Below are 55,968 nucleotides of genomic sequence, written 5' to 3'. Positions count from 1 at the left end.
ACCCTGACCTACATGGCCACGCGCAACATCGGCATCGAACTGCTGGGCGCCTATCCCTTCAAGCACACCATCAACGCCGACGGCATGGGCAAGATCGGCTCGACCCAGCACCTGCCGCCGACCCTCAGCCTGCAATGGCACTTCCTGCCGGACGCCACCTTCCAGCCCTACGTGGGCGTGGGGCTGAACTACACGACCTTCTTCGACACCAAGACCCGGGGCGCGCTGTCGGGCAGCGATCTCAGCCTGGACGATTCCTGGGGCGTCGCCGCCCAGGTCGGCGTGGACTACAAGCTCAACGACCGCTGGTTCCTGAACGCCGACCTGCGCTACATCGACATCCGCTCCACCGTCCACCTGAACGGCGTGGACATCGGCAAGACCAAGATCAACCCCTGGGTCGCCACCGTCGGGGTCGGCTACCGCTTCTGAGTGGATTTCGGAGCCCCCACCAGGGCCGGGCACCGCCCGGCCCGCCTCCAGGAAAGGGAAAACGAAAACAGCCGCTCGGGCGGCTGGTCTTATGTCTTATATAAGACTATTGCCTGATCCCCGGGCTTGCCGGTAAAATGGGCCGTTCTCCAACCCTCTCTCCTGGGGCATCACTCCATGCTGGAATCCTACCGCACCGAAGCCGCCGCCCGCGAGGCGATCGGCATCCCGCCGCTTCCCCTGACGGCCAAGCAGACGGCCGACCTGATCGAACTGCTGAAAAACCCGCCCGCCGGCGAAGCCGAATTCCTGCTGGATCTGTTCACGCACCGCGTTCCCGCCGGCGTGGACGACGCCGCTCAGGTCAAGGCCTCCTACCTGGCCGCCGTCGCGCTGGGCAAGGAATCCTGCCCCCTGATCGACGCCCGCCGCGCCACCGAGCTGCTGGGCACCATGCTGGGCGGCTTCAACATCAGCGCCCTGATCGAGTTGCTGGACCACGCCGACCTGGCGCCGGTCGCCGCCGAGGGCCTGAAAAAGACCCTGCTGGTCTTCGACGCCTTCCACGACATCGAGGAAAAGGCCAAGGCCGGCAACGCCCAAGCTCAGGCCGTGCTGCAAAGCTGGGCCGACGCCGAATGGTTCACCAGCCGCCCCGAAGTCCCGCAGAGCATGACCCTGACCGTGTTCAAGGTCACCGGCGAGACCAACACCGACGACCTGTCGCCCGCCCCCGACGCCTGGAGCCGCCCGGACATCCCGCTGCACGCGCTGGCGATGCTGAAGAACCCGCGCGACGGCATCACGCCCGACGCCCCCGGCCAGGTCGGTCCGATCAAGCTGCTGAACGAACTCAAGGCCAAGGGCCATCTGGTCGCCTACGTCGGCGACGTGGTCGGCACCGGTTCCTCGCGCAAGTCGGCCACCAATTCCGTCATCTGGCACACCGGCGAGGACATCCCCTTCGTGCCCAACAAGCGCTTCGGCGGCGTCTGTCTGGGGGGCAAGATCGCCCCGATCTTCTACAACACCATGGAAGACTCCGGCGCCCTGCCGATCGAACTGGACGTGTCCGCCATGAACATGGGCGACGTCATCGAACTGCGCCCCTACGAAGGCAAGGCGCTGAAGAACGGCCAGGTGATCTCCGAATTCCAGCTCAAGTCCGACGTGCTGCTGGACGAAGTCCGCGCCGGCGGCCGCATCCCGCTGATCATCGGCCGCGGCCTGACGGCCAAGGCCCGCGCCGCGCTGGGCCTGCCGCCCACGACCCTGTTCCGCCTGCCCGAGGCCCCCGCCGACAGCGGCAAGGGCTATTCCCTGGCGCAGAAGCTGGTCGGCCGCGCCTGCGGCCTGCCGGAAGGCCAAGGCGTGCGTCCCGGCACCTACTGCGAGCCGCGCATGACCTCGGTCGGCAGCCAGGACACCACCGGCCCCATGACCCGCGACGAACTGAAGGACCTGGCCTGCGTGGGCTTCTCGGCCGACCTGGTGATGCAGTCCTTCTGCCACACCGCCGCCTACCCCAAGCCCGTGGACGTCAAGACCCACCATGAACTGCCCGCCTTCATCAGCACGCGCGGCGGCGTGGCGCTGCGCCCGGGCGACGGCATCATCCACTCGTGGCTGAACCGCATGCTACTGCCCGACACGGTCGGTACCGGCGGCGACTCGCACACCCGCTTCCCGATCGGCATCAGCTTCCCGGCCGGCTCCGGCCTGGTCGCCTTCGCGGCGGCCACCGGCGTGATGCCGCTGGACATGCCCGAATCCGTGCTGGTGCGCTTCAAGGGCGAAATGCAGCCCGGCGTCACGCTGCGCGACCTGGTCAACGCGATCCCGCTGTACGCGATCAAGCAGGGCCTGCTGACCGTCGAAAAGAAGGGCAAGAAGAACATCTTCTCCGGCCGCATCCTCGAAATCGAAGGGCTGCCGGACCTGAAGATCGAACAGGCCTTCGAGCTGTCCGACGCCTCGGCCGAGCGCTCCGCCGCCGCCTGCACCGTGCGCCTGAACAAGGAACCGATCATCGAATACCTGAACAGCAACATCACGCTGCTCAAGTGGATGATCGCCAACGGCTACCAGGACGCCCGCACGCTGGCGCGCCGCATCAAGAACATGGAAGCCTGGCTGGCGAACCCGCAGCTGGTCGAGCCCGACGCCGACGCCGAATACGCGGCGGTGATCGACATCGACCTGGCCGACATCAAGGAACCCATCGTGGCCTGCCCGAACGACCCGGACGACGTCAAGACGCTGTCCGACGTGGCCGGCACCGCCATCGACGAGGTCTTCATCGGCAGCTGCATGACCAACATCGGCCACTTCCGCGCCGCCGCCACGCTGCTCAAGGGCAAGCGCGACCTGCCCTCCAAGCTCTGGGTCGCCCCGCCCACCAAGATGGACGCCGGCGAACTGACCAAGGAAGGCCACTACGGCACCTTCGGCACGGCCGGCGCGCGCATGGAAATGCCGGGCTGCTCGCTGTGCATGGGCAACCAGGCCCAGGTGCGCGAGGGCGCCACGGTGTTCTCGACCAGCACGCGCAACTTCCCCAACCGCCTGGGCAAGAACTCCAACGTGTTCCTGGGCTCGGCCGAAATGGCGGCGATCTGCTCCGGCCTGGGCCGCATCCCCACGCGCGAGGAATACCTCGAGGCCATGGGCCTGCTGGCCAAGGACAGCGAAAACATCTACCGCTACATGAACTTCGACCAGATCGAGGACTTCACGGCGGTGGCCAGCACGGTCGACGCCTGATCGGCGCATTCCAGGCATTGCACGCACGAACCCGGGGCCTCGGTCCCGGGTTTTTTTCATTTCAGTGCAGGTACACTAGGGTCTGCTCTGTTTACCGATCCACCATGCCCCCTCGTTCCCGTTCCTCATCCCTGTCGCGCACGTCGCAGACCCTGATTTCCCTGGCCGAGGCCCTGTCGCGCTCCGGCAGCCACCTGGAAGACGTCTACTGGGAAGGCCGCCTCGGCGAAGCCCTGGACAAGGCCCTGGGCGCCCGCCATGGGCGCGCCGTGGAATCCGCCCTGGACGTCCTGCTGGAGCAGCGCTCGGCCGCCTACGAGATCCTGGTCGAGCTGGCCGAGGCCCGTTCCGAATCGCTGATGCCGGGGCCCGACGACCAGGACTGCGACACGCTGCTGATCTCGGCGCCGGTCCTGGCCTGGACCCGCTATCGGCTGCCGGCCGGCCAGCTCGGCGCGGCCCAGTTGCGGGCGCTCGAGACCCTGCTGGCCGAAACCGTGCTGGGCACCCGGGCCCGGGTCGCCCTGCTGCCGTCGCTGGTCCGCTTCGACCGCCTGCCGCAATCGTTCCAGGAAACCCGCGCCTGGACCCAGACGCTGGCGCAGCGCGCCCTGGGGCAGCGCCGCGACGGCCCCGCGCTGCGCGACGCCGAAGCCCCGGAAGACCTCCTGGCCGACGTGTTCTTCCTGGTCGGCGCGGTGGTGGTCCCGCGCGGCGAGGCCGTGTTTCAGTGGCAATCCGCCCAGCCCGCCGAAGCGCCCACCCAGGAAGCCGTCACCCAGCGGTGGGCCGAGGGCTGCGCGCGCATCCTGGAGCCCGCCTTCACCGGCTGCCAGCTGGAATACCTGCGCCCGGAGGCCTATTACACCAGCACCCGCCAGGCGGACCAGGGCATCCGCCCCCTGACCCTGAAGGCGGCCGCCACCTGGCTGCAGACCGCCGCCCGGATCCCGGGCACGGACCTGCGGGCCGCGCTGGTGGCCTGCGGCGAACAGGCCATCGAGGAATACCGCATCGGCTTCTGCACCCGCCAGAGCAACGACGTGATCTACGGCTGCGTCTGGCCGGCACTCAGCCGCGAGGAATCGCAGCCCGATCCCGACGCCGAGGGCCAGGTCGACACCTGGGACGCGATCGCCGCCCTGCTGCGCGAATGCGGCATCCAGGACATCCGCCGCCTGCCCGGCCTGCAGCCCATGGAATTCTGCGAAGACTGCGGCACGCCGTATTTCCCCAACATGCTGGGCGACATGCAGCACCCCGAGCTGCCGGAAGAAATCGATCCGGAGCCCGTCCAGTTCCACTAGGGCATCTCCGAACCCGGCCCGCCTTCGGCGCCACGAATCCGCGTGACGGTCGCCGCCGTCACCGCGGCGCGCCCCGCCTGACGCCATGAGCCTCCTGTCTTTCGATCTGTTCTGCCGCGTCGTCGACAACTTCGGCGACGCGGGCGTGTGCTGGCGGCTCGCGCGGCGGCTGGCGGCGCTGGGCCAGTCCGTGCGCCTGTGGATCGACCGGCCCGAAATCCTGGCGCGGCTGCTGCCGGCGCTGGACGCCCGGGCGGACGGGCAAGTCCTGGACGGCGTGCGGATCGGCGCCTGGAGCGCGGCGGAACATGCCGAGCCGCCCCGGGACGGCGTGGTGATCGAGGCCTTCGCCTGCGCCCTGCCCCCCGCCTACGAGGCCGCCATGGCCGGGCGGGGCTGCCTGTGGATCAACCTGGAATACCTCAGTGCCGAATCCTGGGTGGAAGGCTGCCACGGCCTGCCCTCGCCGCAGGCCAACGGCGTGCCGAAATTCTTCTTCTTTCCCGGCTTCACGCGGGCCACCGGCGGGCTGCTGCGCGAACCGGGCCTGCTGGCGCGGCGCGACGCCGAGCAGGCGCGGGATCGCGGCCAGCGCCTGCTGACCCTGGCCGGACTGCCGTCCGCGCCGCCCGCCGACGCCCTGTGCGCGCTGCTGTTCTGCTATCCCGGCGCGCCGCTGGAAGGCCTGCGGACGGCGCTGGCCGGCCTGGACCGGCCCGTCTGGCTGCTCGTGCCCGGCGGCCCGCCCCCGGCCGCGCTGCGCGACCTGGGCGGCCTGCGCGTCATGCCCGTCCCCTTCGTGCCCCAGGCCCGCTTCGACGAGCTGCTGTGGTGCTGCGACCTGAACTTCGTGCGCGGCGAGGACTCCCTGGTCCGGGCGCTCTGGGCCGGCGCCCCCCTGGTCTGGCAGATCTACCGTCAGGAACGGGACGCCCATCTCGACAAGTTGGAGGCCTGGCTAGAGCGGGCCCGCTGGCCGGCCCCCGCCGCCGAACTGATCCGCGCCTGGAACCGGCCGGACGACGAGGCCATGGCCCGGACGCTGCCGGCCGCGCTGCGGGAACCGGCCTGGTCCGCCTGGCGGGCGCGCAGCCGCGCATGGTGCGCCGAACTGGCCGGACAGCCCGATCTGGGTCAAGATTTGCTGGATTTTTGCCTGCGACGGCACCAAACGCGCTAGAATGCACAGTTAATTTTTTTCAGCATTGCCTCGGAATGCGTTTTGGCACGGGGCACACATCCCCGGAGTTTTTCCCATGAAAATCGCACAGGAACTGCGCGTTGGCAACGTCGTCATGGTCGGCAGCGATCCCCTCGTCGTCCAGAAGGCCGAATACAACAAGTCGGGCCGCAACGCCGCCGTCGTCAAGCTCAAGTTCAAGAACCTGCTGACCGGCAGCGCCAGCGAATCCGTCTACAAGGCCGACGAAAAATTCGAGCAGGTCGTGCTCGAAAACAAGGAATGCACCTATTCCTACTTCGCCGATCCGATGTACGTCTTCATGGACGAGGAATACAACCAGCACGAAGTCGAAGCCGACAGCATGGGCGACGCGCTGAACTACCTGGAAGAAGGCATGAAGGTCGAAGTCGTCTTCTACGACGGCCGCGCGATCTCGGTGGAACTGCCCACCATCATCGTGCGCGAGATCACCTACACCGAACCCGCCGTCAAGGGCGACACGTCCGGCAAGGTCCTGAAGCCCGCCAAGATCAACACCGGCTACGAACTGTCCGTGCCGCTGTTCTGCAACATCGGCGACAAGATCGAAATCGACACCCGCACCAACGAATACCGCAGCCGGGTGATGTGATCCTCCGCGACGCGCGCATGAAAAAACCGGGCCCAGGCCCGGTTTTTTCATTTCACCATGACTCCAGCACCGCGTTTCGCCGGACTACGTCGAAACCCGATACAGCAGGTTCATCAGTATGCCGGAGTTCCATCATCTGGCCTCATGGCCGATGACGAACCGCACCGGGCTGGCTGCGCTCGCAACGAGCACACAACATCCACCAAACAGCCTCGCCCTGTTGGCAAGGCTCGACGCATGGCCTATCGCGCCTTCGTGCCTTGTGCTGTCAGCAGCTTCTCGCCGCCATGCGCCTTGAGCGCCGCCTCCAGCGCCTTTTCGTAATCGGGCTGCGCACTTTCGAGATGCGCGCGCCCGTCTCCGGTCAGCACCGTGTAAACCCCCCGCTTGTCGTCCGGGCACAGGTCGCGGACGGTGAAGCCCGAACGCTCCAGACGCTCGACCACCCGCGATACCGAGCTTTGGTTCAGGCCAAGGTGTGCAGCCAGTTCCTGCATGCGCAATTCGGAGTTCTGCGACCGGGCCAGTATTTCCAGTGCGCGGTATTCCGACAGCCCAAGCCCATGCCGGGCTTGCAGCACTTTGACCAGCTCGGCCTCGACGTTGGCGACTGTCTGGATCAGACTGCGCCAGGCATCGCTTTTCTTGGACGTCACCGGCACACACTCCTATTGAACGAGGGACGATCCATTTTCTCATATGTATGCCCATGCAAGAATGTCAAAAGGCCCGTTCTACGGCGTTCACGTCTGCGGGCGGAACGCCAGGAAAGGCTGCATCCCATCCGGCACCGGCAGCTTGCGCACGGCGGGAGCCAGCCAGGCCAGCGTACCGCGGGAGAACGGCGCGCAGGTGCCGCGATAGTCGAACCCGTGTGCCGCCGCCTCGTTCGGTGAAGGGGATGCCGCCACCGCGGACATGCTCCGTTGACCAGGCAACAGCCTCCCTCATGCACTGCGCGAGGCGTTCAGCGAGGTGCCCGCCTTCATGCTGGAACCCTGCGTTTGCGGGCCTGGAGTTTGGCGCTGTCAGCAAGCTTCAGCCAGACCACGCCGCCGATGATGACTGCCAGCCAGAAAGCCTGGATCAGCGTGATCGGCTGGTTCAGAAGCACGCTGCCCAAGGCCGCCGCACCTACCGAGCCGATGCCTGCCCATACGGCATAGCCAATACCCACGTCGATGGTCTTCAATGCAACGCTGAGCGCATACAGCGTCAGCAGGAAAAACACCGCGGCGGCAATCGACCAACTCGGTACCGTGAATGCCTTGCTGCCCCCTACGCTGAGGGCATAGCCAATCTCGAATGCGCCGGCCAGCAGCAGCATGATCCACGCACGTCCGCTGCCGTTCTTGGTTTCATTGATAGTCGTCATGTCGGGTTCCTTCGTGATTTCAGATGAAAGTGAATAAAGCCATGACCTGCCGTCTTCATGCCGCGCCGCTGAGCCGCAGGCCCACGACGCCGCCGATGACGAGCGCGATCCCGATAAGCTTGCTCAGGCTCAACCGCTGCCCGAAGAACAGCGCACCCAAAATCACGACGCCGACGCCTGCCACGGAAGTCCAGATGGCATAGCCCACGCCAACATCGAAAGCCAGCAAGGCAAGGCTGAGGAAGTAGGTGCCGATCGCCCCACTGACCAGCGTGGCGGCTGTCCAGCCGAAGTGGGTGAAACCCTTGGCGTTGCCTGCGGAAATGGCCACCGCGATTTCAAAGATCACGGCGATGCTCAGATATAGCCAACTCATGATGAAGGTTCCTTTTATTGATATGCCTCGAAGGGCGATTGGGTGATGTGTTGAGAAATGAGCGATCAGCCCTGCAGTGATGCTGGCGGCGGATCGCTGTTCTGCCCGTTTCCGAGCTGATCGATGGCTCGCCAGAGTTCATCCAGGGGCGGCGTGTCACGGAACACTTGCTTCCCGACGACGATGGTGGGAACGGACGTGATCCGCATGTCCTCGCGGGCATGGCGCTGCGCCTTACTGTGGCGCTGGACGCAGGCGCCATTTTCAAGCGCGCGCCTGGCCGCGTCGGCGTTAAGCCCGATCTCGGCGGCAAGTTCGGTTTGGCTCTATATGTTTGCATGTGCATGCATATTAATGGAGACAGACAAGGCTGTCAAACTATTTGCATGTGCATGTATCTTATGACCGCGACGGCCTATCCGGATGCGCGGCCTGCGCCAGCCCGCGCTGCCCTGAGCCAGGGCCTGCTACGACAGCTCGAGCAGCAGGACGCCCGATACGATGGCGGAGACTCCCAGCCAGCCGACACGGCCGAGCCGCTGCCGGAACAGCGCCCGGCCGGCGAGCGCGGTCAGCACGATGCCCATCCCGCCCCACAGCGCATAGGCGACGGACAGGTCGATGCCCTTGACCGCCTGCGACAGTGCGGTGAACGAGGCCAGGATGCAGAAGATTCCCAAGGCGCCGGTCATGCGCCGGCGAAAGCCGTCGGAATATTTGACGAAGACGTTGGCGGCGACCTCCAGGACGATGGCGGCGGCCATGAAGGCGTAATGCACGAGCTCGGCGTTCCGCATGGCGTCATTTCCCCTGCGCCTCGGGCGCGCCGATGCTGACCAGGACGACGCCGACGAGCAACGCCGCCAGGCCGAGCGCCTTGGCCGGGCTCAGGTCTTCGCCGAAATAGCGCAGGCCGATAAAGGTGACGCAGGCGAGGCCGAGCGTTTCCCAGGCGGCATAGGCCAGGGCGATGGGCAGGCGCCTGACGGCCAGCGCCAGGAAGTAGAACGACAGTCCGATCAGGGCATACATGAACAGGAACGGCGCAAGGGCGCCGGAATCGGCCACGCGCTTCATGAGCGTCACGCCGGATACTTCGACCGCGACGGCCGCCAGCAGGTACAGCCAAGGGCGCAATGTCATGGTGGCCTTCTTTCAAAAAAGGGTTTTCAGGATCGAGCCAAGTCGATTTCCTTATTTTCCACCTGTATTCTGGATTCAAAAAGTTTGAATCCATCTATTTATTTGATAATATCCTGGCATGCAATGGAATCTCGAGCAATTGCGCCAGTTCGTCGCCACCGTGGAACACGGCTCCATCAGCGCCGCGGCCCGCCGGCTGGGCAAGGCGCAATCGGCCGTGAGCACGGCCATCGGCCTGCTGGAAGCCGATCTGGGCGTGACGCTTTTCGATCGCACGAAGCATCGGGCCACCTTGTCCGACGCGGGCCGGGTACTGCTGCTGGAAGCCCGTGAATTGCTGCGGCAGGCGCAGGCGCTGGACCAGCGCGCCCGGTCGCTGGCCGCGGGCGACGAGCCCAAGCTGGCGCTGGCCCTGGACGAGGCCTTGCCCTATACGGCGATCCGCGCCCTGCTGCGCGAGCTTTCCGATCGCTTTCCCGACCTGGAACTGACGCTGCTCAACGGCACCGCCACCGAAGTCGCGGACTATGTCGGCCAGGCGCGCGCCGACGCCGCGTTCCAGTTCGACCGGGGACCGCTGCGGGACGGCTTCGATCAACGCCGCATCGGGACGCTCGCCCAGGGAATCTTCGTGGCCAGCGGCCATCCCCTGGCGGAAAAGCCGGCCGTCAAGCGCGAGGACCTGGCCCGCTACCGCCAGCTCGTGATGCGCGCCGAGGATGTCGAGGAAATCATCTACAGCCCGAAGGTCTGGCGTTCGGACAGCTTCTATACCATCGCGGAGATGGTCGCCGACGATCTCGGCTGGGCCACCCTGCCGATCAACGTCGCCGCGTACGACGGCTATCCCAAGCCTTTGCGCCAGGTTTCCTGCCCGTCGCTGGCCCTGCCCCTGTTCTCGATCCGCATGATCTGGCCGCAGGGGCGGGAACTGGGCGCGGCGGCGCGCTGGGCCGGGCAGCGTTTCGCGGAACTGATGCGCGCGTGGGCCTGACGGCCCCGCCATCGCCCGCGCCTACTGCAGGCGGTCGTCGTCCAGGATGTCGGGAATCGGCATGATGGAAATGCCTTCCTCGACCAGTTCGCGGCATTCCTCGGCCGAGGCCGTGCCGCGGATGGGGCGCTCCTCGATCTCGCCGCTGTGCATGCGGCGGGCCTCGTCGGCGAAGCGGGCGCCCACGTCGTCGGTCTGGCGCACGATGCGGCGGATCTGGCGCAGGACTTCGGCCTGCAGGCGGGCCATCTGGTCGCCGGAAGGCGCCGCGACCGCCGCCCGCGCCTGGGGCGCGGATTCGGCGCGCGGGGCTGGTTCGGCGCGCAGATGGCTGACGTTCAGATGGGGCGCCGAGACCCGGCGCGTGATCTGGCCGCTGTGACAGACGGGGCAGCGCACCAGCCCCCGGGACAATTGGTCCTGGTAGCTGTCCTGGGAAGAGAACCAGCCTTCGAAGACATGGTCGTGCTCGCACGAGAGGTCGAATACTTTGAGTGCCATGGTCAGCAGATGGAGGTCGATCGCCCGTTTTCAAGCGCATCCCAGCATTGCCAGCGCCAGTCCCAGGGCGCGACGGCGCCGGGCTGGCTCCACAGGCCTAGGCGCCGGTCGCGCGCCCGGCGCTCGAGGCCGGCGATGGCCTCGTCGCGCAGGTATTTGCCGCCGCCCTGCCGATTGGCCCAGGCCAGGCCGGTCTCGACCATGACGCGGTTGGCCGTCCGGCCGTCGGGCAGCGGCACGTCGCAGACGTCGCGCCCGTAGCGGTCCTGCTCGAAGCAATGCAGCGTCAGCGTCCGGCCGGCCACCAGGCCGGCCAGGGCCTTGCGGGCCGCCTGGGCGAAGGGCTGGCCGGGCCGCTGGCGGCCATGGCCGGTTTCGGGGGCGTCGATGCTCGCCAGCCGCACCCGATGGCGATCCCGCCCCGCCAGCAGCGTCAGGGTGTCGCCGTCGGACACGTCCACGATCCGGCCGGACAGGGCATAGGGTCCGGCCGCGCGCGCCGCCGGCGCGGGCAAGGCCAGGAACAGCGCGGCGGCCAGCAGCGCCGGCGCGGCGGCGGACCAGACGGACACGCCCTGCGGAACCGCGCGGCCGGGCCGGACGCGGCGCGGGAAGGAGAAGCAGAAGATCGGCATGGTGAAACCGGGACGGGCCGCGCCGGGATGCGCGGGCGATGCCGGCCATTGTAATGGGCGGCGCGAGGATCGCCGGCGGCGCACGCGCGGCCGGAACGTGCCGGCCGCCGGGCCGCCCCGCTCATCCCGGCCAGGCCCGCCGCAGCAGCGCGTCCGAAGCCAGCGCCGACGGCCGGACGCCGAACGCGTCCCCGCCCGCGGCGCCCAGGCGGCTGTCCAGGAAGGCCCGCGCCAGCCAGCCGGGCGCATGGCGCAGCAGCAGGTCCGCCTGGACCAGCAGCACCAGATCCCGGGCGACCATCCGGGCCATCGCCTGCTGCCCGCCGGCGTCGAGCGCCAGGGCCGCCAGCAGGCGGTCAGCCGCAGCCCGCAAGGCCGGCTCGCCCGGATGCGCCCGGGCCAGCCCGTCGGCCGTCTGGGCGACGGACTGAGGTTCCTGGCGGGCGGCCCGCAGCACGTCCAGGCACATGACGTTGCCCGAGCCTTCCCAGATGGAGTTGACGGGGGCTTCGCGATACAGGCGCGCCATGGGGCCGTCCTCCACATAGCCGTTGCCGCCCCAGACTTCCATGCATTCGGCCGTGACGTCGATGGCCCGCTTGCAGACCCAGAACTTCGCCGCCGGCGTGAGCAGGCGGCGCAGCGCCTGCTCGGCGGGCTGGTCGGGACGGTCGAAGGCGCCCGCCAGGCGCAGCGCCAGGGCGGTGGCGGCCTCGCTTTCCAGGGCCAGGTCCGCCAGCACCTGCCGCATCAGCGGCTGGTCGATCAGCAGGCGGCCGAAGGCGCGCCGATGGCGGGCATGGTGGATCCCCTGGACCAGCGCCTGGCGCATCAGGGCCGCGCTGCCCAGCACGCAGTCCAGGCGCGTGTAGGAGGCCATTTCCACCAGGGTGGCGATCCCCCGGCCCGGCTCGCCGATCCGGCGCGCCAGCGCGTCCTCGAATTCGACCTCGGCGCTGGCGTTGGAACGGTTGCCCAGCTTGTCCTTGAGGCGCAGGATGCGCACCGGATTGCGGCGGCCGTCGTCCAGCCAGCGGGGCATGTAGAAGCAGGAATGGCCGTCGCCGTCGCGCGCCAGCACCAGGTGGGCGTCCGACATGGGCGAGGAAAAAAACCATTTGTGGCCCGTCAGCCGGAACCAGCCCTCGCCCTGCGGCTCGGCGCGGCTCAGGTTGGCGCGCAGGTCCGAACCGCCCTGCCGCTCGGTCATGCCCATGCCGACCATCATGGCGCGCTTCCCGGCCAGGGGGGCGTCACGCCCGTCGTACTGGCGGCTGGCCAGCAGCGGCTGGAGCGCGGCGAACCAGGGTTCGCGCGCCAGCAGCGGAATGGCGGCGCTGGTCATGGTCACCGGGCACAGGGAGCCGGCCTCGACCTGGCCATGCATCAGGTAGTGCGCCGCGCGGGCGACCTGGGCGCCGGGTCCCGGCTCGGTCCAGGCGCCGCCGTGCATGCCCTGGGCGAAGGCCAGCGACAGGAATTCGGACCACCCCGGATGGAATTCGACCACGTCGATGCGCACGCCCCGGCGGTCGTAGGCCCGCAGAACCGGCCCCTGGCGGTTGACCTCGGCCGCCAATCGCGCCAGGTCGGCGCGGCCCAGCCGGGCGCCCCAGGTTTCCAGTCCGGCCTCGCGGTCGCCGGCGCCTTCGCGGCGCACGCCTTCGACCAGGGCATCGTCCGTCAGGTACAGATTGCAGTCGGGCAGGTCCGGCACCTGGTTATCGGCCCCGGGCGCCGATTGCGCCATGTCTTCGCGATCCATTTCCGATGTCCTCCGGACACGAGCACGATCCCAGTCTACCCGCGATTCCCGGCGGCGGACAGGCCGCGCGGATACAATCGATCCGTCATTCGTCCCGGAGACCCGATGTGACTCCCCGTTTCCTGATCCTGTGCGGCGCCCTGGTCCTGGCGCTGGGCGTGGCGGCCGGCGCCTTCGGGGCGCACGGGCTGAAACGCCTGGTCGCCCCCGAGCTGCTGGAAGTCTGGCGCACGGCCGCCCACTACCAGATGATCCATGGCGCCGGGCTGCTACTGGTGGCCGCCCTGGCGCCGCGCCTGGCGCCCGTCCCGGCCGCCTGGGCGGGCGGCCTGATGCTGGCCGGACTGATCGTCTTCAGCGGCAGCCTGTACGCGCTGGTGCTGACGGGCGCGCGCGCCCTGGGCGCCATCACGCCGGTCGGCGGGCTGCTGATGATCCTGTCCTGGCTAACGCTCGCCTGGGCGGCTTGGATGAGACAGGACATATGACAGTCCATTGAGGACTGTCATATGCCAGGCGAATCGGAGCGCCTTGCAAGGCGCGACGTGGAAGGCTGCCACAATTTGACAGAGCGCCTTGCAAGGCGCGAGGTGGACCCCCGCCTATAATGACGGCCTGTCTAGCACGACTGGAATCCCCATGGCCGCCTCCCCCGATCATGAATGGCGCGACTGGCTGCGCGCCCTGCCCAAGGCCGAACTGCACCTGCACATCGAAGGCACGCTCGAGCCGGAACTGATGTTCGAACTGGCCGGACGCAACGGCGTCGCCCTGCCCTACGCCGACGTCCAGGCCGTCCGCGACGCCTACCGGTTCACCGACCTGCAATCCTTCCTGGACCTGTACTACGCCGGGGCCGGCGTCCTGGTCACCGAGCGGGATTTCCACGACCTAGCCATGGCCTACCTGCGCCGCGCCCAGGCCGACGGCATCGTCCACGCGGAAATCATGTTCGATCCCCAGACGCACACGCAGCGCGGCATCGCGCTGGAGACCGTGTTCGCCGGCCTGGCGCGCGCCCTGCGCGAGGCCCGCGCCACCCTGGGCATCAGCGGCTACCTGCTGCTCAGTTTCCTGCGCCACCTGTCCGAGGAAGACGCCTTCGCCACGCTGGAAGCCGCCCTGCCGCTGCGCGAGGCCTATGGCGACCTGTGGATCGGCATCGGCCTGGACTCGTCCGAACGCGGCAACCCCCCGGAGAAATTCGCCCGGGTCTACGCCCGCTGCGCCGCGCTGGGCTTCCGCCTGGTGGCCCACGCGGGCGAGGAAGGCCCGCCCGAATACGTGCGCGGCGCCCTGGACACGCTGAAAGTCGCCCGCATCGACCACGGCGTGCGCAGCAGCGAGGATCCCGCGCTGCTGCAGGACCTGATCCGGCGCCGCGTGCCCCTGACGGTCTGCCCCCTGTCCAACCTGAAGCTGGGCGTGGTCCGCGACCTGCGCGACCACAACCTGGCCAAGCTGCTGCGGGCGGGCGCCGTCGTCACCCTCAATTCCGACGATCCGGCCTATTTCGGCGGCTACATGCTGGACAACTACATCGCCAGCGCCGAAGCCCTGGACCTGTCCCGCGACGAACTGGTCACGCTGGCCGCCAACAGCCTGAAGGCCTCGTTCCTGCCGCCGGCCGAGCAGGCCCCGCTGCTGGACCGGCTGTCGGCCGCGGCGGGCCGGAGCTGATCCCGCCATGTCCAGCCCCGTCCGGCTCGACCGGCTCGTCACGCCCGCCGACCCGATCCAGGGCGACTGCCGGCGGCTCGACCGCGCCTTCTACGACCGCCCCGCCGAAACCGTGGCCCGCGACCTGCTGGGCCGCCTGCTGGTGCACGAGACGCCGGACGGCCCGAGGATCGGCCGGATCGTCGAAGTCGAGGCCTACCTGGGGCCCGGCGACCTGGCGGCCCACACCTCGCGCGGACGCACGGCGCGCACCAAGGCCATGTTCGGGCCGCCGGGCCATGCCTACGTCTACCTGATCTACGGCATGCATCACTGCATGAACGTCGTCACCGGCCCCGAGGGCAGCGGCACGGCCGTGCTGCTGCGGGCCCTGGCGCCCGTGCGCGGCCTGGACGCCTCCACCAGCGGTCCCGGCCGGCTGTGCCGCGCCATGGGCGTGACCCGGGACCACTACGGCATCGACCTGTGCGGCGACACGCTGTGGCTCGCCCGGGACGACGCCCCCGGCCCCGCCGACATCGCCGCCAGCCCGCGCATCGGGGTGGACTACGCCGGCGAATGGGCCGCGAAACCGCTGCGCTTCTTCGTGCCGGGCCATCCGGCCGTCAGCCGGGCGCCGCGCGGCAAGCGCACCGCCTGAGCCGCGGTACAACCCGCTCCAACGGCGGTACAACCGCCTGGCGGCCCCAGGCCCTCCGGACCCGTCCGGCGCGGAACCGCCCGCCAGCGGCCGCTCCGCGCTCGGGCGCATCCCCGATCACCGCATATTCAGGCACTTTTAAGAGTTCCTTGATCCGGCGCAAGGTACAGGTTAACCCCTACAGCTAGGATGGTGACGTTTCCCAATCACCGGTCCCGCCCCCTTCATGCGCCGCTTCGCCACACCCCGACAGTCACGATCCAACTGTCTGTTCTGGATCGCCTCCCTGATCTTGCTGTGGTCCTGTCTGATCGCCCCGCCTGCCGGGGCGGCGCCCGCGCCCCAGGGGGGCGGCGCGCAGCAGGCGTTCAAGTTCGGCCAGGGCGGCACCCCCCTTGGCGCCGGCCCCCGGCTGGGCGCGTTCCTGAAGAACCTCAAGCCCGGCGACATCTTCCCCGGCGCCGACCGCATCGGCCCGCCGGAAGGCAAGCCCGCGGTCGCCCGCGCCTACGCGGGCGACAAGATGCTCGGCTACGTCTACCTGACGACCGACATCGTCAATACCCGGGGCTATTCCAGCAAGCCCATCGACGTCGTCGTGGGCCTGAACCTGGACGGCGAGATCGTCGGCGCCAAGCTGGTCGAACACCACGAGCCCATCGTGCTGATCGGCATCCCGGAAAGCAAGGTCCAGGCCTTCATCGACGGCTACGTCGGCAAGAACTACGTCAAGGAACCGCCGCGCCCGGGCGCGCCGCCGCCCGTGGACATCATCAGCGGCGCCACCGTCACCCTGATGGTCATCGGCGACAGCCTGACCCGCTCCGTGATGGCCGTGGCCCGCCACTACGGCATCGGCCAGGAAGGCCAGGTCCAGGCCGCCGCCGCCGAGCACCGCGTCGTCGACATGGCGCAGACCGGCACGGAATCCTGGGACGCGCTGCTGCAATCCGGCGCCGTCGGGCACCTGCGCCTGACCGTGGCCGACGTCAACAAGGCCTTCGAGGAAACCGGCCGCAAGGGCGCCATCGAGCACCCCGAGCCCGGCGATCCCCAGGACACCTTCATCGACCTGTACGCCGCCCTGGTGAGCGCGCCGACGATCGGCCGCAGCCTGCTGGGCGAGGCCGAATACAACTACCTGCGCGACCGCCTCGCGCCAGGCCAGCAGGCCATCCTGGTCGCCGGCAACGGCTATTCCTTCAAGGGCTCCGGCTACGTGCGCGGCGGGGTGTTCGACCGCATCGAGGTCATCCAGGACGAGAACAGCTTCCGCTTCACCGACCTGGACCACCAGCGGCTGGCCGACCTGATGGCCGCCGGCGCGCCCAGCTTCCGCGAAGTCGCGCTGTTCACCGTCCCGACGGACGCCACCTTCGACCCGGTCGAGCCGTGGCGCCTGCAGCTCACCGTGCAGCGCGTGGTCAGCGTGAAGGAAAAGGCCTTCACGGCCTTCGTGCTGAACTACGACCTGCCCAAGACCTTCACCAAGGTCGAGGCGCCGGCCGAGCAGGCCGCCCCGGCGGCCGGCGGCGAGGCCGGCGCGCCGGCCGCGGCCATGGACCAGGGCTCCGGCATGGCCGAGGAAGAAGCCTCCCCCGCCCTGTGGAAGCAGATCTGGCTCGCCAAGACCGTGCAGATCGCCATCATCTCGATCGCTCTGCTGACCCTGATCATGGTGTTCTTCTTCCAGAACCAGATCGTCAAGCACGAGGTCTTCTACCGGCGCTTCCGCACGGTGTTCCTGATCTTCACGCTGTTCTGGATCGGCTGGTACGCCCAGGCGCAGCTCTCGGTCGTGAACGTGCTCACGTTCACCACGTCCCTGCGCACGGACTTCAGCTGGGAATACTTCCTGATGGACCCGATCGTGTTCATCCTGTGGATCGCCACGGCGATGTCCCTGATCTTCTGGAACCGCGGCGCGTTCTGCGGCTGGCTGTGCCCCTTCGGCGCCCTGCAGGAACTGACCAACCAGGTCGCCAAGAAGCTGCACGTGCCCCAGATCAAGGTGCCGCACGGCCTGAACACCCGCCTGGCCGGCCTGAAGTACCTCATCTTCCTGATCCTGTTCGGCATCTCGCTGTACGAACTGGGCACGGCGGAAAAATTCGCCGAAGTCGAGCCCTTCAAGACCGCGATCATCCTGAAGTTCGTGCGCGACTGGCCGTTCGTGATCTTCGCCGCCGTGCTGCTGCTGGCGGGGCTGTTCATCGAGCGCTTCTACTGCCGCTACCTGTGCCCGCTGGGCGCCGCCCTGGCCATCCCCGCCCGGCTGCGGATCTTCGACTGGCTGCGCCGCTACAAGACCTGCGGCAACCCCTGCCAGCTGTGCGCCGTGGACTGTCCGGTGCAGGCCATCAATCCGGAAGGCGACATCAACCCGAACGAATGCATCCAGTGCCTGAACTGCCAGCAGCTCTACAACAACGAAAAACGTTGTCCGCACCTGATCCAGAAGAACGCCAAGCTCAAGCGCCACAAGGCGCCGCCGCCCGACGCCGGCATTCCCGGCGAGGTCGTCGCCAGCCGCAAGCCGACCGTGCGCCCGCGCGACCCGTCCGCCGAACCGCAAACCATTTCGTCGAACCCATAGCGCCACACCCCGGCGATCGAGCCGAGACGCTATGCCTACAACCCTAGGGAGAACCGTATGTCCGACCAAACCAGTGAAAAATCCGGCCTGAGCCGGCGGGGATTCCTCGGCACTGCCGCACTGACGGGGGCCGCCGCTGTCGGCGCGACCCACCTGACGGCCAATGCCAAGGATGACAAGAAGAAAGGCCATCAGAGCGTCGAAGTCGCCCCCGGCGAACTCGACGAATACTATGCCTTCAATTCCGGCGGCCAGTCGGGCGAAGTCCGCATCCTGGGCCTGCCGTCCATGCGCGAACTGATGCGCATCCCGGTCTTCAACATGTGCAGCGCCACGGGCTGGGGCCGCACCAACGAAAGCCGCAAGGTGCTCAACGAGCACCTGACGCCCGAGACGCGCAAGTTCCTCGAAGACAACCACATGCCGGTGCTGCCCAACGGCGACGCGCACCACCCGCACATGTCCTTCACGGACAACACCTACGACGGCCGCTACATCTACATCAACGACAAGGCCAACACCCGCGTGGCCCGCATCCGCTGCGACGTGATGAAGACCGACAAGATCGTCGAGATCCCGAACGCCGACGGCATTCACGGCCTGCGCCCGCAGCGCTATCCGAAGACCGGCTACGTCTTCTGCAACGGCGAGCACATCGTGCCGCTGCCCAACGACGGCTCCGTGATGGACGACCCGAAGAAGAACTTCTGGGCCATCTACACCGCCGTGGACGGCGAGACCATGAAGGTGGCCTGGCAGGTCATGGTGGACGGCAACCTGGACAACGGCGACGCCGACTACCAGGGCAAGTACTCCTTCGCCACGTGCTACAACTCGGAAAAGGGCCTGACCGTCACCGAAATGTCCGCCAACGAGCAGGACTGGGCGGTGGTGTTCAACATCAAGCGCATCGAGGAAGCCGTCAAGAACGGCGACTACAAGGAAATGAACGGCGTGCCCGTCATCGACGGCCGCAAGGGTTCCAAGTACACGCGCTACATCCCGGTGCCCAACTCGCCGCACGGCTGCAACGCCGCGCCCGACGGCATCCACGTGGTGTTCAACGGCAAGCTCTCGCCCACCGTCACCGTGATCGACGTGCGCAAGCTCGACGACCTGTTCGACGACAAGATCAAGGAGCGCGACGTGGTCGTGGCCGAGCCGCAACTCGGCCTGGGCCCCCTGCACACGGCCTTCGACGGCCGCGGCAACGCCTACACCACGCTGTTCATCGACAGCCAGATGTGCAAGTGGAACATCGAGAAGGCCAAGCGCGCCTACAAGGGCGAGAAGGTCGATCCGATCATCCAGAAGCTGGACGTGCACTACCAGCCGGGCCACAATCACACCACGATGGGCGAAACCAAGGAAGCCGACGGCAAGTGGCTGGTGTCGCTGAACAAGTTCTCCAAGGACCGCTTCCTGAACGTCGGCCCCCTGAAGCCGGAAAACGACCAGCTGATCGACATTTCCGGCGACGAGATGAAGCTGGTGCACGACGGCCCCAGCTTCGCCGAACCGCACGACATGCTGCTGGTGCACCGCTCGAAGGTCCGCCCCAAGCACATCTGGGACCGCAACGACCCGATGTGGGAAGACGTCCGCCAGATGGCCGCCAAGGACGGCGTCACCCTGGAATCCGCCGCGAACGTCATCCGCGACGGCAACAAGGTGCGCGTCTACATGGTCGCCGTGGCGCCGGTGTTCAGCCTGACGAACTTCGAAGTCAATGAAGGCGACGAAGTCACCGTCGTGGTCACCAACATGGAGCGCATCGAGGACCTGACCCACGGCTTCACGCTGGGCGGCTACGGCCTCGCCATGGAAATCGGCCCCCAGGCGACCGCCTCGGTCACCTTCACGGCCTCGCGTCCCGGCGTGCACTGGTACTATTGCCAGTGGTTCTGCCACGCGCTGCACATGGAAATGTCCGGCCAGATGTACGTGAAACCGAAGAAGGCCTGACCGACCATGCGTTTCCTCACCGTCCCCGGCCTGCGGGCGGCCCTGGCCGCCATGGTGATCCTGTGCGCCATGCCCGGGACGGTGGCGGCCGCCGAGATCGACGTCCCCGCGGGCTCCAGCCTGCAGGCCGCGATCGCGGCGGCCGCGCCGGGCGACACGCTGCGCCTGGCCGCCGGAGAATATTCCGGCAACGTGGTCATCGACAAGCCCCTGACGCTGATCGGTCCGCAGGACCGCGGCGCCAGCATCCTGGGCGAACGCAAGGGCCGCACGGTCTGGATACAGGCCGAGGACGTCACCCTCAGGCGCCTGACCATCCGCCATTCCGGGCTGAGCCTGGTGGACATGGACGCCGGCGTCTTCCTCGACAAGACGGCCACCCGCGCGCACATCGTCGAGAACGACATCATCGACAACTCCGTCGGCGTCTATCTGTGGGGCGTGAAGGATGCCCTGGTCGAACGCAACCGCATCGTCGGCAACACCGGCCTGCGCATCAACGAGCGCGGCAACGGCCTGACCGTCTGGAACGCGCCCGGCTCGAAGATCGTCGACAACGACATCTCCGAAGGCCGCGACGGCATCTATTCCAACAACAGCATGCGCAACGTCTTCGCCCGCAACGTATTCCGCGAAGTGCGCTATGCGGTGCATTACATGTATACCAACGACAGCGAAGTCAGCGACAACGTGTCGATCGGCAACGAGATCGGCTACGCCATCATGTTCTCGCGCCGCCTCAAGGTCCTGAACAACATCGCCGTGAACAGCAAGTTCCAGGGCCTGATGCTCAACGCCACCGATTATTCGACCATTTCCGGCAACGTCATCGTCAAGGCCGAGAAATGCGTCTTCGTCTACAACTCCAATTTCAACATCCTGTCCGACAACCACTTCCAGGATTGCGAGATCGGGGTCCACTACACCGGCTCCGAAGGCAACGAGATCTTCGGCAACGCCTTCATCGGCAACCAGAACCAGGTGAAATACGTCGGCACCCGCTACCTCGAATGGTCGCGGGACGGACGCGGCAACTACTGGTCCGACCTGTCCGCCTTCGACCTGGACGGCGACGGCATCGCCGACACCGCCTACCGCCCCAACGGCCTGATCGACCAGGTTGTCTGGCGCGCGCCCAACGCGCGGCTGCTGCTCAACAGCCCGGCCGTCTCCATCGTCCGCTGGGCCCAGTCCCAGTTTCCCGCGATCCTGCCCGGCGGCGTGATCGACAGCGCCCCCCTCATGGCGATCCCGGCCACGCCGACCCTGAAAAAATTCGAGTCCCTGCAATGACCGTCACAGCGCCCCCGATCGAACTGCGATCCGTCACCAAACGCTACGCCGCGATGCGGGCCGTGGACAACGTCAGCCTGTTCATCGAACCCGGCGAATGCGTGATCCTGGCCGGCCACAACGGCGCCGGCAAGAGCACCCTGATCAAGCTGATCCTGGGCCTGATCCGCCCGGAGACGGGTTCGGTGCGCGTGCTGGGCGAAACCGCCGGCACGCCGGCCGCCGCCCGCGCCCGCCGCCACATCGGCTACCTGCCGGAAACCGTGGCCCTGCACCCGTCGCTGACGGGCACCGAGACCCTGGCCTTCTACGCCCACCTGAAGGGCCTGTCCACCAGCGGCAACGCCGCCCTGCTCTCGCGCGTGGGCATCGCCGAGGCCGCGCGGCGCCGGGTGGGCGGCTACTCCAAGGGCATGCGCCAGCGCCTGGCCCTGGCCCAGGCGCTGCTCGGTTCGCCCCGGGTGCTGCTGCTGGACGAGCCCACCACCGGCCTGGACCCGGCCTCCCGGCTGCTGTTCTACGACATCGTCCGTGAACTGCGCGACGCCGGGGCCGCCATCCTGCTGTCCACCCACGCCCTGGCCGAACTCGAAGGCCTGGCCGACCGCGTCATCGTCATGTGCAAGGGCCAGAAGATCGCCGACGGCACCCTGGGCGACCTGCGCCGCGAGGCCGACCTGCCGGTCCGCATCCGCCTGACGCTGGACACGGACCCCATCCAGGTCCCCGAAGGCTGGCGGCGCCTCGGCGCCTGCCGCATCGAACTGACCTGCTCCGAGGCCGACAAGCTGCGCCGGCTGCGCGACGCCCAGGCCATCCCCGACATCCGCGACATCGAGCTGGAACACCCCGGGCTCGACGAAATGTACGCGCAGTTCCTGCGCCGGGAGGACGCATGAATCCGACCCTGATCCTGATCCGCAAGGAAATCCGCGACGGCCTGCGCAACCGCTGGGTGCTGGCCATCACCGCGCTGCTGGCCATGCTGGCCCTGTCGCTGGGCTTCCTGGGCAGCGCGCCGACCGGCACCGTCAAGGTCGATCCCCTGACCGTCACGGTCGTCAGCCTGTCCAGCCTGTCGATCTTCCTGATCCCGCTGATCGCCATGCTGCTGTCCTACGACGCCATCGTGGGCGAGATCGACCGCGGCACCATGGCCCTGCTGCTCAGCTACCCCATCGCGCGGCGCCAGGTCATGGCGGGCAAGTTCCTCGGCCACCTGTCCATCCTGGCGCTGGCCACGGTGGCGGGCTACGGCATCGCCGGGCTGGCGCTGCAACTGGTGCACGGCGGGCTCGACCTGGAGGCCTGGACGCCCTTCGCCCTGCTGATCGCCGCCAGCATCCTGCTGGGCGCCAGCTTCCTGTCGCTGGGCTACCTGATCAGCGCCCTGGTCCAGGAACGCGCCACGGCCGCCGGCGTCGCCATCGGCGTCTGGCTGTTCCTGGTGGTGATCTACGACATGGTGCTGCTGGGCGTGCTGGTGGCCGACCAGGGCCGGATCATCACGGCCCCGCTGCTCAACGGCATCCTGCTGTTCAATCCGACCGACGTCTACCGCCTGCTGAACCTGACCGGCCACGAGAACATCGCCATGTTCGCCGGCATGGCCGGCCTGAGCGACCAGACGTCGCTGTCCACCGGCGTCCTGCTGCTGGCCCAGATCCTGTGGATCGCCGTTCCCCTCGGCCTGGCGGCCCTGGTCTTCAACCGGAGGTCGCTATGAACGCGCCGGGCCGTCCCTGGCGCCAAGCGGGCGCCACGAGAACGCGCGCGGCGCGCCTGATCGGCGCGGCCCTGCTGGCCGCCGCCCTGGCCGGCTGCGGCAACGGCGGCGGCGCGTCCTCCCCTCCCCCCACTCCCATGGCCATGACCGACGACGCCGTCGGCCACTACTGCGGCATGAACCTCTACGAACACATCGGCCCGAAAGGCCAGATCCTCCTGCGCGACCGGGACGTCCCGGTCTGGTTCTCCACCATCCGCGAGCTCTTCGCCTACACCATCCTGCCCGAGGAGCCCAAGGCCATCCTCGCCCTCTACGTGCAGGACATGGGCCGCGCGGGCCCAGACGGCAATCCGCCGGCCGACGCCTGGATCGACGCCCGCACCGCCCACTACCTGATCGAAAGCACCGCGGTCGGCGGCATGGGCGCGCCCGACGCCCTGCCCTTCGCCCGGCTGGAGGACGCCCGCGCCTACGCCGAGCGCTACGGCGGGCGCATCGTCGGCTTCAAGGACATGCCGGAGGACTACGTCCTGCGCGCCCCAGAACTCACCCCCAGCGCGGGCCGAGAACCCGTCGGAGCCCCCTCATGACCACATCCCGTCTTCTTCCCCGCCGCCGGCGGTTCCTCGGCATCCTGGCCGCCAGCGCCGCCCTCGCGGGCCCCGGCACCCTGCGAGCCGCCCTGCGCAACCCTTCCGCCCTGCCCGAGCCGGTCGTCTGGAACGGCGTCGCCCTGGGCGCCGACGCACAGCTGCAACTGCTGCATCCCGACCGCGCCCACGCCGAACGGCTGGTGCGCATGGCCGTCGCCGAGGTCCACCGCCTGGAACAGGTCTTCAGCCTGTACCGCGAGGACAGCGCCCTGGCGCGCCTGAACCGCGAAGGCCGCCTGGACGCGCCTCCCCCCGACCTGAGCCGTCTGCTGTCGCAGGCCGTCGCCTTCGGCGAACGGACCGACGGCCTCTTCGACCCCAGCGTGCAGGTGCTGTGGGACCTGTACGCCGCCCGCGCGCTCGCCGGCCGGCCGCTGCCCCCGGACCCCGCCGAACTGCGGGCCGCGCTGGCCAAAGTGGACTACCGCGCCATCCGCCTCGAGGAAGACGCCATCGTGCTGGAACGCCCGGGCATGGCGCTGACCCTGAACGGCATCGCCCAGGGCTACATCACCGACCGGGTGACCGAACTGCTGCGGGCCAACGGCCTGGAACACGCCATGATCGACCTGGGCGAGGCCCGCGGCCTGGGCGCGCCCGCGCCGGACCGCCCCTGGCGCGCCGGGATCGCCGACCCCCGGGAACCCTCCCGCGTCCTGGAGACCATCGACCTGGGCGACCGGGCGCTGGCCACCTCGGGCGGCTACGGCACGCCGCTGGATCCCGCCGGGCACTTCACGCACCTGTTCGACCCGCATACGGGCCAGGCGACGCCGCGCTGGCGCAGCGTCACTGTGCGCGCCGCCGACGCGACGACCGCCGACGCGCTGTCCACGGCCTTCTCCCAGATGCCCGCCGACACGATCCGTGGTATGATTTCGCGCTTTCCAGTCCAGGCATGGCTGATGGCGCCGGATGACGGCAGGCTGATCCGCCTGGGATGACTGGAAAACGCGCTTGAAAAAGCGCTGCCGGAAGCGACATGACAAGCATTCAAAAGCACGTTATAATTTCGCTTCTTTAGCGGCTGTAGCTCAGTTGGATAGAGTACTTGGCTACGAACCAAGGGGTCGTGGGTTCGAATCCTGCCAGCCGCGCCAGAATTACCTAGCCTCACCGGCTAGTTGAAAACCGCCTAGGGGCCAACAACCTGGGCGGTTTTTCTTTGCCCGCCCGGTTCGCACGGATCCGCCCCATGAAGGCCGCGCGGGCGGACCGCGCCCGCGCTGCTATAGTGGATCCGACCGCATCAACGGAGACGCCCCGTGCCCGCACCATCCACCGGCCCCGCCGCCCGCCAGACCCTGGCGGGCGTCCTGCTTCTGGTCGTCTCCATGTGGGCGCTGTCGGGGCTGGACGCCAGCGGCAAGTACCTGATGGGCGCCGACATCGGCGTCACGCTGTGGGTGGTGTGCCTGGCGCGCTACGGCGTGCACATGGCGCTGACGCTGATCACGATCATCCCCGTCCGGGGCTGGAAGGCCCTGCGCTGCCGCCGGCCGCGCGCGCAGACGGCGCGCGGCCTGTCCATGCTGGCCGCCACCATGCTGTTCTTCACCACGGTGCACTACCTGCCGCTGGGCCAGGCCACCGCGATCAATTTCCTGGCGCCCCTGATCGTGCTGGCGATCGCGCCCTGGGCGCTCAAGGAGCCTCCCTTCCTGTCGCGCTGGATCGCGGCGGGGGTCGGGCTCCTGGGGGTGCTGGTGGTGGTGCGGCCGGGTTCGGGACTGGACCCCGTCGGCACGCTGTTCGGGCTGATGACGGCCTGCGCGCTGGCCTCGCAATACATCGCGTCGCGGCGGGTGGCGGTCGACGATCCCTACACGACGCTGATCTGGAGCGGAGCCGTGGGCAGCGTCGTGATGACGCTGGCCCTGCCCTTCTACTGGCAGGATCTCGCGGCGCTGGCCGGGCGGCTCTCCCCGTCGCACTGGCTGGTGCTCCTGGGCACGGGGTTCTGGGGCTGCCTGGGGCATTTCCTGCAGATCCAGGCCTACCGGCGGGCGCCCGCCTCGCTGCTGGCGCCCTTCGTCTATTTCCAGATCGTCAGCGCCGCCGCGCTGGGCTGGCTGATCTGGGGCCAGTTTCCCGATCCGGTGTCCTGGCTGGGCATCGCCGTCGTCTGCGCCAGCGGCATCACGATCGGCCTCGTCGAATGGCGCCGCAACGGCGCCGCGCGGGCCGAGGCCGGCAAGGCGGCCGCCTGACCGGACGCGGGGCGCCCGCATCTTGCGCCTTCAGGCGTCCGGCCGCGCATCCCGCGCCGGATCGCCCCGCATCAAGGCATCCAGCGCCGGAATGCCCGCGGCCACGGCGGCGACCGCGGCCGCGTCGACCCGGGCCAGCGGCGGAATCTCGGCGATGACGCGCGCCGGCCCGAAACGCTCCAGCGCCTCGCGGTTGCCGGGCGACGGCGGCCCGTTCATCACCACGCCCAGCACGGGCAGGCCCCGGGCGTGCAAGGCCCGCAGGCTGAGCAGCGTATGGTTGATCGTGCCCAGCGTGCTGCGCGCCACCAGCACCACGGGCAGGGCCAGGCGGGCGGCCAGGTCGATCATCATGCAATGTTCGTCGATCGGCACGTACAGCCCGCCCGCGCCTTCCACCACCAGCGGCGCGGCCGTCCGGGGAAGACGCAGCCCGGAGGCGTCGAGCGCCACGCCCTCGATCCTCGCCGCCGCCCACGGAGCCAGCGGCGCCCGCAGGACGCGGGCGGGCGGATGCAGCACATGGCCGCCGCCCGGGCCGAGCAGCGCCGCCACGGCCTCGGTATCGCCCGCGGCGGCGGCGATGCCGGTCTGGTACGGCTTCCAGTAGTCGCCGCCCCAGGCCTTGGCCAGGATCGCCGAAACCAGGGTCTTGCCCACGTCGGTGTCCGTGCCCGTCACGAACACGCCCCTGGGGGGCTTTCCATCGGACGCATGCGGATTCATGCTGCGGTCTCCTCATCCACGAGCGCCTCGCTCCTGCGCCACAGGCCGAACGCGACCCGATAGGAGCAGCGCGCGCCGGCGCGATCGAATTCTGCGCAGACCCGGCGCAGCAGCGGCACGGGCAGCGGCCGGGTCCCCGGCCGGGGCGCCGTCGCGCCGATCCCCTTGAGGCCGCGCAGGAAGGCCATGGCGTCGCCGCACTCATCGACGATGCGCTCGACGCCGATCCGCCCCGCCAGGCCGCTACGCCGCAGGCGCAGCGCGCCGGACCGGGGGAAGCGGATCATGCACGGCCGCAGCCCCAGGGCCTCGTGCGCCCGGCGCCATTCGGCGAACGTCCCGTGCACGGGCAGCGCGACGGCGAGGTGTCCTCCCGGCGCCAGCAGGGCCGCCAGCCGCGCCAGCCCCCGGGCGGGGTCGCCGAACCACTGCAGGGCCATGCTGGAGCAGATCAGGTCGAAGTGCCCGGGTCCGTCTTCCAGCGACGGGTATTCCCCGTCCATCGCCCGGTAGCGGACGGCGCCCCCCAGGCGCAGCCGGCCGCGCGCCTGTTCCACCATGGCGGGAGACAGGTCCGTGACCGTCCAGTCCGCCTCGGGGAAATGCGCGCCCAGCAGGCGGGTGAGGCCCCCCGTGCCGCAGCCGATCTCCAGGATGCGGGGCCGCGACGGCAGGCCGAGCCGGGCGATCCGCGCCGCGAGCCGGGCCGCCACCTCGCGCTGCACGCCGGCATGGCCATCGTAGCGGTCCGACGCCGCGCCGAAGCGCGCATCCACACCGCCGGGACGCGCGGCCGCGGGACCGTCGCCGGCTGCGAAGGCCGGGCGGGACGCGCAGGCCCCCGCCTGCGGCGCCGGCGCCAGTCCATGGCGCTCCAGGAACCCCGCAATGCGCTCGGCGCACCAGTCCGGAGCCTGCAGGGGCAGCAGATGCCCTCCGCCCGGCCGCCAGACGATGTCGTGTCCGGGCCAGGCATGCGCGGCCATCGGCGCCGGCATCACGGGATCTTCCGCGCCCGCCAGCGCCAGCAAGGGCGCCTCCAGGCCGCGCACGCGATCGCGCTGGTCGAGTTCCGCCAGGGCCCGCAGGTCGCGGGCCAGCGCCTGAGGGCAGAGAATGGCACCGGAGGGGTCCGCGCCGCAGCGCCGCCGGAACTCGTCGACCACGGCGGCCGGCGCCGCATCCAGCCGGGCCGCCATGCGCCGCAATACGCGCGGATCCACGCCATGCGGAAAATCGTCGCCGGCATGGAAGCGCGCGAAGCCGTTGATGCCGACCCAGGCGCACGGCCGGCGGCGCGACGGCGCCAGCCGCGCCAGCATGCGCAGGCAGCCGAACGAATGGCCGATCACCACCAGCGGGCCATCCGGCAGCGCATCGTCCCCGGCCGAGCCGGAAAAATAGCCGAACTCCAGTGCCCGCTGCGGCCAGGCTTGCAGCCGCGCCCGCAGCGCATCCCAGAAGCCGGCGTCGAACCCCCAGCCATGCGCGAACACGAGCGTGGGCGGCGCGGACCCGCGCCCCCCAGCGCTCATGCCACGGCCTCCAGCGCGTCCGACAGCGCATCGACCAGCCTTTCGATGTCCGCCCGCGTATGCGCCGCGCTGAGCGCGATGCGCAGGCGGCTGGTGCCGCGCGGCACGGTGGGCGGGCGGATGGCGGTCACCAGCACGCCCCGGGCCTCCAGGGCCTCGCTCAGGGCCAGCGCCCGGCGCTCGTCGCCGACCAGGACGGGCACGATCTGCGTGCTCGACGCGCCCGTGTCCAGCCCCAGGGACCGCAACGCGCCGCGCAGCGCGTCGGCCTTGTCCGCCAGCGCCTCGCGCTCGGCCCGCATCCCCGGCACGAGGTCCAGCGCGGCGTCGATGGCGCCCAGCACGGCCGGCGGCAGGGCGGTCGTATGGACGAAGCCGGAACAGGTGTTGGCCAGGTAGTCGCACAGCGCCCGGGACCCGGCGACGTAGGCGCCGAAGCCCCCCATCGCCTTGCTGAACGTCCCCATGGCGAGATCGACCCGCCCCCCGGCCAGGCCCGACAAGCCCATGCCGTCCGGCCCCAGCACGCCCGTGGCGTGGGCCTCGTCCAGGTAGAGGAACGCCCCGTGCCGCTCCGCCAGGGCGGCCAGCGCCGCCACGTCGCAGCGGTCGCCATCCATGCTGAACACGCTTTCGGTCACGATCATGCGCCGTCCCGGCTGCCCGGCCCGCGCGCGCAGCAGGGCCTCGAGATGATCCAGGTCGTTGTGGCGGAAGCGGATCTGCCGGATGCCCGCCGCCCGGCAGCCCTGGTGCAGGCTGGCATGGACCAGCCTGTCGACGTAGACCTGCGCGTCGGCGCCCAGCGCCCGCGACAGCGCCGGCAGGATCGCCGCATTCGCCTGCCATCCGGAGGAAAACAGCAGCGCGGCCTGCGTGCCCTTGGCGCGTGCGATCCTGGCCTCGGTCGCGGCGCAGGCCGGGCCGGTGCCGCAGACCAGCCGGGAGGCGGTCGCGCCCGCCCCGTGGCGCCGGACGTGGCCGCACGCCCGGGCGACGAGTTCCGGATGCAGGGACAGCCCGAGGTAATCGTTGCTGCAGAAGTCCAGGATCTCGCGCCCGCCGTGGTCGCGGCGCCCCGGCGCCGGATGGCCGAAGACGCGCACCGAGCGGCGCAGATGCCGCCGCTCCGCCACGCGCAGCGAGTCCTCGAAGAGAGGATCGAACAGGTCCCGCGCCATGCCGCCCAGCCTCCGGATTGAAAACACATCGAAGAGCAATCATAGCGAAATGAATGCAGTAAACTTATTTTTGACATACATAGAAAGAAGATGGCGACACAATGGATTTAGGCGAATTTCCCGGCAAATCGCGCCAAGCGGCCCGCATCCGCCCGCCATCCCTCCGGCGTCTCCCGCGCCCTTCCAATTGAAACAAATCATGAAAACCAACCCTCCCGACTGGCTGGCCGACGGCCATCGCCATGTCTGGCTGCCCTACACCCAGATGAAGACGGCCGCCCCGCCGGCGCCGGTGGTCCGCACGCAGGGCAGCCGCATCGAGCTGGCCGACGGCCGTACCCTGATCGACGGCATCGCCTCGTGGTGGACCGCCTGCCACGGCTACAACCATCCGCACATCGCCCGGGCCGTGCGCGAACAGCTCGACCGCATGCCCCACGTCATGTTCGGCGGGCTCGCGCACGAACCCGCGCTGACGCTGGCCAGGCGCCTGTGCGCCCTGCTCGGGCCGGGCCTGGACCGCGTCTTCTTCACGGAATCGGGCTCCGTCTCGGTCGAAGTGGCGCTGAAGATGGCCATGCAGTACTGGTTCAACCTGGGCGAACCGCGGCGGCGCCGCATTGTCGCGTTCCGCGGCGGCTACCACGGCGACACCTTCGGCACCATGGCGGTCTGCGATCCCGGCGTGGACATGCACGCCGCCTTCGACGGCGTCGTCCCGCGCCAGGACCTGCACGAGCTCCCCACCGACGACGCCTCCGCCGACGCCCTGGACACATGGCTGCGCGCACACGCCGGCCGCGTGGCGGCCATCCTGGTCGAACCGCTGGTGCAGGGCGCGGGCGGGATGCGCATGCACGAACCCGCCGTGCTCGCGCGGCTGCGCGAGATGGCCGACCGCCACGGCGTCCTGCTGATCTTCGACGAAATCTTCACCGGCTTCGGACGCACCGGGACGATGTTCGCCTTCGAGCAGGCGGGTGTCCGGCCGGACATCATCACGCTGTCCAAGGCCCTGACGGGCGGCACCCTGCCACTGGCCGCGACCGTCGCCAGCCGGCGCGTCTTCGAGGGTTTCTGGTCCGACGACCCCGCGCACGCGCTGATGCACGGACCGACCTATATGGGCAACGCGCTCGCCTGCGCCGCCGCGCTGGCCTCGCTGGACCTGTTCGAGAGCGAACCCCGGCTGGCCCAGGTGAGGGCCATCGAAGGCCTGCTGCGCGACGGCCTGGCGCCTTGCGGTGCCCTGCCCGGCGTGCGCGACGTCCGCGTCAAGGGCGCCATCGGCGCGGTCGAACTGGACCGCGCGCCCGACCGCGCCGCGCTGTGCGGGAAGTTCCTGGAGGCGGGCGCGTGGATACGGCCGCTCGGCAACGTCGTCTACCTGACGCCCGCCTTCACGATGCCGCCGGAGGAACTGCGGCGGCTGACGGACGCGATCTTCGCCGTGCTGGCCGCGCGGCCGGCCTGACGGCGGACGGACCGGGGGACGCGGGCCGGGCGCCGACGACCGCACCGCCCCTCAGCGCAGCGCCAACTGCGCGGCGGTCATCTGCTGCGACTTGTCCAGCTTCATCTCCCGCATCAGGCTGGACAATTTCTGGGTGGCCGCCACCAGTGCGCCATTCAGCGTCCCCATCTGGGCCCGGATCCGCAGCAGGCGCGCGCGCCTGAGCTCGGGATCCATGCCTTCGTCGGTCTGGACCGCCTGCAGCTCCCGCGCCAATTCGGCCAGCCGTTCCCGCAGATCGCGGATCATCCGCAGCAGATTCTTGACGGCATCGGGCAGGTCGCTGTCGTCGATATCCTGGTCGCGGTCCGAGGCGTTCGACGCGTTCCGGGAGGCAACCTGGGACAGCGCCCGGCCCAGGTCGGAAATCGACGACCGGACCGAGGCCGGCGGATCCAGGAAGACACTCCCGGCCGCGGCCTGGCCGTCGACGGCCGCGGCGCCGGCCATCGAGGGCGTTGCGGAGGAAAGCGGATCGAGAGGGTTCATGGCGTCGTCCCGGCCGCGGGTCCCGGCATGCGGGACGGAGCCGGCGAACCCGCATCGGAATCTACGGCCCGGCGGCCGGGGTCTTTACCCCGGTACCGGCCGACACCGGCCGCCGGCCCCTCCTCCGCCGGCTACGTCCCCTCGATCCGCCCCAGAAGGCTGCCGGCCTCGACGAACGCGCCCTCCGGGACGGCCCGGCGCAGCACGCCGGCCACGGGCGCCAGCACCTGGGTCTCCATCTTCATCGCCTCCATCACGGCCAGCACCTGGCCGGCCTGGACCGCCTCGCCGTCGGCGGCCTTCCAGGCCAGCAGCGCGCCGCTGATCGGCGCCGCCAGTCCGCCCGGTCCCGCGTCCGGCGAACCGGCTGGCGCCGGGCGGGCGGCATCCGCGCCCATGCCGGCGGCGCCCGGCGCGGCGCCCCAGGCCTGAACCGCCCCAACGCCCGGCATTCCCGCCGGCAGGCCCAGGGACACGCGCCGGCCGTCGATCTCGACGAAGGTGCGCAGCATCGGCGCCGCATCCGGCGCCACGGGCCGGGGCGCATCGGCCAGATCGACGGCGAATTCGGTCTCGATCCAGCGCGTGTGCACGCGGAAACCGTCCTTGCCGGTGAAATCGGCCTGATCCACCACGGCGCGATGGAAGGGCAGCACAGAGGCGACGCCCTCGATCTCGAATTCCCGCAAGGCGCGGCGCGCGCGGGCCAGGGCCTGCTCCCGCGTGGCGCCGCTGACGATCAGCTTGGCCAGCAGCGAATCGAACACGCCCGGCACCAGGGAGCCGGATTCCACGCCACTGTCGACCCGCACCCCCGGCCCGGAAGGCGGCGCGAAGCGCCCGACGCGGCCCGGCGCCGGCAGGTAGCCGCGCCCGGGGTCCTCGGCGTTGATGCGGAATTCCAGGCTGTGGCCGCACGGCGCGGGCGTGGACTCGACGGACAGGGGCAGGCCGTCGGCCACGCGCAACTGTTCGACCACCAGGTCCAGGCCGGAAGTTTCCTCGGTCACGGGATGCTCGACCTGCAGGCGGGTGTTGACCTCGAGGAAGGAAATGCGGCCGTCGCGCGCCAGTAGGAACTCCACCGTCCCGGCGCCGACGTAGCCGGCGCGGACGCAGATGGCGCGGGCGGCCTCGTGGATGCGGGCGCGCTGCTCGTCCGACAGGAAGGGCGCGGGCGCTTCCTCGACCAGCTTCTGGTTGCGCCGCTGCAGCGAGCAGTCGCGGTCGCCCAGCACCACCACCCGCCCATGGGTGTCGGCGATCACCTGCGCCTCGATGTGGCGCGGCCGGTCCAGGAACTGCTCGATGAAGCATTCGCCCCGGCCGAAGGCGGCGGTGGCCTCGCGCACGGCGGATTCGTACAGCTCGGCGACCTCGTCCAGCCGCCAGGCCACCTTCAGGCCGCGCCCGCCGCCGCCGAAGGCCGCCTTGATGGCGATGGGCAGGCCGTGCGCCTCGGCGAAGGCCAGGGCCTCGGCCGCGCTGGCGACCGGCCCGTCGGTGCCCGCGACCAGCGGCGCGCCCGCGGCCTGGGCGATCCGCCGCGCGGCCACCTTGTCGCCCAGGGCCTCGATGGCCTCGGGCGGCGGTCCGATCCAGGCCAGGCCCGCATCGAGCACGGCGCGCGCGAACTCCGCGCGCTCGGACAGGAAGCCGTAGCCCGGATGCACGGCGTCGGCCCCGGCCCGGCGCGCGGCGGCCAGCAGCTTGCCGATGTCCAGATAGGTTTCGGCGGGACGGCGACCTTCCAGCGCCCAGGCCTCGTCGGCCAGGCGCACGTGCAAGGCGTCGGCATCGTCGTCGGCGTAGACGGCGACGGAACGCGCGCCATAGTCGGCGCAGGCGCGCGCGATGCGCACGGCGATTTCGCCCCGGTTGGCGATCAGGACTTTACGGATCATGGCAGGATTTCCTTGAACGGCCCGGCGGGCCGGAAACGCAGGCGGGCGCCCACGGGAATCTGGGCGGCGCGGTCCAGGTCGCGGCCGACGACCGCGCCGATCACCGGATAGCCGCCGGTCAGCGGATGGTCGGCCAGAAACAGGACGGGCTGGCCGCCGGCGGGCACCTGGATCGCGCCGGCCACGGTGCCCTCGCTGGGCAGTTCCCCCTGGCGGACCCGGGCCAGAGGCTCGGCGCCCGAGAGGCGCATGCCGACCCGGTCGGACTGCGGCGTGACCGTCCATTCCTGTCCGGCCAGCAGCGCCAGCGCCGCCGGGGTGAACCAGTCCGCGCGCGGCCCCAGGACGATGTCCAGGGTGACGAGGTCGCCGCGCCCGGGCACTGCCGGGGCGGCCTCGCCGCCGGGCTGGACGGCGCCCGGGCGCGCACCGCCCGGGGCGGTGCCCACCGGCAGCCGGTCGCCCGGGCGCAGCGGCGCCGGGCCGATCCCCGCCAGGGTGTCGGTGGCGCGGCTGCCCAGTACGGGCGCCACGTCCCAGCCGCCACGCACGGCCACATAGCAGCGCACCCCGGCGCTCGGCGCGCCCACATGCAGCTCATCGCCGTCGTCGAGCGCCAGCGGACGGCCCGGGGGGGCCGGCAGGCGGATGCCCGCCGCCGTCACCAGGCTCAGTTCCGCCCGGGCGCCCGTAACGGCCACCACGGCGCGCCCCCGGCAGGCCAGGCGCAGGCCGCCCAGGGCGTTTTCCAGCACGGCGGCGTCGGCCGGATTGCCCACGATCCGGTTGGCCGCGCGCAGCGCGCCCCGGTCGAGCGCCCCGGACAGGGACACCCCCATGCCGGTCAGGCCGGGGCGGCCCAGGTCCTGCACCAGGGTCTGCAGGCCGGCGGCCAGGATCTCGAAACAGGCGGACGGCGCGACCGGGGCGGGCGCGCCGCGCCCCGATGCGGAGGATCCGCCGCCCGGCAGGCGGTCCCGCCCGTCGGCCGGCCCGCCGGCGCCCATGACTGCGGGTTCCGGTGAGCGCGGCGCCCCCGCCCCGGCGGCCGGACGATCGGCGGCCTGCGCGCCGGGCAGGCTGTAGGCCGCGCCGGCCGCGTCCAGGTCGCGGAACCGGACCCGGAAGCCCGGCCGCACCAGCGCCGGTTCCGCCCGGTCCATGTCCCACATGCGCAAGGGCGTGACGCCCAGCAGTTGCCAGCCGCCCGGGCTGTCGGACGGATAGACGGCGCTGAAATCCCCGGCCACGGCCACCGAGCCCGCCGGCACGCGCACGCGCGGCGCGGCGCGGCGGGGCATGCCGTGAAAGCAGGGATCGCCGCCCGCCAGGTAGACGAAGCCCGGCGCGAAACCGGCGAAGGCCGCCAGGTAGTCGCTGCCGGTGTGGCGCTCGATCAGCTCGGCGCGGCTCAGGCCGAGTCGTTCGGCGACCGCCTCCAGGTCCTCGCCCGTGTAGCGCACGGGGATCTCCACCCGCCGGGCCGCCGCGTCCGGACACGGCGCGGATGCGCCGCCCCCGCCTGCGGCGGCCGTTTCCAGGCCGGCGGCGGTCCGCCGCAGCCAGGCGGCCACATCCCGCGCCGCCAGGGCGGACGGCCGGAACAGCACCAGCAGCGTGCGGGCGGCGGGCACCACGTCCTCCACGCCGGCGGGCCATGCGCCGAGCGCCTGGAACAGGGCCAGGGTTTCGTCCAGCGAGCCGAATTCCGCCAGCACGGCGCCGTCGCCGGCCGGCAGGCAGCGCGGGGCGGCCACCGGACCGCCCCGCGCACGATGCGTTTCGGGACGAACGCTCATGCCGCCCGCGCCTCCGTGAACGGCGTCAGGGCGACGCCGGCCGATTCCAGCCGCTGGCGCACCGCGCGCGCCATGGCCACGGCCCCCGGGCTGTCGCCGTGCACGCAGATGGAATCGGCCCGCAGGCGCACGCGGCTGCCGTCGATGGCGGTGATCTCGCCCGTGCGCACCAGGTCCAGCATGCGGTCGGCGACCTGTGCGGGATCGTGCAGCACGGCGCCCGGTTCGCGGCGCGACACCAGCGCGCCGGCGGGCGTGTAGGCCCGGTCGGCGAAGGCTTCGGCCACCACCCGCAGGCCGCGCGCCCGCGCCCAATCCAGCAGCGGCGAACCGGCCAGTCCCATCAGGACCAGGCCGGGATCCAGCGCCAGCAGCGCGGCGATGACGTCCCCCGCCTGGCGCTCGTCGTGCGCGATCGTGTTGTACAGGGCGCCATGCGGCTTGACGTAGGTCACCCGGGTGCCGGCGGCGGCGGCCAGGCCCTGCAGGGCGCCGATCTGGTAGATGACGTCGGCCGCCAGTTCGCGGCTGGTCGGATCCATGTTGCGCCGGCCGAAGCCGGCCAGGTCGGGATAGGCCACGTGCGCCCCGATGGCGACGCCGCGCGCCGCCGCCGCGCGCAGAGTGTCGAGGATGCCGGCCGGATCCCCGGCATGGAAGCCGCAGGCCACGTTGGCGCTGGTGACGATGTCCAGCATGGCAGCGTCGTCGCCCATGCGCCAGGCGCCGAAGCTTTCACCGAGATCGCTGTTCAAGTCCATGTGCGTTCCTTATCATTGCAAAACGATCGGCGGATCGTTGAACGATCCATGCCGAAAAAAGCTCATCCCGAGGTCCTCATGAACCCCCGCCATTATCCCAGCCCCGCCGTCGCGCCGAGCCTGACCGACACTGTCGCCGAGACCATCCGCCAGCAGCTCATCCACGGCCAGCTGCGGGCGGGGCAGCGGCTGTCCGAAGCGGGCCTGAGCGAACAGCTGGAGGTCTCGCGCAACACCCTGCGCGAGGCCTTCCGGATCCTGTCCAAGGAAGGGCTGCTGCGCCACGAGCCGAACCGAGGGGTCTCCGTGGTGGTGCCGTCGATCGCCGACATCATCGACATCTACCGCGTGCGCCGCCTGATCGAATGCCAGGCGCTGGCCCAGGCCTGGCCCCGCCATCCCGCCCACAAGCGCATGGAGCAGGCCCTGGCGCACGCGCGCCGCATGCGCGACGCCGGCGACTGGCTGGAGGTCGGCTCGGCCAACATGCTGTTCCACGCGAACATCGTGGCCCTGGCCGACAGCGCGCGCCTGTCGGCCATGTTCGCCGACATCTCGGCCGAACTGCGGCTGGCCTTCGGCCTGCTGGACGATCCCGAATATCTGCATGCGCCCTTCGTCGATCTGAACGCCCGCCTGCTGGAACTGCTCGATCGCGGCGACACGGCGGAAGCGGCGCGGAACCTGGAAAACTACCTGATCCAGTCCGAGCGCATGGTGCTGTCCGTCTATTCCGCCCGCGTCGAATGATGCGCTTCCCGCCCGCGGCGCTCCCGGCCAGCCGCTCGCGAAGGAGCTTCGGCCAGAATCGTTCAACAATTCATAAAAAATAAATCAACAATCCGAGACTACATCAACTACAAAAACAATCTTATTGTTGATAACCCTAATCGACGGCGGGCGACGCATGGCCTATCTTTTGCCGTAGCCATCGCCGGAGCCGGGTCGCGGTCGCACGGCGATGCCCCCTGATCACTCTCCAGGAGCCTCTCCCATGAAGCGTCGCACTTTCTTCGCCACCGCCCTGGTCGCCGGCCTGGGCCTCACCGTCCAGGCCCAGGCCGCCACGCAGTGGGACCTGGCCTCGGCCTATCCGGCCTTCAATTTCCATTCGCAGAACCTGGTCCAGTTCGCCAAGGACGTGGACGCCGCCACCCAGGGCGACCTGAAGATCACCGTCCATTCCGGCGCGTCCCTGTTCAAGATGCCGGAAATCAAGCGCGCCGTGCAGGGCAACCAGGCCCAGGCGGGCGAATTCTTCATGGTCAGCTTCCAGAACGAATGGCAACCCTTCGGCGTGGACGGCCTGCCCTTCCTGGCCAGCAACTACGAAGAAGCCTGGAAGCTCTACCAGGCCCAGAAGCCCGCCCTGGAAAAGAAGCTGGGCCAGCAGGGCATGGTGCTGCTGTACGCCGTGGCCTGGCCGCCGCAGAGCATCTACAGCAACAAGCCCATCAATTCCGGCGCCGACCTGAAGGGCATGAAATGGCGCGTCTACAGCCCCACCACCGCCCGCATCGGCGAACTGGTCGGCGCCCAGCCCGTCACCATCCAGGAAGCCGAACTGTCCCAGGCGCTGGCCACCGGCGTCATCGAAGGGCTGATCACGTCCAGCGCCACCGGCGCGGACAACAAGCTCTACGAAAACATGAAGTATTTCACCAACGTCCGGGCCTGGATTCCGAAGAACGCCGTGGTCGCCAACAAGAAGGCCGTCGAAGCCCTGTCCCCGGCCTCGCGCGACGCCCTGATGAAGGCCGCCGCGGCCGCCGAGCAGCGCGGCTGGGAAGCCTCCCGCAAGGTCGACGCCGACTCCATCGCCAAGCTGAAGGCCGGCGGCATGGAAATCGTCGAGCCCTCCGCCCAGCTCAAGGCCGACCTGGACAAGGTCGGGGACACCGTCATCCAGGAATGGACCGCCAAGGCGGGTGACGAAGGCAAGCAGATCCTGGACGCTTACCGCGCCAGCCGCTGATCATGCGCCGCTTTCTCGACGGACTCTACACCGCCAGCGCCTGGCTGGCCGGCCTGGGCATGATCGGCGTCCTGCTGATGGTGTCGATGATGATCCTGGGCCGCCTGCTGGGATTCCCGGTCGGCGGCGTCGACGCCTACGCCGGCTACGCCATGGCCGGCGCCGGCTTCCTGGCCCTGGCCAGCACGCTGAAGCACGGCGAGCACATCCGCGTCACCCTGGTCCTGGGCATGCTGCGCGGCCGTGCGCGCCGGGGACTGGAACTGGCCGCCCTGCTGATCGCCGTCGCGCTGTCGGGCTTCCTGGCCCTGTATTCGGCGCGCCTGGTCTGGCAGTCCTGGTCCTTCCAGGACATCTCCACCGGCATCGACGCCACGCCGATGTGGATCCCCCAGATCCCCATGGCCGTGGGCACCCTGGTCTTCTTCATCGCCTTCCTGGACGAGTTCTGCCTGGAACTGCTGGGCAAGCGCCAGTCCCCCGCCTCCGAGGAGCTCCACCATGAATGAGATCTCGGCCAGCATCGCCCTGATCGTCGTCCTCTTCGCGCTGCTGGGCGGCGGCGTCTGGGTCGGCCTGACCCTGGCCGGCGTCGCCTGGTTCGGCATGGAATTCTTCTCCAGCCGCGCGGCGGGCGACGCCATGGCCATGACCATCTGGGGCAGCTCCAGCAGCTGGACCCTGACCGCCCTGCCCCTGTTCATCTGGATGGGCGAAATCCTCTACCGCACCAACCTGTCGGAAAACCTGTTCCGCGGCCTGGCGCCCTGGGTCAACCGCCTGCCCGGGCGCCTGCTGCACACCAACGTGCTGGGCTGCGCGATCTTCGCCTCGGTGTGCGGATCCTCGGCCGCCACCTGCGTCACGGTGGGCCGCATGAACCTGCCGGAACTGCGGCGGCGCGGCTATCCCGACGCGCAGATCATCGGCTCGCTGGGCGGCCCCGCCACGCTGGGGCTGCTCATCCCCCCGTCCATCATCCTGATCGTCTACGGCGTGGCGGCGGAAACCTCGATCGCCAAGCTCTTCATCGCCGGGGTGATCCCCGGGCTGCTGCTCGCCCTGCTGTTCAGCGGCTGGATCGCCGGCTGGGCGCTGTTGCACCCGGATCGTGTGCCGGAATCGGCGGGCGGCCTGTCCTTCGCCGAAAAGCTGCGCGAATCGCGCCAGCTGATCCCCGTGGTCCTGCTGGTCCTGGGCGTGGTCGCCAGCATCTACAGCGGCGTGGCCACGGCCACCGAATCGGCCGCCATCGGCGTCATCGGCGCCTTCCTGCTGTCGGCCTGGCAGAAGACCCTGAACTGGAAATCGTTCCGCGATTCCCTGCTGGGGGCCACACGCCTGTACTGCATGATCGCCCTGATCCTGGCGGGCGCGGCCTTCATGACCCTGTCCATGGGCTACATCGGCCTGCCCCGCCAGCTGGCGGAATTCGTCGGCGGCCTGAACCTGTCGCCCGGCATGCTGATCGTCGCGCTCGCCCTGTTCTACGTCGTGCTGGGCTGCTTCCTGGACGGCATCTCCACCATCGTCCTGACCATGGGCGTGGTGCTGCCCATCATCCAGGCCGCCGGCATCGACCCGATCTGGTTCGGCATCTTCCTGGTCGTCACCGTGGAAACCGCCCAGATCACGCCGCCGGTGGGCTTCAACCTGTTCGTGCTGCAGAGCATGACCGGCAAGGAGATCACCTACCTGGCCCGGGTCTGCGCGCCCTACTTCGGCCTGATGGCGCTGCTGCTGGTGGTCATGTGGTATTTCCCGGGGCTGGCCACCTGGCTGCCCGGCCACATGTAGCGCAGGGAGCTGTAGTATCGTAATCGCGGGGCCGCTCCCACCGGCCCGCGCGAGGACGTCCATGACCGCCACCCTGCTGATCGACCGCCGCACGCACGACCTGGGCGGAGGCCTCGTCGTCGGCCGCGTGCTGCCCTACCGCAAGCGCCGCATGGTCGGCCCCTTCATCTTCTTCGACCACTTGGGTCCGCTGGACGTGGCGCGCGGCGCCCCGCGCGAACTGGACGTCCGGCCGCACCCGCACATCGGCCTGTCCACCGTCACCTACCTGTACAGCGGCGCCATCACGCACCGCGACAGCCTGGGCTCGCACCAGGAGATCCGCCCCGGCGAGGTCAACTGGATGACCGCCGGCCGCGGCATCACCCACAGCGAGCGGCTGGAATACGCCCGCGCCCACGGCGCCACCCTGCACGGCATCCAGGCCTGGGTCGCCCTGCCGCGCGAGCACGAGGAAACGGCGCCCGAATTCCATCACCACCAGGGCGCCGGCGAACTGCCCGAATTCCACGAGGACGGCGTCGCCGGCCGCCTGATCGCCGGCGCCATCGACGGCGCCGCCGCCCGCGTCAGGACGCATTCGCCCCTGTTCTACCTGCACTGGGACATGGCCGACGGCGCGCGCCGCGCCCTGGGCACCGACTATTCCGAACGCGCCGTCTACGTGGCCCGGGGCGCCGTCGAGCTGGACGGCCACCCGCTGTCCGAAGGCCAGATGCGGGTCCTGGAACCGGGCCGCGCCGCGCGGATCCAGGCCCGCGGCCCGGCCACCGTCATGCTGCTGGGCGGCGAGCCCGTCGGCGAACGGTTCATCCACTGGAATTTCGTCTCCTCCTCCCGGGACCGGATCGAACAGGCCCGCGAGGACTGGCGCGCCCAGCGCATGGCCCTGCCGGCCGGCGACGACCAGGAATTCATCCCGCTCCCCGAGGGCGCGGGCTAGCACCCGCCCGCGCGGCCCGGGAACCGCCCTGGCCGCGCGGATGGCCCCCTCCTCCAAACAAGGAAACACACGATGCCGCTCAAGCTCCAAGTCATCATCTGCAGCACCCGCCCGGGCCGCGTCGGCCCCGCCGTCGCGCGCTGGTTCCACGAATTCGCCCGCGGCCACGGCCAGTTCGACGCCGAACTGGTGGACCTGGCCGACTTCCACCTGCCCCTCTACGACGAGCCGGTGCACCCCCGCATGCAGCAATACGCGCACGACCACACCAAGCGCTGGAGCGCCAGCGTGGCCCGCGCCGACGCCTACGTCTTCGTCACGCCCGAATACAACTACAGCGCGCCGCCTTCCCTGGTGAACGCGCTGGACTTCGTCTACAAGGAATGGAACTACAAGCCCTGCGGCTTCGTCGGCTACGGCGGGGTTTCGGGCGGCCTGCGCGCGGTCCAGTCGGCCAAGCCGCAGGTCACCACCCTGAAGATGATGCCCATGATGGAAGGCGTCGCCATTCCCATGGTGGCCAAGCACATCCAGGAAAACGGCGAATTCGCCTCCAACGAGCTGATCGACGCCTCCGCCACCGCGCTGCTGGACGAACTGCTGCGCTGGGCGACGGCGCTGAAGACGATGCGCGCCTGACCGGACCGCCGGGAGACTCAGCGGGCCGCCGGTTCCGCGCGCGCCCGCCGCTCGAACGCTTCCAGCTCCATCGGACGCCCGAAGAGGAATCCCTGGAAGGCCGGGCAGCCATGTTCGAGCAGGAAGCGGCGGTGCGCCTCGGTCTCCACGCCCTCGGCGATCACGCCCAGGCCCAGGCTGTCGGCCAGCGCGATGATGGACCGCGCGATGGCCGCATCGCTGGGATCCCTCAGCACCCCGGACACGAAACTCTGGTCGATCTTGATCTGGGACAGCGGCAGGCGCTTCAGGTAGTTCATCGAGGAATAGCCGGTGCCGAAATCGTCCAGGGAGAAGCCCAGCCCATGCGCCCGCAGCGCACGCATGGTCTCGATGGCGCTGTCCACGCTGTGCAGCAGCAGACTCTCGGTCAGTTCCAGCTTGATCCGCGCGGGATCCGCGCCGGTATCGCGCAGCAGCGCGAGGACCTGAGCCACGAAGTCGTCCTGGCGGAACTGGCGCGGGCTGACGTTGACGGCTAGGTCCAGGCGGCCGAACACCGGATCCCCCCGCCAGCTGGCCTGCTGGCGCAGGGCCGTTTCCATGACCCAATGGCCCAGCGGCAGGATCAGCCCCGATTCCTCCGCCATGGGAATGAATTCGGACGGCGGCACCATCCCCTGCCCGGGATGCCGCCAGCGCACCAGCGCCTCGGCGCCCGTCACGCGCCCCTCGCCATCCACCTGGGGCTGGTAGAGCAGCAGGAACTGCCCCTGGCGCAACCCGTTGCGCAGCTCGGCTTCCAGCGTCGCGCGGCGGGTCACGGCCTGCTGCATGTCCGGATCGAAGAAGCGCAGCGTATCGCGCCCGGCGTCCTTGGCGCGGTACATCGCCATGTCCGCCTGCTTGAGGGCCTCGTCCACCGATTCCGCGGAGCGGTCGAGCAGCGCCACCCCGATGCTGGCCGAGAAGTGATATTCGTGCCCGGCTAGGTCGCACGGCTCGCGCAGGCGGGCCAGGAGCAGTTCGCCCAGCGCGCGCGCCTGGCCGGCGGCCTCCGGCGCGCTGGCGCTCAGGCCCGGCGCCACCACCACGAAAGCGTCTCCGCTCAGGCGGGCGACGGTGTCCTGCTCGCGCACGCTGTCGCGCAGGCGGGCGGCCACCTCCCGCAGCAACTGGTCGCCCACCTCGTGGCCCCGCGTATCGTTCAAGGTCTTGAAATCATCCAGATCCAGGAAGAACACCGCCGTGATCCGGCCCGACCGGGCCCCGCCGGCCAGCGCCCGCTGCAGGCGGTCCACCAGCAGCCGGCGGTTGGGCAGCCGGGTCAGCGCGTCGTAGAACGCCAGGTGATGCGCCTCCTCCTCGGCGGCCTTGCGGTCCGAGATGTCGACGTCGAAGCAGAACATCTCCGGCGGCTGGCCGGGCAGCTCGACGAACGCATGGCTGGAAAACACGTCCACCGGGGAGCCGTCCTTGCGCCGCAGCCGCGTCTCGCGCGCCGCGACCACCTCGCCGGTGGCGAACATGCGGTCGATGTCCTCGCGCATCCGGCCGCGCACGGCGGACGGCTCGACCAGGTCCGGCAGGCGCCGGCCCATGGCCTCTTCGGCCGTATAGCCGTAGAGCCGCTCCGCCGCCCGGTTCCAGTAGCTCAGGGTGCCGCCGGCCCGATAGCCCAGCACCGCGATCGAGGGGATGTTGAGCAGCACCGAGCGAAAGCGCAGCTCCGATTCGCGCAGGGCGCCCTCGGCCCGCTTGCGCTCGGTGATGTCGCGGGCCAGGAAGACCACGGCGGGCCGACCGTTCACCAGCGCGCCGAGCGCCTGGACGCGTCCTTCGAAATGGCACAGGCCCGCGCGCGTCCGCATCTCGTATTCGATGCTCTGCGTGCGGCCCGACCGCAGCGTGTCGCGGATCAGGGCCATGAAGCCGTCGGCCTGTCCGGCGGGCAGCACCTCGTGCATCCGCCGTCCGACCAGTTCCGACGCGCGGGCGACCAGCGGGCCTTCGTCGCGGGAAAGCACTTCCACGTAGCGCCCCTCGCTGTCGAGCACCAGCAGCACGTCGGGAATGGCCTGCGAAATGGCGCGCAGCCGGGCCGCCGTGTCCGCCAGGGCGCGCTCGGTGGCCAGCCGGTCCTCCATGTCGCGCAGCAGCAGGCCGAGCGCCACCGTGGCCAGGGTGAACGTGATCAGGAAAGGCTGGGCGACCATCGCGTTGAAATGCCGCGCCACGTCGGCGGGCAGGAACTGGAACAGGCCCAGCACCGCCGCATGCGCGAGCAGCCCGAAGCAGGCCAGCGAGACCGGATCCACGTCCAGCCACCCGAGCGCCCGCGCCCGGCGGTAGAGCAGGCCCGATGCGGCGCACAGCAGGATCACCAGCAGGCCGATGAACGCGCCCTCGCCCGCCAGCGACAGCCGCGCCGCGGCGGCCATGGCGGCCGCGACACCGGCCACGAGCGGACCGCCGAACAGGCCCGCCATGCTGAGCACCACCGAGCGCGCATCGAAGATGACGCCCCGTTCGAGCACCAGGGGCGTCAGCATGCCGACCACGCAGATGCCGCCGAAGATGACGCCCGAGAACACCCGCCCCGCCAGCGGCCGCGAACGCCACAGCCGGACGTTCACGCCGTGGAGGAAGCACAGCGCCAGCAGCAGGGAAACTCCTTTGACGAGCTCGATGAACATAGGCTGTCGCGCTTCCGGGGGGTGGCAGGCCCGCCATGCGGGATCGGCATCCACGCCTGCAAAGCGCCACTATAGCGCACGGAAGCGCGGCTTCAGCGCGCCTTCGCATCGATGGGGCCGGCATCGGCCGCCCTCGCCCGGACGGCGATGCGAGCCCCGGCGCAGCCTCAGCCGCCGGCGCCGAGTTCCTCGTGGTGCCCCGCCTCGCCCCGCTTCCAGTACGAGGCGATCCGCATGCGGCGCGGATCGGCGCCCGGCTTGGCGAGCAGCCGCTTGCGCAGCGACGACATGGCGTGGTGCTCGCCGGCGGCCCAGACGAAGCCGGAACCTTGCGGGATGTCCAGCGCGTCGGCCGCCTCGGCCAGCGAATCCACCCATTGCAGGTCCAGGTCCGCGGCGCTGCGCCAGGCGCGCCGGTCCGCCCGGTCGGTCAATTGCACCCGCACCACGGCGCGCGTTCCCGCGGGCAGTTCCGCCAGGCGGCGCTCGATGGCGGGCACGGCCGTCTCGTCGCCGAGCAGCCATTGCCATTGCAGATCGTCGGGAAGCAGCATGCTGCCGCGCGGGCCGGCCAGGCCCGCCCATTGGCCGATCGGCGCGTTGCGCGCCCAATCCGCCGCCGGCCCAGCGCCATGAAGGGCGAAATCCACCCGCAGCGTGCGGCCGGCCGGATCGAAGCGCAGCGGCGTGTAGTCCCGCATCACGGGGCGCGGCCCCTCGATGTGCGGCCGGCCGTCGACCAGGGCGGGCAGCCTCGGCTTGTCCAGTCCCGCCTGCGGCAGGATGAGCTTGACGTGGTCGTCGAAACCGGCGCTCGTGAAATCATGCAGTTCCGGGCCGCCCAGCGTCAGGCGGACGAAGCCGGGGCTGACGGGCTCGCGCGCGAGCAATTGCACGTGACGGGCCCGGAACGGATGGCGCACGCGCCGGATGATCGTCTTTTCTTCTGTGGACATGGCTCTCGATTGGTTGTTAAAGTCCACTATTATTGATTCGATAAGTTGACTTAGTCAACCATACGCCATGGATCCGTCCCTGCCCATCGAGATATTCGACAGCCTGCACGAGCTGCTGCATCTGTTCCGCGCGCGCATGCGCAAGGCCATGGAGGCCGTGCATCCGGAGCTGACCTTCAACGAAATGCGCATCCTGATGCGCGCGGGCCGGCAGCCCGGCCTGACGCAAAGGGACCTGGTGGAACGCAGCCACGCCGACAAGGCCCAGATGGCGCGCCTCCTGGCCCACCTGGAAGAACGCGGCTGGCTGACCCGCAGCGCCAGCGAAAGCGACAAGCGCGTACGATGCCTGCGCCTGAGCGCGCAGGGCCAGCGGTTCTTCGCGCAACTGCGCAAGGTCCAGGAACGCGTGGCCGCCGAACTGCTGCGGGACTGTCCGCCGTCATCGCAGGCGCAGCTGCTGGCGCTGCTGCGGCAGGCCCGCGACAGCGCCCAGGCCCAACGCGATCGCCTTGAATAGTGCGAACAGGCCCCTAGAGGCCCAGCAGCGCGTCCGAAGGGACGACCGTGCAATATTCCCCGTCCAGGTTGGCCAGTGACATCGCATGCACCTCTTCGGCGCTCCTGGCCGTCCCGTTCCAATCCGCCCTGGCGAAGGCGAAGCAGCCGTCGGCCACCAGGTAGGTCCGGAAGTCCAGGTTGCCGGCCATGCGGACGGTCGCCTCGACGGAATTGTTCGTCACGACGCCCACGATCACCAGCGCATCGTGTCCGCCGGCGCGAAGCCGCGCTTCCAGGCCGGTGCCGATGAACGCACTGTTCCGATGCTTCGCAATGACCGGCTCGCCGGCGATGGGGGCCGTTTCCGGCTTGAACACGTGCCCGGCCTGGCCCGGCCGGTAATGGGACCCGGGCTCGGTCGAATCGTGCCGCACGTGCCACACCGGCCAGCCCCGGCTTCTCCAGTGATCCAGCAGGCGGCCGATCCGCGCTTCCGCCCGAGGGTTGTTTCTCGTCCCCCAGCTCGGATGATCGATCGCCCGCTGCAGATCGATCAGCAGCAGCACGGCGCCGGAGGCTTGCTCGCAGATGATTCCCATGACTGGTCGTCCTTGTTCGATGGTCAGGATGGGTGCGTGGACCGGCCCAGGCAATCCATGACCGCGCGGATGGCCGGCGCGTGCTTCATGTCGGTATGGACGACCAGCCAGATCTCCCGGACGAGCGGAGGCGCGGCCGGGTCGGCCTCGGCCAGGCCGTCCAGCCCTTCCGCCGCGAAATCGGGCAACATGCCGACGCCGCCGCCCGCCAGGATGAAGGCCGCCTGCATTTCCAGGGTGCTGGCGCGCAGGCCGATGGCCCGGCCCGCGAGCTGCACCAGGAGACTGGCCTGCTGGGGCGCGGCGTCCATGGCTTCATCATAGGCGACGAACGCCCACGCGCCGGCCGGCGTCGCGGCGAGATAGGCCGGGCTGGCGTAAAGCCGGAACCGGGCCTCGCCGATCTTGAACGCCGTCAGATCACCCGCCGTGGGGCGGGACAGGCGGATCGCCAGGTCGGCCTCGCGGCGGTCCAGCGAAGCCTGGCGTTTTTCGCCGATCACGCGCACCCGGATGCCGGGATGCCGTTCGCGAAGCCCGGCCAGCGGACCGGCCAGCCGCGCCGCGGCATAGGCGGGCGGCGCGCTGATCACGACCTCGGCCGAGAGCGCCGACGAGCGCCCGGCCTTCAACCGCTCGACCGCGCCGGCCTGTTCCTGCATCGTCCGCGCGATCGCCGCCATCTTCCCGCCTTCGGCGGTCAGCAGGAAACGGCGCCCCCGCCGATCCACCAGCTTCAAACCGGTTTCCCGTTCCAGGCGGGCGACGCGGCGCGCCACCGTCGCATGCTCGACGCCGATCAGCCGCGCCGCACCCGACAGCGAGCCGGTATTTGCCAGCGCCGCGAAATATCGCAGGTTTTCCCAATCCATGATTGACAATTTTTTCACATTATATGTGAGAGTATAGGGAATTTATTTCCATATCAGAGCGTGGGATGATCCCTCCATCACGAGACAGGAGAGATCCAGATGGACAGGAAAATCCAGATCGCCGACACCGGCGGAATCGATCGGCTGCACGTTTCGGCCGATACGCCGGCCGAGCCCGGCCCGGGCCAGGTCCGCATCCGCCATGAGGCGATCGGCGTCAGCTTCATCGACATCTACCACCGTACCGGACTCTACCCGCTGCCGCTGCCCGCCACGCTCGGCGTCGAAGGCGCCGGCGTGGTCGAGGCCATCGGCCCCGGCGTGACCCGCCTGTCGCCGGGCGACCGCGTGGCCTACGCCGGCGCCCCCGTCGGCGCCTATGCCTCGACGCGGCTGCTGCCGGAAGCGCGCGCCGTCCTCCTGCCCGACGACATCCCGGCGCAAGCGGCCGCCGCCTCCATGCTGCGCGGCATCACCGCCCACATGCTGCTGACCCGGACCTTCCCGGTCGGGCCCGGGACCACGGTGCTCATCCATGCCGCCGCGGGCGGCACGGGCGCGCTCCTGTCGCGCTGGGCCAAGCATCTGGGCGCCACGGTGATCGGCACGACGAGTTCCCAGGAAAAGGCCGGACTGGCCCGCCAGGCGGGCGCCGACCATGTCATCGTCGGCCGCGACGCGGATCTCGTCGGCGAGGTCCGGAATCTGACGGACGGACGCGGCGTCGACGTCGCCTACGACGGCATCGGCGGCGGCATGCTGGCGCGGACGCTCGCGTGCGTGCGGCCGTTCGGCACCGTCGCCAGCATCGGCCAGGCGGCCGGCCCCATCCCGCCCCTCGACCTCGAGGACCTCGGCCCTCGACGTTCCCTGTCGCTGGCGCGCCCCAGCTTCATGGCCTATGCCTCCGACCCGCCGACCTACCGGGCGGCGGCCGCCGCCGTCCTGTCCATGATGCGCCAGGGCATCGGCGGCACCGTCGGAGCCATCTACGCGCTCGAAGACGTCGCGCGGGCGCATGCCGACCTGGAGGCCGGACGCAGCACCGGCAGCGTGCTGCTCGTGCCCTGAGATCCGGCGCCTGCGGCACGCCGATCCCGTCATGGCCAATCCCAACCGCTTCCAGTTGACCGCCACACCACTCGACCCGATCCACGCGACGCGCCTCTCCAGGGTTTTACCCAATTGACGTAAATGAACGATTCATTGGGATGAATCAATTCGCCAACGGTGCGCACCCATCTAGAATGCCTATAGATGGAGGACACTTATGTGGGTCAGCAATACGTGGAAACAGGAATGTCTTCAATTGCGCGCGGAAGTCGGGCGCCTGCGCGAAGCGCTGAAAACGGCTGACGACGCCGAGCCCCCCGCGGCCGGGGCCGCGTTCCAGGGCGTGAGCCGCAGCCAGCTCGAAGGCGGGGTCATGCTGGCGCAGATCGGCACGGGCATGACCGCCAGTGCCGACATGCTGGAAAAAGAACGCGAGGGGCTGTCCGTCCTCGACCAGGTCTTCCAGCAGGCCAAGAGCGCGGTCGAGCGCCTCAACGAACGCACCGCGCTGGTGCTCGAACACGCCCGCTCCAGCTCCGGGGCGGCCGAGACGCTGGACCAGACCGCGCACCAGATCCAGTCGCTGGTTTCGAACATCCAGGAAATTTCCAATCAGACGAATCTGCTGGCGCTGAACGCCGCCATCGAGGCGGCGCGCGCCGGCCAGGCGGGCCGCGGATTCGCCGTGGTCGCCGCCGAAGTGCGCCACCTGGCCGGCAAGGTCAGCAGCGCCAGCGCCGACATCCAGGCGCTGGTGCAGCAAATCGGCCAGGAAACCAGCGCCATCCACGCCATGGTGGACCGGACCACGCAATGCGCCGGCGACATCGCGGTCTCGGCGCGGCAGATCGATGGCGAGGTCGACGCGCTCGTCCAGCATTCGGAAAACATGCAGGCCGTCATCGGCCGGGTCGCGGTCGGCGCCTTCCTGACATCGGTCAAGCTGGACCACGCCATCTGGAAGAACCGGGTGTACCAGCAGATCATCGATGGCGCGTTCGAAGCCGGCCTGTCCGACCACACGTCCTGTCGCCTGGGAAAGTGGTACTACGAAGGCCAGGGCGCGCGATTCTATTGCCATACCGCCGGCTACCGCGCCATCGAGGCGCCGCATGCCGCCGTCCATCGCCACGGTCTGGACGCGCTGGCGGCCGGCGGCGAAGGCGACTGGGATGGGATGATGCAGCATCTGCTGGCCATGGAAAGCGCCAGCCGCGAGGTGGTGAGCGCCATCGACAGGCTGCAGGCCGAAGCCGCCTGAAGGCCCGGCGCCCGACGACAAAAAAGCCCGCAAGACATGGATTCTTACGGGCTTTTTCGGGTTTCCCCGGTATTCGATGGTGCCGTCGGCGAGACTCGAACTCGCACAGCTTTCGCCACTACCCCCTCAAGATAGCGTGTCTACCAATTCCACCACGACGGCCAGGTTCTTTCCTGGGAAAGCGGTAGATTCTAGCATGAAGACAGCCCATTTGCCGTACAGCGCATCCAGGCACGGACCGGTGCGGACGGGGTCGCGGACGTGGCGCGCGCCGTCCGCACCGGACGTGAAGGATCCGCCCTCCGGACGCCAGGCCGCGCTTTTCGCGGCAAGCCGATTCCATTTTGATGTTCATCAAATTGAAAATTCGATCGGCCCAAAATGCAATATCAATCATGGCGTCAATATGGAATCGCTGTGTATGATGTTGCGGGAACAATTAATAACAAGACCGCGACAGTTCTTGCGGGCACGTCCATGTCGACGAAATTATTCTGGCGTTTCGCCGCCATTCTGTTATGCCTGTCCGGACTGGCCGCCTGCTCGGACCAGGATCGGCCCCGCGTCGACACCCTGGTCGCGCCCGCCCCCACCGGGCCCGCCGCGCCTCCAGCACCCACAGGCCCCCGGATCGCACTGCTGCTGAAATCGCTGTCGAACCCCTATTTCCTGGAAATGGAACAGGGCGCGCGGCGCGCCCAGACGGAATCCGGCGCGAAACTCTTCGTCCGTTCCGTCGGCTCGGAAACGTCGATCGACCAGCAGATCCAGTTCATCGAGAAAATCATCGCCGATCGATCCGCCGACGCCATCGTCCTGGTGCCGACCGATTCCGAGCGACTGATTCCCTCCGTCATCGAAGCCGGCAAAGCCGGCATCCCCGTGATCGTCGCCGACACCCCGCTGAACGAAGGCACGCCGGCCGCGGGCGGTTTCATGCCCCCGGCATTCGTCGGCATCGACAACGCCAAAGCGGCCTACCAGGCCGTCCAGGCACTGAGCGCCGGACTGCCGCCGGGAGCCGAGGTCGCCCTGATGGAGGGCAATTCGAACGCGTTGAACACCCGGGAACGCGGCCAGGGCGCGCGCAAGGCCTTCACCGAGGCCCGCATGAAACTGGTCGCCAGCAAAAGCGCCTGGACCCTGGAAGAGGCCTACGAAAACACCGGCACGCTGCTGCGGGACCACCCGAACCTGCGCGGCATCTACTGCGTCAGCGATTTCATCGCCCTGGGCGTGATGCAGTACCTGGCCGACCACGGCATCATGCAAGTGCGGGTCGCCGCCTTCGACGGCATCCCCGAGGCCCGCGCCGCGCTGGCGGCCGGGCGGATGGCCGCCACGATCGACCAGCGGCCCGACCGGCAAGGCTATCTGGCCGTCAAGGCCGCCCTCGACATCCTGGCCGGCAAGCCGGTCCCGCGCCGGATCGAAGTCGACACCTTGCTGCTCACCCAGACCCATCCCGGCCAGCCATGAGATTCAAAGGCAACATTTCCCTGAAACTGGCCGGATTCCTGCTCGCCCTGTGCGCTCCGCCGTTCCTGCTCTACCAGGCGCTGGCCTTCAACATCGTGCGGGAAACCATCGTGGACATGGCCCGCCGGCAAAGCATGAATCTGCTGGCCGACCAGGAAGCCTATCTGCAATTGCAGCTCGAGCGCATCGAGGACCTGCTGCACAACATCGGCACCATCGACGAAATCAAGCTGGTCCTGGGCCGGACGGACGCGCGCGCGCCGGACGCCGCCGGCATCCCGTCCTTCCGTTTCCGCTCGCTGGAACAGCTCTCGACGCAATCGCGCATCAGCACGCTCATGAGCGGCTACGGCAGTCTGGCCGGGCTGGTCTCGATCGAGCTGTTCACCTACGACGGGCGCCACTACCACGTCGGCGACACGCTCGACGGCAATCAGGTGGATGAGGCCGAGCTGAACGCGCTGATGAAGGAATCCCGGCGGGCCGGCACCGGAATTCACTGGCACGGCATCCGCGACAACGTCAACATCGTGTCCGACCGGCGCAAGGTCGTCACCGCCAGCCAGACCTTGTGGCAGACCGGCCCCGACGGCGAGGCCGAAAAGCCGCTGGCGATGCTGCTGGTGAACTACGATCCCGCCGCCCTGTACCGGCACCTGGAACACCTGGAAATCGGGCAGGACGCGCAATTGCTGGTCATCGACGCCGCCGGCGACATGCTGTACCACCCCGACGCCGCGCTGATCGGACAGCCCATCTCGCCGGAGATCAGCCGCCTGCTGTCCGGCCACTCGGGAACCCGGGACCTCTGGCTGGCGAACCGGCCCACCCTGATGAACTACCGCTGGCTGCCGAAGAAGAGCTGGTACGTCATCAGCCTCGTACCCGAGGACACGCTGCTCGCCCCCCTGCGGCACATCACCCAGGCCGGCGGCGCGCTGCTCGCCATCATCCTGGCCCTGATGATCTGGCCGAGCTGGCTGTTCGAGCGGCGGATCATCCGGCCGATCCACGCCCTGTCGGAAGGATTCCGGTCCTTCCGGGCCAAGCGCATCCCCGCCGGCTGGCGCATGCCGCCCATGAAGTCCCTGCACGAGATCAACCAGCTGATCGGCTGGTTCAACGCCTTCCTGGAAAGCGTCGAGATCCAGCACCGCGCCGAGGCGGACCTGCGGATCGCCGCCACCGCCTTCGAGTCGCAGGAAGGCATCATCATCACCGACGCCGACACGAAAATCATCCGCGTCAACCGCGCCTTCGGCGCCATCTCCGGCTACCGTCCCGATGAAATCCTCGGGCAGCCCGTGCGGATGCTCAAGTCCGGCCGCCAGACGCTCGCGTTCTACCAATCCATGTGGGGCGAGATCCTGGCCCTGGACAAATGGCACGGCGAAGTCTGGAACCGGCGCAAGGACGGCACGATCTACCCCGCCTGGCTCACCATCACGGCGGTACGCGATCCCCAGGGACAGGTCACGCACTACGTCGGCACCCTCGTGGACATCACGCGTCGCAAGCAGGCCGACGAAAAAATCGAACGGCTGGCCTTCTACGACACACTGACGAAGCTGCCCAACCGCCACCTGCTGCAGGACCGACTGCAGGCGGCCTGCGCCCGGCCCGGCCCCTACGAGCGCATCGGCGCGCTGATGCTGATCGACCTGGACAATTTCAAGGTCATCAACGATACCCAGGGACATGACCTGGGCGACGAACTGCTGCGGGAAGTCGCCCGGCGATTGAGCAACCGGATCCGCGAGGACGGCACGGTCTTCCGCCTGGGCGGCGATGAATTCGTGGTCCTGCTCCTGGACCTGGGACCGGACATCGGCGCCGCGGCGGCCCGCGCCCGCTCACTGAGCCAGGATCTGCTGGCGAGCCTCCAGGCCCGCTACGGCCTGGGCAACCGCGTCCACCGCTGCACGTCGAGCATCGGGATCGCGCTGCTCGACACCCCGGACAGCCGCCCGGCCGAACTGCTCAAGCGCGCCGAACTGGCGATGTACGCCGCCAAGGCGGCCGGACGCAACGCCGTGCGCCTGTTCGACCCGGCCATGCAGAAATCGGCCGACGAATACGCCGACCTGGACAGCCGCCTGCACAGCGCCATCGCGCTGCGGCAGCTCGAACTGCACTACCAGGTCCAGGTGGACACCGCGGGCCGGCCGATCGGCGCCGAGGCGCTGCTGCGCTGGCGCCACCCCGAGCGCGGCCTGGTCAGCCCGGGCGTGTTCATCCCGGTGGCCGAACAATCGGACCTGATCGTGCAATTCGGCGACTGGGTGCTGGAGACCGCCTGCCGGCGGCTGGTGGCCTGGTCCGCCGATCCGTTCCTGTCCGGGCTGACGCTGGCGGTGAACGTCAGCGCCCGCCAGTTCCACCAGCAGACCTTCGTCGAGCAGGTGCTGCGCATCCTGGAAACCACCCGGGCGCCGGCCGGCCGGCTGAAGCTGGAACTGACCGAGAGCATGGTCGTCGGCGACATCCACGAGGTGATCGACAAGATGCGGGCGCTGCGGGCGCACGGCATCCATTTCTCGCTGGATGACTTCGGCACCGGCTATTCTTCGCTGAACTACCTGCGCCAGCTACCGCTGGACCAGTTGAAGATCGACCAGTCGTTCGTGCGCAATGTCGCCCATGAGGCATCGGACGCGGCGATCGTCCAGACGATTCTGGGGCTGACCAGCACATTCGGCCTGGCGGCCATCGCCGAAGGGGTGGAAACCGAGGAACAGCGGAGCTCGCTGGCGCGGCTGGGCTGCTTCGCCTACCAGGGCTATCTGTTCGGGCGGCCGTTGCCCGAAGACGACTTCCTGGCGCTGGCCCGCCGGCTGTCGGATGGAGCCGGCCCCGGCCGGCTCGCGCCGGCCATGGAATAGGCGTCCCCGCCTTATTTCTTCTCGGCCGGAGCGGCCGGCACGGACGGCACCGAGGCATCGCCCGCAGGCGGCACGGCGGGCACGGCGGCGGCCGGCGCGGAGGGCTCGGCGCCCTTGGACGGGGCGGCGGGCACGGACGGGACGGCGCTGCCGCCCACGTCGGGCACGGCGGAGCCGGCCGGAGCGGCTTCCTTGGCCGGGGCCGTGAAGCCCTGCATGATGCCGGACTCGATCGGCGAGCCGGCGGGATGGTGGGCCACCCAGGCCAGGCCGCCGGTGGTGACGAAGAAGACGATGGCCGCCCACTTGGTGGCGCGCGACAGGAAATTGGCCGCTCCGGCCGAGCCGAACACGCTGCCGGCCGAGCCGCTGCCGAAGGCGGCGCCCATGTCGGCGCCCTTGCCCTGCTGCAGCAGGACCAGCACGATGACCAGAATCGAGGAAATGACCTGCAGGGTCAGCAGGATCGAGGAAAGCCATTGCATGATGAGAGGACTCCGGACCTTATGGGTGTGCTCGGATCAGGCGGCCGCGGCCGCGATGTCGAGGAATTCGTCGGCGACGAGCGACGCGCCGCCCACCAGGGCGCCGTCGATGTCGGGTTGGGCGAACAGGGACGCCGCGTTGGCGGCCTTGACGCTGCCGCCGTAGAGAATGCGGGTCTGCCCGGCGCCGTGCCGCGCCAGGGACGCGCGGATGAAGGCGTGCACGGCCTGGGCCTGTTCCGGCGTGGCGGTGCGGCCGGTGCCGATGGCCCAGACGGGCTCGTAGGCGATGACCATGCGCGCCAGGGCCTCGGCGCCCAGCGCCAGGACCGGATCGAGCTGATCGCCGATGACGCATTCGACCTGGCCGGCGTCGCGGTCGGCCAGGGTCTCGCCCACGCAGACGACCGGGGTCAGTCCCGCCGCCAGCGCGGACGCGGCCTTGGCCGCCACCAGGGCACTGGATTCGCCGTGCATGGCGCGGCGTTCGGAATGCCCGCACAATGCCCAGGCGCAGCCGAAATCGGCCAGCATGGCCGGGGCGACTTCGCCGGTGTAGGCGCCGTGCGTGTGGACGCTGACGTCCTGGGCGCCCCAGGAAACCGGCGTGTCCGCCAGGGCGTCGCGCGCCTGCGCCAGGTAGGGGAACGGCACGCACACGGCCATCTGGGCGCCGCCCGCGCGCGCCGCGCCCGCGACCAGGCCATCGAGCAGCGCGGCATTGGCCGCGAGGCTGCCGTGCATCTTCCAATTGCCCATGACGAGGCGCGTGCGAGTGTGGCTCATTGGTGTCGTCGATCCAGTCAAACCGGGATGATTACGGCGTGCGCCCGCTTTTCCCGGGGAAAAGCGGGCCCGACTCCGCAAAGAGTAACCCTGAATTGTAGCGTGTTTGCGCGTGCCGCGCCGACCCCCTTGACATGGCCCTCTCCATCCATACAAGCGGCCCGGGCGGGCCCGGCCTTCGAGCCCGGCATGCGATCACATCCTGTATCTTGTGCATGCAAAACGCGGGTGCATTCAGGTTATAGTCAGAGACACCATCCCGGCATCCGCTCGCGCGGCTGCCAAAGACCGATAGGGGGATCGCATGCCGGCCAACACCACCGCCTGGAACCCGTCGCTCAAATTCCTGCATTGGGCCTTGTTCATCGTCATCGCCGCGGCGGTGACCTGTGTGCTCATCGCCAGCGGCTACGAACGCGGCGATCCCGCCAAGGGACAGTTCATGTTCTTCCACAAGAGCCTCGGGGTGACGGCCCTGGCCTTGATGATCGCCTGGGTGATCACGCGGCTGAACGCCGGCCGACCCCTCCCCGTCGGGCAGACATGGCAGCTCCGCCTGGCGGCGACGGTCCACTGGGCCATGGTCGTCCTGGTGCTCGCCCTGCCGATCGCCGGCCTGCTGATGTCGCAATTCGCGCAGCAATCCGTCGACGTCTTCGGCCTGTTTTCCATCCCGGTCTGGCTGGGCGAGGACAAGGCGATGGCCAAGGCCATCCACACGGTCCACGCGGGATTCGCCGGGCCGATCCTGGTCGGCCTGGTCGTGCTGCACATCGTCGGCGCCCTATGGCACCATTTCATCGACCGTGACGGCACCCTGACGCGGATGCTCCCCGGAAAAGGCCGCTGACGCCGTCAGGCCAATACACGCGGCTGGGCGGGACGCGTGGGCGCCCGCATGGGCGCGGGCACTCGCGCCGGCCCCGGTCGCGTCGGCCTGGTTCAGGGTGAAGGTGGCGACCAGGCGGGCCAGGGTGTCGGCCTGCTCCCGCAGGCTGGATGCGGCGGCGGCCGACTCTTCCACCAGGCTGGCGTTCTGCCGGGTGACGTCGTCCATCTGCGTGACCGCCGAGTTGATCTCCTCGATGCCGGTGGTCTGCTCGCGGCTGGCCGCGCTGATCTCGCCCATGATGTCGGTGACGCGGTTGATGCCGTCGACGATGTCCTGCATCGTGGCGCCGGCGCGCGAGGCCTGCTCGTTGCCCTTGGCGGCGGATTCGACCGAGGTGTCGATCAGGCCCTTGATCTCCTTGGCCGCGCCGGCCGAACGCTGGGCGAGCGCCCGG

At 69.5% G+C, this 55,968-nt stretch carries 51 protein-coding genes, 2 tRNA genes and 2 pseudogenes (1 of these 55 cut by a window edge); 32 read left to right on the top strand and 23 right to left on the bottom strand.

What is annotated here, in order from left to right; genetic code table 11:
• The 5 genes from ACFO27_RS16340 to efp form a co-directional block, all read left to right on the top strand.
• Positions 1–432, top strand: partial view of an OmpW/AlkL family protein gene (locus tag ACFO27_RS16340; RefSeq protein ID WP_376818302.1) — the 3' portion only. Its footprint begins 207 nt before the window's first position; only the last 432 of its 639 coding nucleotides appear in the window; its start codon lies off the left edge, out of view; its stop codon occupies positions 430–432.
• Between the two features lie 177 nt (positions 433–609).
• Positions 610–3,195, top strand: a complete 2,586-nt coding sequence (acnB, locus tag ACFO27_RS16335; RefSeq protein ID WP_376818257.1) for a bifunctional aconitate hydratase 2/2-methylisocitrate dehydratase — start codon at positions 610–612, stop codon at positions 3,193–3,195.
• Between the two features lie 104 nt (positions 3,196–3,299).
• Positions 3,300–4,502 (top strand): DUF2863 family protein, encoded by a 1,203-nt coding sequence (locus ACFO27_RS16330; protein ID WP_376818256.1) that lies wholly within the window; start codon positions 3,300–3,302, stop codon positions 4,500–4,502.
• A 94-nt stretch (positions 4,503–4,596) separates the two neighbouring features.
• Complete coding sequence (earP, locus tag ACFO27_RS16325) at positions 4,597–5,682, top strand: elongation factor P maturation arginine rhamnosyltransferase EarP (RefSeq protein WP_376818301.1); 1,086 nt, start codon at positions 4,597–4,599, stop codon at positions 5,680–5,682.
• A gap of 76 nt (positions 5,683–5,758) precedes the next feature.
• Positions 5,759–6,316: an elongation factor P gene (gene efp, locus ACFO27_RS16320; protein ID WP_323023572.1), complete on the top strand. Its 558-nt coding sequence runs from the start codon at positions 5,759–5,761 to the stop codon at positions 6,314–6,316.
• Positions 6,317–6,558: 242 nt separating this feature from the next.
• On the opposite strand, the gene ACFO27_RS16315 is transcribed toward efp, so the two are convergent.
• From ACFO27_RS16315 to ACFO27_RS16290, 6 genes are all read right to left on the bottom strand, one after another.
• Positions 6,559–6,972, bottom strand: coding sequence for a MarR family winged helix-turn-helix transcriptional regulator (locus ACFO27_RS16315; protein ID WP_376818255.1), 414 nt, complete (start codon positions 6,970–6,972; stop codon positions 6,559–6,561).
• A gap of 87 nt (positions 6,973–7,059) precedes the next feature.
• Positions 7,060–7,236: a hypothetical protein gene (locus tag ACFO27_RS16310; protein WP_376818254.1), complete on the bottom strand. Its 177-nt coding sequence runs from the start codon at positions 7,234–7,236 to the stop codon at positions 7,060–7,062.
• 65 nt (positions 7,237–7,301) lie between these two features.
• The gene (locus ACFO27_RS16305) at positions 7,302–7,691 is read right to left on the bottom strand and encodes a DMT family transporter (protein ID WP_376818253.1); all 390 of its coding nucleotides are present in this window, start codon (positions 7,689–7,691) and stop codon (positions 7,302–7,304) included.
• A gap of 55 nt (positions 7,692–7,746) precedes the next feature.
• The gene (locus tag ACFO27_RS16300; RefSeq protein WP_376818252.1) at positions 7,747–8,067 is read right to left on the bottom strand and encodes a DMT family transporter; all 321 of its coding nucleotides are present in this window, start codon (positions 8,065–8,067) and stop codon (positions 7,747–7,749) included.
• A 467-nt stretch (positions 8,068–8,534) separates the two neighbouring features.
• Positions 8,535–8,864, bottom strand: a complete 330-nt coding sequence (mdtI, locus tag ACFO27_RS16295; protein ID WP_376818251.1) for a multidrug/spermidine efflux SMR transporter subunit MdtI — start codon at positions 8,862–8,864, stop codon at positions 8,535–8,537.
• Between the two features lie 4 nt (positions 8,865–8,868).
• Positions 8,869–9,210 (bottom strand): DMT family transporter, encoded by a 342-nt coding sequence (locus tag ACFO27_RS16290; RefSeq protein ID WP_376818250.1) that lies wholly within the window; start codon positions 9,208–9,210, stop codon positions 8,869–8,871.
• 118 nt (positions 9,211–9,328) lie between these two features.
• Here ACFO27_RS16290 and ACFO27_RS16285 point away from each other — a divergent pair, with 118 nt between their 5' ends.
• Positions 9,329–10,204, top strand: coding sequence for a LysR family transcriptional regulator (locus ACFO27_RS16285; RefSeq protein WP_376818249.1), 876 nt, complete (start codon positions 9,329–9,331; stop codon positions 10,202–10,204).
• A 21-nt stretch (positions 10,205–10,225) separates the two neighbouring features.
• On the opposite strand, the gene ACFO27_RS16280 is transcribed toward ACFO27_RS16285, so the two are convergent.
• From ACFO27_RS16280 to ACFO27_RS16270, 3 genes are all read right to left on the bottom strand, one after another.
• Positions 10,226–10,705: a DUF1178 family protein gene (locus ACFO27_RS16280; RefSeq protein WP_376818248.1), complete on the bottom strand. Its 480-nt coding sequence runs from the start codon at positions 10,703–10,705 to the stop codon at positions 10,226–10,228.
• Between the two features lie 2 nt (positions 10,706–10,707).
• Positions 10,708–11,340, bottom strand: a complete 633-nt coding sequence (locus ACFO27_RS16275) for a thermonuclease family protein (protein WP_376818247.1) — start codon at positions 11,338–11,340, stop codon at positions 10,708–10,710.
• Positions 11,341–11,461: 121 nt separating this feature from the next.
• Positions 11,462–13,105: an acyl-CoA dehydrogenase family protein gene (locus ACFO27_RS16270; RefSeq protein WP_376818246.1), complete on the bottom strand. Its 1,644-nt coding sequence runs from the start codon at positions 13,103–13,105 to the stop codon at positions 11,462–11,464.
• Positions 13,106–13,212: 107 nt separating this feature from the next.
• Between ACFO27_RS16270 and ACFO27_RS16265 the strand changes: the two genes are divergently transcribed.
• From ACFO27_RS16265 to ACFO27_RS16210, 12 genes are all read left to right on the top strand, one after another.
• Positions 13,213–13,593, top strand: a complete 381-nt coding sequence (locus ACFO27_RS16265; RefSeq protein ID WP_376818245.1) for a DUF423 domain-containing protein — start codon at positions 13,213–13,215, stop codon at positions 13,591–13,593.
• A gap of 151 nt (positions 13,594–13,744) precedes the next feature.
• On the top strand, positions 13,745–14,785 hold the full coding sequence (locus tag ACFO27_RS16260; RefSeq protein ID WP_376818244.1) for an adenosine deaminase: 1,041 nt from the start codon (positions 13,745–13,747) through the stop codon (positions 14,783–14,785).
• A gap of 7 nt (positions 14,786–14,792) precedes the next feature.
• Positions 14,793–15,425, top strand: coding sequence for a DNA-3-methyladenine glycosylase (locus tag ACFO27_RS16255; RefSeq protein ID WP_376818243.1), 633 nt, complete (start codon positions 14,793–14,795; stop codon positions 15,423–15,425).
• Positions 15,426–15,837: 412 nt separating this feature from the next.
• Positions 15,838–18,021: a 4Fe-4S binding protein gene (locus tag ACFO27_RS16250; protein ID WP_376818300.1), complete on the top strand. Its 2,184-nt coding sequence runs from the start codon at positions 15,838–15,840 to the stop codon at positions 18,019–18,021.
• A 57-nt stretch (positions 18,022–18,078) separates the two neighbouring features.
• A complete protein-coding gene (gene nosZ / locus ACFO27_RS16245; protein ID WP_376818242.1) occupies positions 18,079–19,986 on the top strand; it encodes a TAT-dependent nitrous-oxide reductase in 1,908 nt (635 codons plus the stop codon).
• A 6-nt stretch (positions 19,987–19,992) separates the two neighbouring features.
• On the top strand, positions 19,993–21,279 hold the full coding sequence (locus ACFO27_RS16240; RefSeq protein ID WP_376818241.1) for a nitrous oxide reductase family maturation protein NosD: 1,287 nt from the start codon (positions 19,993–19,995) through the stop codon (positions 21,277–21,279).
• Positions 21,276–22,178, top strand: a complete 903-nt coding sequence (locus ACFO27_RS16235; protein WP_376818240.1) for an ABC transporter ATP-binding protein — start codon at positions 21,276–21,278, stop codon at positions 22,176–22,178. The genes ACFO27_RS16240 and ACFO27_RS16235 overlap by 4 nt, the downstream gene beginning before the upstream one ends.
• Positions 22,175–23,005 (top strand): ABC transporter permease, encoded by an 831-nt coding sequence (locus ACFO27_RS16230; RefSeq protein WP_376818239.1) that lies wholly within the window; start codon positions 22,175–22,177, stop codon positions 23,003–23,005. Before ACFO27_RS16235 ends, ACFO27_RS16230 begins: the two co-directional genes overlap by 4 nt.
• Complete coding sequence (locus ACFO27_RS16225; RefSeq protein WP_376818238.1) at positions 23,002–23,598, top strand: nitrous oxide reductase accessory protein NosL; 597 nt, start codon at positions 23,002–23,004, stop codon at positions 23,596–23,598. The genes ACFO27_RS16230 and ACFO27_RS16225 overlap by 4 nt, the downstream gene beginning before the upstream one ends.
• Positions 23,595–24,605, top strand: coding sequence for an FAD:protein FMN transferase (locus ACFO27_RS16220; protein ID WP_376818237.1), 1,011 nt, complete (start codon positions 23,595–23,597; stop codon positions 24,603–24,605). Before ACFO27_RS16225 ends, ACFO27_RS16220 begins: the two co-directional genes overlap by 4 nt.
• A 79-nt stretch (positions 24,606–24,684) precedes the next feature.
• Positions 24,685–24,761, top strand: a tRNA-Arg gene (locus ACFO27_RS16215).
• A gap of 165 nt (positions 24,762–24,926) precedes the next feature.
• Entirely contained in the window at positions 24,927–25,871 is a 945-nt protein-coding gene (locus tag ACFO27_RS16210; RefSeq protein WP_376818236.1) for a DMT family transporter, read from the top strand.
• Between the two features lie 30 nt (positions 25,872–25,901).
• Here ACFO27_RS16210 and bioD read toward each other — a convergent pair.
• Together bioD and ACFO27_RS16200 are read right to left on the bottom strand one after the other, a co-directional pair.
• Positions 25,902–27,373, bottom strand: a pseudogene (bioD, locus tag ACFO27_RS16205) (dethiobiotin synthase).
• A 755-nt stretch (positions 27,374–28,128) separates the two neighbouring features.
• On the bottom strand, positions 28,129–29,313 hold the full coding sequence (locus tag ACFO27_RS16200) for an aminotransferase class I/II-fold pyridoxal phosphate-dependent enzyme (RefSeq protein WP_376818235.1): 1,185 nt from the start codon (positions 29,311–29,313) through the stop codon (positions 28,129–28,131).
• A gap of 199 nt (positions 29,314–29,512) precedes the next feature.
• On the opposite strand from ACFO27_RS16200, the gene ACFO27_RS16195 reads away from it, so the two are divergent.
• Positions 29,513–30,787, top strand: a complete 1,275-nt coding sequence (locus ACFO27_RS16195; RefSeq protein WP_376818234.1) for an adenosylmethionine--8-amino-7-oxononanoate transaminase — start codon at positions 29,513–29,515, stop codon at positions 30,785–30,787.
• A 51-nt stretch (positions 30,788–30,838) separates the two neighbouring features.
• On the opposite strand, the gene ACFO27_RS16190 is transcribed toward ACFO27_RS16195, so the two are convergent.
• The 4 genes from ACFO27_RS16190 to ACFO27_RS16175 all read right to left on the bottom strand — a co-directional run bounded on the left by ACFO27_RS16190 (position 30,839) and on the right by ACFO27_RS16175 (position 35,779).
• Positions 30,839–31,315 (bottom strand): hypothetical protein, encoded by a 477-nt coding sequence (locus ACFO27_RS16190; RefSeq protein ID WP_376818233.1) that lies wholly within the window; start codon positions 31,313–31,315, stop codon positions 30,839–30,841.
• A gap of 131 nt (positions 31,316–31,446) precedes the next feature.
• Positions 31,447–33,216, bottom strand: a complete 1,770-nt coding sequence (locus ACFO27_RS16185) for an ATP-binding protein (protein ID WP_376818299.1) — start codon at positions 33,214–33,216, stop codon at positions 31,447–31,449.
• Positions 33,216–35,018, bottom strand: coding sequence for a 5-oxoprolinase subunit B/C family protein (locus ACFO27_RS16180; protein WP_376818232.1), 1,803 nt, complete (start codon positions 35,016–35,018; stop codon positions 33,216–33,218). Before ACFO27_RS16180 ends, ACFO27_RS16185 begins: the two co-directional genes overlap by 1 nt.
• A complete protein-coding gene (locus ACFO27_RS16175) occupies positions 35,015–35,779 on the bottom strand; it encodes a LamB/YcsF family protein (RefSeq protein ID WP_376818231.1) in 765 nt (254 codons plus the stop codon). Before ACFO27_RS16175 ends, ACFO27_RS16180 begins: the two co-directional genes overlap by 4 nt.
• A gap of 78 nt (positions 35,780–35,857) precedes the next feature.
• On the opposite strand from ACFO27_RS16175, the gene ACFO27_RS16170 reads away from it, so the two are divergent.
• The 6 genes from ACFO27_RS16170 (at position 35,858) to ACFO27_RS16145 (ending at position 41,133) form a co-directional block, all read left to right on the top strand.
• Positions 35,858–36,529, top strand: a complete 672-nt coding sequence (locus ACFO27_RS16170; RefSeq protein ID WP_376818230.1) for a GntR family transcriptional regulator — start codon at positions 35,858–35,860, stop codon at positions 36,527–36,529.
• 244 nt (positions 36,530–36,773) lie between these two features.
• The gene (locus ACFO27_RS16165; RefSeq protein WP_376818229.1) at positions 36,774–37,754 is read left to right on the top strand and encodes a TRAP transporter substrate-binding protein; all 981 of its coding nucleotides are present in this window, start codon (positions 36,774–36,776) and stop codon (positions 37,752–37,754) included.
• 2 nt (positions 37,755–37,756) lie between these two features.
• Complete coding sequence (locus ACFO27_RS16160; protein ID WP_376818228.1) at positions 37,757–38,263, top strand: TRAP transporter small permease; 507 nt, start codon at positions 37,757–37,759, stop codon at positions 38,261–38,263.
• Positions 38,256–39,551, top strand: a complete 1,296-nt coding sequence (locus ACFO27_RS16155; RefSeq protein WP_376818227.1) for a TRAP transporter large permease — start codon at positions 38,256–38,258, stop codon at positions 39,549–39,551. Before ACFO27_RS16160 ends, ACFO27_RS16155 begins: the two co-directional genes overlap by 8 nt.
• A 61-nt stretch (positions 39,552–39,612) precedes the next feature.
• Entirely contained in the window at positions 39,613–40,494 is an 882-nt protein-coding gene (locus ACFO27_RS16150) for a pirin family protein (RefSeq protein ID WP_376818226.1), read from the top strand.
• 72 nt (positions 40,495–40,566) lie between these two features.
• The gene (locus ACFO27_RS16145) at positions 40,567–41,133 is read left to right on the top strand and encodes an NADPH-dependent FMN reductase (protein ID WP_376818225.1); all 567 of its coding nucleotides are present in this window, start codon (positions 40,567–40,569) and stop codon (positions 41,131–41,133) included.
• 17 nt (positions 41,134–41,150) lie between these two features.
• Here ACFO27_RS16145 and ACFO27_RS16140 read toward each other — a convergent pair whose 3' ends face one another.
• Together ACFO27_RS16140 and ACFO27_RS16135 are read right to left on the bottom strand one after the other, a co-directional pair.
• On the bottom strand, positions 41,151–43,808 hold the full coding sequence (locus ACFO27_RS16140; protein WP_376818224.1) for an EAL domain-containing protein: 2,658 nt from the start codon (positions 43,806–43,808) through the stop codon (positions 41,151–41,153).
• 167 nt (positions 43,809–43,975) lie between these two features.
• Positions 43,976–44,764, bottom strand: a complete 789-nt coding sequence (locus tag ACFO27_RS16135) for a siderophore-interacting protein (RefSeq protein WP_376818223.1) — start codon at positions 44,762–44,764, stop codon at positions 43,976–43,978.
• Between the two features lie 67 nt (positions 44,765–44,831).
• Between ACFO27_RS16135 and ACFO27_RS16130 the strand changes: the two genes are divergently transcribed.
• The gene (locus ACFO27_RS16130) at positions 44,832–45,284 is read left to right on the top strand and encodes a MarR family winged helix-turn-helix transcriptional regulator (RefSeq protein ID WP_376818222.1); all 453 of its coding nucleotides are present in this window, start codon (positions 44,832–44,834) and stop codon (positions 45,282–45,284) included.
• 13 nt (positions 45,285–45,297) lie between these two features.
• Here the strand turns inward: ACFO27_RS16130 and ACFO27_RS16125 are convergent, their stop codons facing one another.
• Both ACFO27_RS16125 and ACFO27_RS16120 read right to left on the bottom strand, forming a co-directional pair.
• Positions 45,298–45,864, bottom strand: a complete 567-nt coding sequence (locus tag ACFO27_RS16125) for a cysteine hydrolase family protein (protein WP_323023603.1) — start codon at positions 45,862–45,864, stop codon at positions 45,298–45,300.
• A 23-nt stretch (positions 45,865–45,887) separates the two neighbouring features.
• A complete protein-coding gene (locus ACFO27_RS16120) occupies positions 45,888–46,736 on the bottom strand; it encodes a LysR family transcriptional regulator (protein ID WP_376818221.1) in 849 nt (282 codons plus the stop codon).
• Positions 46,737–46,835: 99 nt separating this feature from the next.
• Here ACFO27_RS16120 and ACFO27_RS16115 point away from each other — a divergent pair, with 99 nt between their 5' ends.
• From ACFO27_RS16115 to ACFO27_RS16105, 3 genes and pseudogenes are all read left to right on the top strand, one after another.
• Positions 46,836–47,807: a quinone oxidoreductase family protein gene (locus ACFO27_RS16115; protein WP_376818220.1), complete on the top strand. Its 972-nt coding sequence runs from the start codon at positions 46,836–46,838 to the stop codon at positions 47,805–47,807.
• Between the two features lie 199 nt (positions 47,808–48,006).
• Positions 48,007–48,645, top strand: a pseudogene (locus tag ACFO27_RS16110) (methyl-accepting chemotaxis protein); the annotation flags it as partial.
• Positions 48,646–48,678: 33 nt separating this feature from the next.
• Positions 48,679–49,050 carry a CZB domain-containing protein gene (locus ACFO27_RS16105; RefSeq protein WP_376818298.1) on the top strand — a complete coding sequence of 124 codons (372 nt, stop codon included), beginning with the start codon at positions 48,679–48,681 and terminating at the stop codon, positions 49,048–49,050.
• Between the two features lie 77 nt (positions 49,051–49,127).
• Here ACFO27_RS16105 and ACFO27_RS16100 read toward each other — a convergent pair.
• A tRNA-Leu gene (locus ACFO27_RS16100) sits at positions 49,128–49,212 on the bottom strand.
• Between the two features lie 315 nt (positions 49,213–49,527).
• Here ACFO27_RS16100 and ACFO27_RS16095 point away from each other — a divergent pair.
• Together ACFO27_RS16095 and ACFO27_RS16090 are read left to right on the top strand one after the other, a co-directional pair.
• Positions 49,528–50,529 carry a substrate-binding domain-containing protein gene (locus ACFO27_RS16095; RefSeq protein ID WP_376818219.1) on the top strand — a complete coding sequence of 334 codons (1,002 nt, stop codon included), beginning with the start codon at positions 49,528–49,530 and terminating at the stop codon, positions 50,527–50,529.
• Positions 50,526–53,411: a bifunctional diguanylate cyclase/phosphodiesterase gene (locus ACFO27_RS16090; protein ID WP_376818218.1), complete on the top strand. Its 2,886-nt coding sequence runs from the start codon at positions 50,526–50,528 to the stop codon at positions 53,409–53,411. Before ACFO27_RS16095 ends, ACFO27_RS16090 begins: the two co-directional genes overlap by 4 nt.
• A gap of 11 nt (positions 53,412–53,422) precedes the next feature.
• Here ACFO27_RS16090 and secG read toward each other — a convergent pair whose 3' ends face one another.
• Positions 53,423–53,896, bottom strand: coding sequence for a preprotein translocase subunit SecG (secG, locus tag ACFO27_RS16085; RefSeq protein ID WP_376818217.1), 474 nt, complete (start codon positions 53,894–53,896; stop codon positions 53,423–53,425).
• A gap of 36 nt (positions 53,897–53,932) precedes the next feature.
• Entirely contained in the window at positions 53,933–54,682 is a 750-nt protein-coding gene (gene tpiA / locus ACFO27_RS16080) for a triose-phosphate isomerase (protein ID WP_376818216.1), read from the bottom strand.
• A gap of 304 nt (positions 54,683–54,986) precedes the next feature.
• Here tpiA and ACFO27_RS16075 point away from each other — a divergent pair, with 304 nt between their 5' ends.
• On the top strand, positions 54,987–55,532 hold the full coding sequence (locus tag ACFO27_RS16075) for a cytochrome b (RefSeq protein ID WP_376818215.1): 546 nt from the start codon (positions 54,987–54,989) through the stop codon (positions 55,530–55,532).
• Here ACFO27_RS16075 and ACFO27_RS16070 read toward each other — a convergent pair.
• On the bottom strand, positions 55,467–55,968 hold a 502-nt coding region (locus tag ACFO27_RS16070; protein ID WP_376818214.1), incomplete at its 5' end, for a methyl-accepting chemotaxis protein. The genes ACFO27_RS16075 and ACFO27_RS16070 overlap by 66 nt on opposite strands.

Source organism: Castellaniella denitrificans (assembly GCF_042653765.1).
GTDB lineage: Bacteria > Pseudomonadota > Gammaproteobacteria > Burkholderiales > Burkholderiaceae_B > Castellaniella > Castellaniella denitrificans.
This window is presented reverse-complemented; position numbering and strand designations above follow the sequence as displayed.

Bases quoted from the DNA above. Each gene is read 5' to 3' on its own strand.
- efp (WP_323023572.1), top strand. From the start codon at position 5,759: ATGAAAATCGCACAGGAACTGCGCGTTGGCAACGTCGTCATGGTCGGC.
- nosZ (WP_376818242.1), top strand. From the start codon at position 18,079: ATGTCCGACCAAACCAGTGAAAAATCCGGCCTGAGCCGGCGGGGATTC.
- secG (WP_376818217.1), bottom strand. From the start codon at position 53,896: ATGCAATGGCTTTCCTCGATCCTGCTGACCCTGCAGGTCATTTCCTCG.
- ACFO27_RS16150 (WP_376818226.1), top strand. From the start codon at position 39,613: ATGACCGCCACCCTGCTGATCGACCGCCGCACGCACGACCTGGGCGGA.
- ACFO27_RS16075 (WP_376818215.1), top strand. From the start codon at position 54,987: ATGCCGGCCAACACCACCGCCTGGAACCCGTCGCTCAAATTCCTGCAT.
- ACFO27_RS16160 (WP_376818228.1), top strand. From the start codon at position 37,757: ATGCGCCGCTTTCTCGACGGACTCTACACCGCCAGCGCCTGGCTGGCC.
- ACFO27_RS16190 (WP_376818233.1), bottom strand. From the start codon at position 31,315: ATGAACCCTCTCGATCCGCTTTCCTCCGCAACGCCCTCGATGGCCGGC.
- ACFO27_RS16115 (WP_376818220.1), top strand. From the start codon at position 46,836: ATGGACAGGAAAATCCAGATCGCCGACACCGGCGGAATCGATCGGCTG.
- ACFO27_RS16235 (WP_376818240.1), top strand. From the start codon at position 21,276: ATGACCGTCACAGCGCCCCCGATCGAACTGCGATCCGTCACCAAACGC.
- ACFO27_RS16270 (WP_376818246.1), bottom strand. From the start codon at position 13,105: ATGGATCGCGAAGACATGGCGCAATCGGCGCCCGGGGCCGATAACCAG.
- tpiA (WP_376818216.1), bottom strand. From the start codon at position 54,682: ATGAGCCACACTCGCACGCGCCTCGTCATGGGCAATTGGAAGATGCAC.
- ACFO27_RS16290 (WP_376818250.1), bottom strand. From the start codon at position 9,210: ATGACATTGCGCCCTTGGCTGTACCTGCTGGCGGCCGTCGCGGTCGAA.
- acnB (WP_376818257.1), top strand. From the start codon at position 610: ATGCTGGAATCCTACCGCACCGAAGCCGCCGCCCGCGAGGCGATCGGC.
- ACFO27_RS16305 (WP_376818253.1), bottom strand. From the start codon at position 7,691: ATGACGACTATCAATGAAACCAAGAACGGCAGCGGACGTGCGTGGATC.
- ACFO27_RS16285 (WP_376818249.1), top strand. From the start codon at position 9,329: ATGCAATGGAATCTCGAGCAATTGCGCCAGTTCGTCGCCACCGTGGAA.
- ACFO27_RS16180 (WP_376818232.1), bottom strand. From the start codon at position 35,018: ATGAGCGTTCGTCCCGAAACGCATCGTGCGCGGGGCGGTCCGGTGGCC.
- ACFO27_RS16165 (WP_376818229.1), top strand. From the start codon at position 36,774: ATGAAGCGTCGCACTTTCTTCGCCACCGCCCTGGTCGCCGGCCTGGGC.
- ACFO27_RS16130 (WP_376818222.1), top strand. From the start codon at position 44,832: ATGGATCCGTCCCTGCCCATCGAGATATTCGACAGCCTGCACGAGCTG.
- ACFO27_RS16170 (WP_376818230.1), top strand. From the start codon at position 35,858: ATGAACCCCCGCCATTATCCCAGCCCCGCCGTCGCGCCGAGCCTGACC.
- ACFO27_RS16195 (WP_376818234.1), top strand. From the start codon at position 29,513: ATGAAAACCAACCCTCCCGACTGGCTGGCCGACGGCCATCGCCATGTC.
- ACFO27_RS16090 (WP_376818218.1), top strand. From the start codon at position 50,526: ATGAGATTCAAAGGCAACATTTCCCTGAAACTGGCCGGATTCCTGCTC.
- ACFO27_RS16260 (WP_376818244.1), top strand. From the start codon at position 13,745: ATGGCCGCCTCCCCCGATCATGAATGGCGCGACTGGCTGCGCGCCCTG.
- ACFO27_RS16125 (WP_323023603.1), bottom strand. From the start codon at position 45,864: ATGGGAATCATCTGCGAGCAAGCCTCCGGCGCCGTGCTGCTGCTGATC.
- ACFO27_RS16255 (WP_376818243.1), top strand. From the start codon at position 14,793: ATGTCCAGCCCCGTCCGGCTCGACCGGCTCGTCACGCCCGCCGACCCG.
- ACFO27_RS16145 (WP_376818225.1), top strand. From the start codon at position 40,567: ATGCCGCTCAAGCTCCAAGTCATCATCTGCAGCACCCGCCCGGGCCGC.
- ACFO27_RS16280 (WP_376818248.1), bottom strand. From the start codon at position 10,705: ATGGCACTCAAAGTATTCGACCTCTCGTGCGAGCACGACCATGTCTTC.
- ACFO27_RS16095 (WP_376818219.1), top strand. From the start codon at position 49,528: ATGTCGACGAAATTATTCTGGCGTTTCGCCGCCATTCTGTTATGCCTG.
- ACFO27_RS16275 (WP_376818247.1), bottom strand. From the start codon at position 11,340: ATGCCGATCTTCTGCTTCTCCTTCCCGCGCCGCGTCCGGCCCGGCCGC.
- ACFO27_RS16300 (WP_376818252.1), bottom strand. From the start codon at position 8,067: ATGAGTTGGCTATATCTGAGCATCGCCGTGATCTTTGAAATCGCGGTG.
- ACFO27_RS16240 (WP_376818241.1), top strand. From the start codon at position 19,993: ATGCGTTTCCTCACCGTCCCCGGCCTGCGGGCGGCCCTGGCCGCCATG.
- ACFO27_RS16200 (WP_376818235.1), bottom strand. From the start codon at position 29,313: ATGGCGCGGGACCTGTTCGATCCTCTCTTCGAGGACTCGCTGCGCGTG.
- ACFO27_RS16120 (WP_376818221.1), bottom strand. From the start codon at position 46,736: ATGGATTGGGAAAACCTGCGATATTTCGCGGCGCTGGCAAATACCGGC.
- ACFO27_RS16105 (WP_376818298.1), top strand. From the start codon at position 48,679: ATGCAGGCCGTCATCGGCCGGGTCGCGGTCGGCGCCTTCCTGACATCG.
- ACFO27_RS16310 (WP_376818254.1), bottom strand. From the start codon at position 7,236: ATGTCCGCGGTGGCGGCATCCCCTTCACCGAACGAGGCGGCGGCACAC.
- ACFO27_RS16330 (WP_376818256.1), top strand. From the start codon at position 3,300: ATGCCCCCTCGTTCCCGTTCCTCATCCCTGTCGCGCACGTCGCAGACC.
- mdtI (WP_376818251.1), bottom strand. From the start codon at position 8,864: ATGCGGAACGCCGAGCTCGTGCATTACGCCTTCATGGCCGCCGCCATC.
- ACFO27_RS16175 (WP_376818231.1), bottom strand. From the start codon at position 35,779: ATGGACTTGAACAGCGATCTCGGTGAAAGCTTCGGCGCCTGGCGCATG.
- ACFO27_RS16225 (WP_376818238.1), top strand. From the start codon at position 23,002: ATGAACGCGCCGGGCCGTCCCTGGCGCCAAGCGGGCGCCACGAGAACG.
- ACFO27_RS16155 (WP_376818227.1), top strand. From the start codon at position 38,256: ATGAATGAGATCTCGGCCAGCATCGCCCTGATCGTCGTCCTCTTCGCG.
- ACFO27_RS16140 (WP_376818224.1), bottom strand. From the start codon at position 43,808: ATGTTCATCGAGCTCGTCAAAGGAGTTTCCCTGCTGCTGGCGCTGTGC.
- ACFO27_RS16220 (WP_376818237.1), top strand. From the start codon at position 23,595: ATGACCACATCCCGTCTTCTTCCCCGCCGCCGGCGGTTCCTCGGCATC.
- ACFO27_RS16135 (WP_376818223.1), bottom strand. From the start codon at position 44,764: ATGTCCACAGAAGAAAAGACGATCATCCGGCGCGTGCGCCATCCGTTC.
- ACFO27_RS16230 (WP_376818239.1), top strand. From the start codon at position 22,175: ATGAATCCGACCCTGATCCTGATCCGCAAGGAAATCCGCGACGGCCTG.